The organism is Tropicimonas isoalkanivorans (genome assembly GCF_900112335.1).
Classification (GTDB): Bacteria; Pseudomonadota; Alphaproteobacteria; order Rhodobacterales; family Rhodobacteraceae; genus Tropicimonas; species Tropicimonas isoalkanivorans.
In genome coordinates this window covers 1-49,959 of sequence record NZ_FOLG01000023.1, presented here as the reverse complement: position 1 = coordinate 49,959, position 49,959 = coordinate 1, and the positions used below count along the sequence as shown (strand labels likewise).

The window sequence follows — 49,959 nt, the reverse complement described above, 5'->3', positions numbered from 1 at the left end:
CCATCTCCTTGTCCAGCCAGATCAGCAGCGACCCGCGCTTCCTGAGCGCATCGTTGTAGGTGGACCAGTTCGTTGTGCGGTAGCGGGCGGGCTTGGGCTTGCTCATGTACCTCGTCTAACCGCATGAATTCCCGATGTGAATCCTTCACCGGCTGAGTTCTGCAACAACGCCGCGCGAAGGGCGACGATGCCCTGTTCGGGCTTGGCGGCAGGGATCGCCTGTTTGGCGACGCCGGAAACGACAGGCTCAGGGGAGACGCCGGAAACGACAAATTGAACGGTGGTGCCGGCAACGACGTCATGATCGGCGGCGGTGGACAGGACGCGTTCATCTTCAATGGCGGCAAGGACCGGGTCGTCGATTTCCCCGACGATGTCGACACGCTCGTGCTGGACGACTCCCTGTGGGTCGGGAAACTCAGCGTGCGCGAGGTCGTTCGGAGTTACGCTGAGGTCAAGGGGAATGACATCCTCTTCACGTTCAGCGGCGGAAACACCCTGCGCGTGTTGGGAGAGGACGACAAGGGCGACTTGCTCAACGACATCGACATCATCTGAATATCGGGGGCGGGGGCCGTTGTGCCCCCGTGCCGCTGGCCTCGGCCTCAGCCGAGCATCCGCAACACCTGCGTCAGGCCGGTGCGGATAATCAGATCAACGGTAAAGAAGAAGAGCGACGTCAGGGTCGCCATGACAAACACCATCGCGGTGGTCAGAAGAACCTCCCGGCGGGTCGGCCAGGAGACCTTGCCCACTTCGGTACGCACTTGCTGAATGAACTGAAGTGGGTTCGCCATCATATTCCCGCGCTCGTCGCCGTCTTTGCTCTCGGCGCTGCAAATACGCGCACCGACGCGCGAATACAAGCCAAGCCGTCGCGATGCCGCAGGCGGACTCTTGCCAGTCGGTCTCGCCGCCAAGATCGTTCCCGATCCCCGCCCAGTTTGTGCCATGAAATTCCTAGACGTTTTCAATCACGGAAAAACGATCACATTGTTCCCGAACGGAGTTAGTCATGTCCCGAGCCAGTCATCAGATGCCACGCCTAGCGGGCCTGATGAGTCCGTGTGCGATCGCCTTCATCGTGATGTTGGCGCGAACCGCCGGCAGGGTGATTGGCACGGTGTCGGCACACGCTATCGGTCTCGGTTCGCGGCCTCCTGTGGGCGCAAAGGACGCGCCGGGCACGGATCGGCGAGAAACGTTCGGGTGGCTCCGGCCGGAAGTCGCTGTGTCAGGCGCCGCGACCGCGACAGGTCTGCTTTACCATGATCGCCGCCGCGTCACCCTCTCTTCGGGGATTCATCGGCGCAGTCCGTCACCAAGCGTTTACCATATTTCGCGGACTTTGGGCACGGAGCGTCACAATTTAGCCCCCGAACAGATCGCCGCATGCGGGCGCAAGTTGCCTCAAATTGGGGAGCGAGTGGACGGGCCAGTGGCTTCCCGCAGCCGGAAGCGCCGCACCGGATGTCTACACATCGCGCATCAAATCCGCCGAAATACTATATGGAGACAAGAGGTTGCCGCGCGCGATGCGCATATTGGTCCGCCAGGCGGCGTTAAAGCTGCCGTTGCGGAAATTACGTCGACAAATCGCGACGGTCTCTCGGTCACGGAGGGCGGCCGACGGTGCCAGACGTGATTTCCGCTGCCGCGGAATGCCCCCGAAAGCTTCGAACCACCGCCCATATTCCGCCACGCCGGAGTGGGAAAACTCTCCTGTGTCCACCGGGGCGAGTGAAGAGTGTAAGCAGACCGTGGGCTGTTGGTGGTTGAGCGATTGCTCTGGTGGGCACACACCAACCGACAGCGTATGATAGGCGCAGCGCAGGGATCCCCCGGGCGCCCCGCCTGCCGAGGTTACACCCTCCAACCCCCGGATCCCCAAGTCACCAGCAAAGCGCGATGCCCGGAACGCCGTTGTTTTGGCGAGAGCGTCCTTTCGCAGGCGGATCGCTTCGGCGCGCCACTTAGAACCCGCTGATCCGATCTATGACCCAAAAAGCGGCGACGCTTCCGATGCCGTAGCTGGCCACCCGGGTAAGCCGCGTCGCGTTGCGCGCAAAAAAGGGTAGGAGACGGCGCGCCAATGCGCCCAGAGCCAAGACAGTGCCGATGAAGAGCAACTGGCCCAACTCCACGCCCACGTTGAAGGCAAAGAGCGCCAACGGGATGTCGCCGCGCGGCAAGCCGATCTCCCTCAGCGCGCCAGCGAAACCGAGGCCGTGGATCAGGCCGAAGCCGAACGAGACGAGGGCCGGACAGCGGATGGCGATGGGGTCCCGACGTTCCGGGGGCAGGGCGAGTTCGAAGGCGAGAAAGACGATGGAGAGGGCAATCACCACTTCGACCGGGGCGGACGGCATCTCCAGCCATCCGAGCGAAGCGGCCGCCAAGGTGATGCTGTGGGCGAGCGTGAAGGCGGTGATGGTCCACAGCAGGCGGCGCGGTTCCCGGATCAGCAGGAGCAGGGCGAGGACAAACAGCAGGTGGTCCGCGCCTTGCAAAATATGCGAGATGCCAAGCCCGATGTAGCTCACGAGGATGGCGCCGCGCCCAGGGTCCGCCTGCACGGTAAACGCCGGATTGCCGGGCGTAAGCCGCTCCGTCCGGGCGTCGCCGGGGGCGAGTTCGTAGCGCACGAGGGTGTCTGTTCGCGTCTGTTCCAGGCCCTCGATCCGGATCGTGCCGCCCGCGATCCCCTGCGCGCAGGTCACGACATGGGCGGTCGCCCACGCCCGGCCGTCAAAGACCGGTTCCGGCGGAGGAGTGGAGTCACACCCATCCGGCAGGCTGACGGAAATCGGCATTGGCCGGCCCGAGACATCCGGCACGAGCCACGCGACGCGCCAACGATCCCCGCCCATGGGGGCCAACTCAAGGTAACCCGGGTCGAGTGCATGAGCCGCCGCCGCACCGGGCTGCAAAAGAGCGACGAGCAACAGAAGGAGTGCCGCCAGCCTTTTCATCGGGCCAGCACCTCGGCGGGAGCAGGCAACTCGACCTTGTACCGTTCCAGTAGCGCGTCGATGAAGGCTTCCCGGATCTTGCGCGCTTCCTCTGCGCGCCAGTCGGAGAGAACGGTGTCGCGCACGCTACCCAGCGGAGGCAAGGTTGGGGCACTTCGTGCCGTGACGCGCACCAGATGGCGGCCATAGGCGCTCTGAACCGGCCCGTCCCACTGCTTAAGCGGCAGGTCCGCCAGGGCGGCGGCGAAGCCCGTCCCGAACACCCGGTCCACGGCGGGCGCCGCCATTCCCTCGATATCGGCGGGGAGCAATGAGGAGCGGGCCATTTCCGCGATGGCGGTATCGTCTTCCAGCGCCGCAAACATGGCTGCAACGTCCTCTTCCGTGGTCTCCTCTGGCACCGGCACCTGAGTGAAGGACAATGAACCGGGCCGTGCGAACCGCTCCGTGTTCGCTTCGTAGTAGGCTGAGAGTTCCGTTTCATCGGGGGACATGGCAGCCGCAGGGGCTTCGGCGATGAACAGCATTTTCTGCCGCAATCTGTTGCGCACCATGGCGTCACCCCGGTCGAGCCCGAGTGACAGCGCCTCGCGCACCAGCGCCTCCTCGGCCGCCCAGTCCCTCATGAGGCCCGCCAGCTCCGTCTCGGTCGGCTTACGCATCCACGTGGCCGAAAACTGTGCCGCCAGCCGTTCGGCATCTGGCTCCGACAGGATCAGCGTATCCTCTCGTGCGTTACCTTCGCCCGGCGGTGTCATCGCTCCATAGAGGACGAAGACGAGTCCGCCGAGGACGAAGAAATGGAGGAGAGGCGAGGTGAGGATGCGGCGCGGGGTCATCGGATCAGTTCCTTCCGCTGCCAGACAGGATCGGAGAGCAGAGCCAAAGCGATTGACGCTCCTGCGCATTTTCCCCGGCGCAATCGGGAAAGCTGTCCCAACCGGCTAATCATCGAATTCAATCCATCGCGAAATCCGCATGCAAACCTTAGACTGCGCGCAAGCATGGATCAAACCTTGCCTCAACATGACGGCGCCATCGAGCGGGGGCCGGTCTGGCGTGTTCTGCACAAGGCCGGTCGCCACACCGGTTGAGGGCAACGCCACGCGGCGAAGGGCGCATGTTCGGGTTCAGTCCGGCCGCTCGAACCGGATCCACATTCCATCAGCTCGCTCTCTCCGCTCGTAGATATAAGGCGCGCCGCTCCAGCAGAGAATGCGGTCTGTCAGGTTGTCGAGGACGTGGGTTCCGCGATCTGACTCCAGAAGCAGCACGGCATGGGGGAACAGCTCGACCTCATGATGCCCTATGGCGAGCGTCAGTGCCCCCGCCGGCAGACCGGCTCCTACAAGCCGTCGCCGCTTCTCCAGGGCAATGTCCTCGCAGTCCCCGTAGCCATCCGTCGGCAGCGTCCAATGGTCCTCGAGACCGTAGCACTGCATATCCGGCAGAAACTCGATCTCCGCGTTTACCGCAAGATTTGTCGTTTCGATGGTCCGGAGATTGTTGGCATCCAATTGGAGGGACACGTCGCCGGCCGTCGGGCATTGATCCGGCCGTGTCGCACAAAAGGTCCGATACTGCGGCGGACGCGGTTCGACCCGGAGAACCGGAATGTCGAGCGGTCCGCAGGCAGGTAATTCCGCCCGTGCACCTGCGGACATCTGCAGCAGGAACAGGGGTGCAGCGATGGAATGGACCAGCAGCCGGCACATGGCTCAGTATACCAGATCGACCCCCGTCGCGTCACGGCACGGGATCTGTCGCTACGCCCGGTGTAGACGCAGCGGCGAGCAGGAGCACTCCCTTTGTCGTGTTTCACATTTGGTCCGTTGACGAAATGCTTCTGACTGGGGTGGCTCGACGGGTCACTTGAGATCCGACGATGCCTCATTTGGGAAGACCAGGCAGGGATCGAGGACCACTTGACGCTCTCCGCTCCGGTTGTATCCACCAGCAAACATGATGGTTTCCCCGTTCACCTCTGCAGGGGAGTACGTGATGCACATCACCTGAACCTCTTCGGGTTCGCACATGATCAGGTACGCGAGCGCCCCATCCCAGTGGCTTTCGACAATCTCCCCAGTGATGGTCATGGATATCCGCCCGTCATATTCTGGCACCCGGTCGATCCAATCGCCGATCGTATCGCAGGTGGCCGGGTTGCCGAAGCCCTCACCCTCTCGGAATGGCCCATCCTCGTCGAAGTCCGGAATGGTGTCTGCCGCGACGGAGGACGCTATCAGGGAGAGAAGGATGACCACGCGTTGAATGCTGCGGATTTGCATAATGCCCCACGTTGAAATTTCTTTGCCGGAGCGGGGCCATCCATGTCTCTGGCTGCCCCGCTCCCGGGAACTGATGCTCACGCACCGCGAGCTGAGCGGTGCAAATGTTCTTGTCTGACGTACATTAGATCCTCACGAATGATCCGGCAAACGATCGGATTTCGGCCGTCTCTTGAGTTTCTTTGATCGTTCGACCGTCCGAAACGGCCTGTCATCGCCCCCTGAGCCCTCACTCAGCCAAAACCATCCGTCACTGCAGGAATAAGAAGCCCATGTTCACGACTACGGATGGATGATCCTCCAGCCTTCCGCTAACGATAGGTCATGAGGCGTCTCTTTCTTCTACTCGTCTGCCTACTGTCGACCACAGGGGCGCAAGCTCCCGCGCAAGAGAACGGCGCGGGACCTGATGTCCCCAAAGTCCTTGCCGTCGAGAATACGCCCTCGGACCAGGCAATCGCCGACCGTCTACGCGCCATCGTCAGCGCGCTCGACCACGACGAGATAACGGTCTCCGTGGACGCCGGCGTGGTCACGCTCGCAGGCGACATCGCAGACCCGGCCGACAGCCGGGATGTCGCCGGCATTGCCGAGCGTCTCGAAGGCGTTGTCGCGGTGAACAATGAATTGGCGGCCTCCGACGACCTCTCGCGACAGATCAATCCGGCATTCAAGCGCTTCCGTGCACGTACCGATCAGTTCATCGCCCGATTGCCCCTCTTGTTCCTCGCCGTGGCCGCGTTCGCGGCGATCGTTGCGGTCGGGATATTGCTGTCGCGCCTGCGGTTCTGGGATCGTATCGCGCCGAACGCCTTTATCGCGGCGATCTACCGTCAGGCCTTTCGTGTTGCGTGTGGCATCGTCGGGATCGTCGTCGCGCTTGATCTGCTCGGGGCGGCAGCGCTCCTGGGGACCATTCTCGGCGCGGCCGGCATCGTGGGACTGGCGATCGGTTTCGCTGTCCGTGACACTGTAGAGAATTTCGTCGCCTCCATCATGCTGAGCCTGCGCCAGCCATTCCTGCCGAATGATCTCATCGAAATCGAGGGGGACGTGGGGCGCGTGATCCGACTGACCTCGCGCGCGACGATCCTCCTGTCGTTGGACGGAAACCACATTCGCATCCCCAACGCCTCGGTCTTCAAGGGTCGGATCGTGAATTATACCCAGAACCCGGCCCGGCGGTTCAGCTTCGACATCGGCATCGATCCCGATGCCGGCCTCGAGGCGACGCGGGTGTTGGCTCAGGAGGCATTGAAAGCGCAGCCCTTTGTCCTCGATGACCCGGAGGAACTGGTCTGGATCGAGAACATCACCGAGTCTGGCGCGATTCTGAGGGTGACCGGCTGGATCGACCAGGACCAGACCGGATTCGTCACGGCACGCGGCGACGCCATTCGCCTGGTGAAGGCCGCCATCGAAGCCGCCGGTGTCGCCATCCCCGACACGACCTATCGCATCCGCCTTGAAGGGTCCGGAAAGCTGTCCGATGTTCCTGCGCGATCGCACCCTCGCGAGAAATCGGCACCTCCATCGGCGCCAGAACAAACGACGCAACCTGATCGCAAATCCGAAGAGGAAGCGCTGATCCCCCTCGTGGCAGCTGAGCGTCGGGAAATTGGCGACCTCCTCACAAAAGACGCTCCGCGCGAGTGACGAGTTTGTAACCGACGCACTCTCGCCGCTCATACGTGGCGCAGCAGATGGCCGGCGTCAGCCCAAACTGGACGTGCGCCCTGGCATGTCGGAACGGGAGATAAGCGATGTCATGTGCATGGTGATCGCCCTGTCTCTATGTGGCTACCGTTGGTAGCATCGTGATGAATGACCGAAAAACGAAAGAGGCCGCCCCAAGGGACGACCTCTCGGGCAAGTCTTAAAGCCCGATACCCCTCAACAGCCAGCCGAGAACGTACACGTCCAAGGTCGTCTGCATACGGTACACCGCACCGTCCGACTTGCTGGCTTCGAGGATGAAAGTTGCTCGCATGAGCGTCTCCATCTTCTCATGGATGAGGGGCGCTTGTTGTACCAGCCACCCATCCACCACGCCAGTTTGCCGCAATTGTCCTCTCTAGACGGTGGGGTTGCGGCCAACCGCTGGTCTTGACGTTGAAGATAGGGGCGGGCTGTGCCCAGGACAACGCCAAGCCACAACATCTGGTGGCGCAGATTGGAAACAACCAATTCACGCACGGTCACCAATCCACTGTCGGGAGCGAGAAAATGAGGGTAGAACGAGGATAGTCGTCTCTGAGAAGCCGCTAAGTGCTTGATTTCTCTGGTAGCGGAGGAGGGACTTGAACCCCCGACACGCGGATTATGATTCCGCTGCTCTAACCAACTGAGCTACTCCGCCCCGGAGCGATGGCGGGGAGGTAATGGACCGGAGCAGAGCCGTCAAGGGGATTTCGTCCGGCCATCGTTCCCGGTCAGCCGTCGTACGTGATCGGGCGGACGGCGAGGGCGGTGCGTGGAATATCCCGGCTTTACCTTCTCCCACGCCTCCGGTTCTCTTGCGCCCAGTCCGGAGGTCCCCATGCAATCGCACATGCCACTTACCAGAGATCTCGTCCTCGTCGGCGGCGGGCATGCCCATGCGCTGGTGTTGCGCATGTGGGGGATGAGGCCACTGCCAGGGGTACGTGTTACGGTCATCAATCCGGGGCCAACGGCACCCTATACGGGTATGCTGCCGGGATATGTGGCGGGGCATTACGGGCGGGACGATCTGGAGATCGATCTGGTGAAACTCGCCCGGTTTGCCGGGGCGCGCCTGGTTGTCGGCGCGGTTGACGGGATCGACCGCGAGGCCGGATTGATCCATGTGCCCGGGCATCCTGACATCCGTTACGACGTCGCCTCCCTCGATGTAGGCATCCACAGCGACATGGCGGAGGTGCCGGGTTTCGCCGAGCACGGCATTCCGGCCAAGCCGTTGCAACGGTTCGCCCGCACCTGGGACGAATGGTGTGCCGACGTGGTGGCGGGTGCGGCTGAGCCGGACGTTTGCGTGATCGGGGCCGGTGTCGCGGGGGTGGAGCTGGCGCTGGCGATGCACCACCGGTTGAACGCGCTCGGGGTCAAGCCGCGGATCAGCATGGTCGATGGCGGTGTCGCGTTGGCCGGATTGGCGCCGGATACCCGTATGGTCCTGTTCGAGCGCCTGCGTCGGGTGGGGATCGTGCTGAGGGAAGAGACCGCCGTCCGCGAGGTTCTGGCAGATGGCGTGCGCCTGGAAGGGGGGAGGAGCGTGCGCTCCACCTTCACGCTCGGGGCTGCCGGGGCCCGTGCCCACCCCTGGGTCGAAACGCTCGGGCTGGAGACGCATGACGGATTCGTCAGCGTGGGGCCGGACCTGCGCAGCCTGACCGATGCGAAGATCTTCGCATGCGGTGACTGCGCTCATCTGACCTTCGCGCCCCGTCCGAAGGCGGGCCTTTACGCCGTTCGGGCGGCTCCGGTCCTGATGGCCAACCTGCGGTCCGACTTGGCCGGGACGCCGGAGAAGCGTTTCCGCCCGCAGAAGGACTACCTCAAGCTCATATCGCTTGGCGCCAAGGAAGCGGTGGCCGACCGGCATGGCATTACCGTCTCCGGGCGCTGGCTGTGGCGGTGGAAGGACCACATCGACCGGAAGTTCATGCGAAAGTTCCACGACCTGCCAAAGATGCCACCGGCGCCGCTGCCCGCGGTTCGGGCGAGGGAGGTCGATGACGTCCTCGGGGATGCGCCGCTATGCGGCGGGTGCGGCGCGAAGGTTCCGCAGGGGCGCCTGACGGCTGCATTGGAGAGCCTCCCTCCGCCGTCTCGGGCCGATGTGCTGACAGCGCCGGGTGACGACGCCGCGGTGCTGGCCACAGGGAATGCGCGTCAGGTGCTGACGACCGACCACATCCGCGCATTCACCGAAGATCCTGTTCTGCTCACACGCATTGCGGCGGTCCATGCGCTCGGCGACGTCTGGGCGATGGGGGCCGCACCACAGGCCGCGCTTGCGAGCCTCGTCCTGCCCCGATTGCGGGAGGAGATGCAGGCCGCGACGCTGCGAGAGATCCTTGCCACCGCGGTCGAGGTCTTTCGCGCGGAGGGGGCGGACCTGGTGGGCGGGCATACCAGCGTCGGTGCCGAAATGACGGTGGGATTTACCGTCACCGGCCTCGTGGGGGATCGGGCGATCACCCTTGCCGGGGCCGCGCCAGGAGATGCATTGCTGCTGACGAAGCCCATCGGGTCGGGAACGCTTCTTGCCGGAGAGATGCAGGGCAGGGCGCGGGGGGCCGATGTTCTGGCGGCTCTGGAGATCATGACATGCCCGCAAGGGAAGGCGGCGAAAGTCCTCGGTCAGGCCCATGCGATGACCGACGTGACCGGCTTCGGGCTGGCCGGGCATCTGCTGGGTATCTGTGACGCTTCGGGGGTCGCGGCGGAAATCGATCTGGCTTCCGTGCCGATCTACGTGGGGGCCGAGGCGCTGGCCGACGCCGGAGTCCGTTCGACGCTCTATCCCGACAATCGGGAGGTCGCGGCGCGGATGGCGCTTCCGACGGGGCCGCGCGCGGAGCTTTTGTTCGATCCCCAGACCGCGGGCGGATTGCTGGCTGCCGTGGCGGATGATCAGGCGGAGGCCTGTCTGGCAGAGTTGCGCGGCGCGGGATTCGCCGCCGCTCGGATCGGCACGGTTACCGAAGGCGCGCCCTTCATATCGGTTCGCTGACCCGCTCCTCCGACACCTGGCCCACGAGAGGAACCAAGGCATCGGCCGCGCGTTCGAGACCGTCCCGATCGAGAGTGATGTCGAGCTGCGCCGCCGGCGTGCCGGCCGTGCTGCGGGCCTTCGCGTAGCGGGTGTCGTAGTGCTGGGTCACGAGGTCCAGCGCCAATGCCTCGAATTCGCCGGCATCCACCATCGCCTGCCACTCCGAGACGCGCTTGTGGCCTTGCAGCCGGACGAGGAGCCCGAGGATTTGCTTCAGCTCTTCGGCATTCTGCGAAATGTCAGCGTACGTGCGGGCGAGGTACCGGGCGCGATCCTCCACGCTCGCTTGCATCCGAATTCTTGGCGCGTCCTTCATCGCGGCCCAGATCGCGGGCGGCACCAGCAGGTCGCCGACCTTACTGCTCTCGGCCTCCACCAGTACCGGGCGGGCCGGGTCCAGCGCGGCAATCGCCTGCGTTAGGCGGGTTTCCAGCATTTTCTGGCTTGGCTGGCCCCCTGGTCGCGGCCCGAGCACGGAGCCGCGATGGTTGGCCAGACCTTCAAGGTCGAGCACCTGCCCACCCCGCGCCGCAACCATGTGCAGAAGCTCGGTCTTGGCCGTCCCGGTGTCGCCGTCGATCAGAACCAGCCGGTGTGGCAACGATTGATCATAGAGGTGTTCCACGACGGCGCGTCGATAGCTCCGATAGCCTCCCTTCAGCACGTCGGAGCGCCACCCGATCTGCGCAAGGATCGAGGCAAAGGAATTGGACCGCTGGCCGCCACGCCAGCAGTAGACCAGCGGCTTCCAGCCGCCGTCCTTGTCCGCCAGAGGCCCTTCGATATGTCGCGCGGCGTTGCGCGCGACCAGGGCCGCGCCGACCTTGCGTGCCTTGAAGGGGCTGACCTGCTTGTAGATCGTGCCCACCTCCGCGCGCTCCTCGTTGCTGAGGACGGGAAGGGAAATGGCGCCTGGAACATGATCTTCCGCGAATTCGGCCGGCGAGCGAACGTCGATCACCGAGTCGAACGGGAGTGTCAGGGGGGTGGAGAGGTCGGGCAGATCGTAGGCCATCGCACTCCTGTCTATCCGAGGTGCCGCGCGGGCGAAAGCCGCTCGCGCTCCCGTCGTTCAGACAAGGTGCGCCCAGAATTTGCGCAGCGATGCTTCCGGCTGCACAGCCGCGCCACATTATTCTGCGAGAAATATCGTCCCCACGAGGCTTCCGTTAGACCGAATGATCAGGACGGTCCTACGATAGAGGAAAGAGGCAACTGCGCGCGTGCGAACAGCGCTGAACGACACTGCAAGTATACCACGGCCGAACGGCCAATGGCGGCAGGCAGGGCAGCTCCCACCCTGTCTGTCGCCCCTTTCCGTTTGTCCCGCGCGCCAACTGAGAGGAGGCCCCGCTTGATTCCTGTCCTCGACTGGAGACGATTTTCCCGCGGCACCGACCGCGCCGGTTTCGTTCGTGACCTTGGAGCCGCATGTCGCGGGCCAGGTGTCTTCCTGCTGACCGACCACGGAATCGACGCGGCCCTGACCGACGCGGTTTTCACCAGGGCCGGACAGCTTTTCGAACTGACCGAAGCGGAGAAACGGACGCTCCATGTCCCGTCTCGCCCGCGAGACAGGGGGTGGATCAAGCTGGGTACCGAGTCGCTCGGGCCTGACAACCAAAGGCCCGACCGAAAAGAAGCCTTCGGCATCGGCCCGGAAGCGCCCGGCGGAGCGCCGCAGGCCCGCTGGGGAACGCCCTATCGTGGCACCAACCTATGGCCCGACCTGCCGGATTTCCGCGAGACGATGCTGCGGTACTTTCATGCGGCGCAAACGTTGGCACTTGCCCTACATCACGCTGTCGCGGCAGACCTCGGCTTGCCCGATGACTGGTTCGACCGCCGTTTTCGCCGCCCGGACGCGACCTTGCGCCTCTTCCGCTATCCGGCCGGCACCGCTGCCGAAGGAGACATGGCTACCGGTCCGCACCGGGACGCCGGGACGCTGACCTTGTTGCTGGCCGATGGAGACGCGGGAGTGCAGGTGCTCTCGGATGGCGATGATGGTTGGATCGATGTACCGAACAGGCCGGGAGCGATCATTGTGAACGTCGGGGATCGCCTGAGCGACTGGTCCGGCGGGCGCTATGCCTCCCCCACGCACCGGATGCTCCCGCCGAAACGGGACTGCAAATCCGTCGCCTTCTTCCTTCTGCCGGAAGAGGTGGCTGCAAGTGATTCCGGCAAAGCGGCCCCTGCGAGCATGGCCTGGGCCGAGAACGCGGTGCAGAGGCGCGCGCGCGCCTGAGGGTTATTCGCGCGCCCTCAGGACGGATGCCGGCCGCGCCGCGAGCGGCCTCCAGGCAAAGGCAAGCCCGGCGATCAGCGTGGCCGCCACGCCGCCTGCGACGATCATCAGCGCCGAGACTGGCTCAAAGACATAGTCCGTCTCCATGACGAAGGTCGTGACGGCCCAGCCCGCAAGTCCGCCGCAGAAGATCGCCACCAGTCCGGCCGCTCCGCCGAGCAGAGCGGAGCGGATCGCGAAGTAGCCAAGGATCTGTGACCGGACAGCCCCAACGGTCTTCAGGACGGCCGATTCGAAGATGCGGACGCGCTCTCCGGCGGCCGCCGCGCCGATCAGCACCACGATACCGGTGGCCAGCGTCGCCATCGCGCCATAAGTGATCGCGGCGGCGATGCCGGAGAGCACCTCGGACACCCGGTCGATGGCGTCGCGGACGCGAATTGCGGTGATGTTCGGATAGGCCCGGGCGAGGTCCCGCAGGAGGGCGGCTTCGGCCTCAGGTGCGGCGTAGATCGTGGCGATATGGCTGTGGGGCGCCCCGGCGAGCGCCGAGGGGTTCATGGACAAGATGAAGCCGATGCCAGCGGTGGAGAAATCGACCTCCCGGAAGCTGGTGATCTCCGCAGTGATGTCCCGGCCGAGGATGTTCACGGTGATCTCGTCGCCAAGCTGGAGGCCCATCTCCTCCGCCTCCTCGGCGGCGAAACTGACCTGCGGCGTCCCGGCGTAATCTTCCGGCCACCACTCTCCGGCGGTCACTGTGGTCCGCGCTGTGGGCTGCGCGGAATAGGTCACCCCGCGGTCTCCATTCAGGACCCAGTGTTCCCCCACCGCCTCCCGGGCGGGCTGGCCATTGATACGCGTGATGATGCCGCGCAGCATCGGGGCGGTTTCGACGCGGCTTACGCCGGGATCTGTCTCCACGCGGGTCAGGAACCCTTCCAATTGGTCCGGCTGGATATCCACCACGAAATAGGAGGGCGCGACCTCCGGCAGGTCCCGGTCGATTGCGCTCCGAAGGTTTGCGTCGATCTGGCCGACGGCCGCCAGCACGGTCAGCCCTAGCCCGAGGGAGAGCACGACCGACGTCGCTTCTCCGCCCGGCCCGCCGACCGCGCCGAGCGCCAGTCGAAGGGCACTCCGCCCGCGCACCACTTGCGCGCGTGCCGCCCGTCGCGCGAGGTGCCGCACGCCCTGCGCGGCCATTGTCAGCAGGGCGAGCGACCCGACCAAGCCCGCCGCGACGTAGAGCGCGAGTGTTGCCATACCGGAGAGCCAGACGGCGCACCCGACCAGTGCAACTGCCAGCAGAGCCGTCGCGGCGAGATAGGCCGGCCGTGGCAGACGGCGCGTGCCGGAGACCGCGTCCCTGAAGAGGGAGGCCGCGCGGACCTCTTCGATGCGGGCCAGGGGCCAGAGGGTGAAGAGAAGCGCGGTCAAGCCGCCATAGATTGCGGCCTCTGCCAGCGGGCCGGGGTAGATACCGAATTCCGCCGAGAGCGGCAGGCTGCCCGCGATGAAGGGCGCGAGCAGCAGCGGAAGCACAGCACCGAGCGCCAACCCCAGAGCAATGCCGAGAATCGACAGGGCGCCGATTTGCATCAGGTACGCAGCGAAGATCGTTCGCGTTCCGGCGCCGAGCGTCTTCAGCACCGCGATTACCTCGCGTTTGCCCTCGAGGTAGGCGCGCACCGCAGCGGAGACGCCCACACCGCCAACTGCGAGGCCAGCGAGCCCAACCAGCACGAGGAACGCCCCCAGCCTGTCGACGAACGCAGCGATACCGGGCGCGCCGTTTCGGCTGTCGCGCCAACGCATTCCGGCATCCCGAAAGCGTTGTTGAGCGTCGGCCCGCATGGCCTCCAGATCTGTGGATTGTGGAACTTTTAGGCGATAGCGCGTCTCGAACAGCGTCCCGGGCTCCAGAAGGGACGAGTTTGCCAGCGCCTCCGTCCTGACCAGGGTGCGGGGGCCAAGGCCGAATCCGTCGCCAGCATCATCGGGCTCTCGTTCCAGCAGGGCTGTCAGCCGGAACGTCTGTGTACCGAGCCTGAAGGCGTCTCCTGTTTCCAGCCCGAGGCGTTCCGCCAGTACCCGCTGCATTACCCCGCCGGGCTGTCCGTCCACATCGGAAAGCGCTTCATCGAGGGGCATGTCGGGCGAAAGCTCCGCGGTGCCGTAAATCGGCCAGGCACCGTCGACCCCTTTGACCTGGGTCAGCGCGCGCTCCTCATCATCGCCCGCGCCGACCACTGCCATGGAGCGGAAATCCACCACTTCGGAAATCGCATCGGCGTTCTGGTCCATCCAGGCGCGTTCTGCCTCGTCGGCGAAGCGGTAGGTAAAGGACATCTCCGCATCGCCGCCAAGCAGGACGGCGCCATCGCGGGCGAGTCCGGCTTCGATTGCCGCGCGGACGGACCCGACTGCCGCGATTGCCGCAACACCGAGTGCGAGGCAGGCGAGGAACACGCGGAACCCGCGAAGCCCGCCGCGCAGTTCCCGGCGGGCAATTCTTGCCGCGACCCGCAGGCTCATTCCGCGGCCCGTGCGTCGGTGTCGATCCGCCCGTCGGACAATCTCAGAATTCTGTCGCAGCGCGCCGCGAGGTCCGGGGCGTGTGTCACGAGGATCAACGTCGCCCCGTGCCGGTCACGCAGCCCGAACAAAAGCTCCATGATCGCCTCGCCTGTGTGGCCATCAAGGTTGCCGGTGGGCTCATCCGCCAGCAACAGTCGGGGTCGCGGTGCCGCCGCGCGCGCCAGGGCAACCCGCTGCTGCTCGCCGCCGGACAGTTGTGCGGGGTAATGGTCCATCCGGTTCGACAGCCCGACGGCGGCAAGCTCCTGCGCCGCGCGGTCGAACGCATCGTCTGCGCCGGCCAGTTCCAGCGGCGTCGCGACGTTTTCCAGCGCGGTCATCGTTGGAATCAGATGGAAGCTCTGGAAGACGACCCCCATATGATGTCGACGAAAGCGGGCAAGCGCGTCCTCGCCCATGGCTGACAGGTCGTGGCCGGCTGCCATGATGGTGCCAGAGGATGCGCGCTCCAACCCGCCCATGAGCATGAGGAGAGAGGACTTGCCCGACCCGCTTGGTCCGATAAGCCCCAAGGTTTCACCCTCCGCGACTTCCAGCGAGATGCCGCGCAGGATCTCGACCCGACCCGCGTTGCCGTCCAGCGACAACGACACATCCGCGAGGGACAGGATTGGGTCTGGCATGCGGCGGGCCTCCGGTTTCGGTCATCGGTTTGCATATGGGGCAGTGCGAGGAGTGAACAAGGCGGCGTGCTTGACTGCGGCCCTTCTGGCGCTTGCAACTGCCTCCGCCGCGCAAGAGATCACGATCGCGGCGCTCGGCGACAGCCTTACTCAAGGCTACGGGTTGCCGCAGGAGCAGGGGTTCGTGCCACAGTTGCAAGACTGGCTGCAGGAACGTGGTCACGACGTGACGATCATCAACGCGGGCGTCTCCGGAGACACGACGGCCGGCGGGCTGTCCCGCGTCGGCTGGACGCTGACACCGGAGGTCGACGGAATGATCGTCGCACTCGGGGGCAACGATCTGCTCCGGGGGATCGACCCCGGCAACAGCCGCGAAAACCTGCGCGGCATCCTTCAGGCTGCGGCCGATGGCCAGGTGGAGGTGCTGCTGGTGGGGTTGCCGGCACCGGGCAATTACGGCCCGGAGTACAAGGCGGCGTTCGACGGGATCTATCCCGACCTGGCCCAAACCTTCGACACTCTCTACGCCCCGAGTTTCCTGGCCGGGCTTACAGATGGCGGTGAGCCGCCCTCGGACCTGGGGCGCTATCTGCAGGCAGACGGCATTCACCCGAACGCGGAGGGCGTCGTTCGAATCGTCGCAGCACTCGGCCCGCAGGTGGAAACGCTGATCGGCCGCATTGAAAGCGAGCCGGAGGAGGGGGCAAAACCGTCACCATGACACTTCTTGACAGGCTTAGCGCGGCCATTGGCGCACAGCACGTTCTGACCGGCACTGACACCGCGCGATACGCTACGGACTGGACGGCCGTCTACTCTGCCGTCCCGCTGGCGGTCGTTCGCCCGGCCAATACCGCGGAGGTTGCGGACGTCGTCCGGATCGTATCCGAGGCTGGCGTGGCGATCGTTCCGGTCGGTGGGAACACCGGGCTCTGCGGCGGCACGTACGCGTCGGATGCAATTATGGTGTCTTTGGAGCGGATGAACGCCATCCGGGAGATCCGGCCGGAGGCCCGGGTGGCCGTGGTCGAGGCTGGCGTCGTGCTGGACACGCTCCACGCCGAAGCGGCCGCCCACGGGCTGACGTTTCCGTTGACATTCGGCGCTCGCGGCTCGGCGATGATCGGCGGGTGCCTGTCGACCAATGCGGGCGGATCGAACGTGCTGCGCTACGGTTCCACGCGCGGGCTGTGCTTCGGTCTCGAGGTCGTGCTGCCGTCGGGCGAGGTGCTGGACCTGATGACTGCTTTGCACAAGGACAATTCGGGCTACGACCTGAAGGACCTGTTCATCGGCGCCGAGGGTACACTCGGTATCATCACTGCAGCGACGCTGAAACTGGTGCCAAAGCCGTCGGCCTACGCGACCGCCATGGTCGCCCTGTCGTCGCTCGATGACGCACTGGCGCTTCTGAACCGCCTGCAGGAGGCCACTGGCGGCGCCGTGGAGGCCTTCGAGTATATGCCGGGCGCCACGGTCGAGGCCTGGTGCGATCACTTCAAGGAAATGCGACCGCCCTTCGACCGGACCTATGACGTCAACATCCTCGTGGAGGTCGGCGCCACCGCCCCGCGGGACGCGACCCCCGCCCCGGACGGATCGCTGCCTGTCGTCGACGATCTCGAGACACTTCTGGGCGAGATGCTGGAGGAGGGCACTGTGCTCGATGCAGTGGTCGCCCGAAGCGAGGCACAGCGCGCCGAGATGTGGAATCGCCGCGAGCATCACGCCGATGTGGCCCTGGGCAAGCCCCCCTTTGTGAATGCAGATGTCTCGGTGCCGCTCGACCGGGTGCAGACGTTTCTCGATGGCATGGCATCGAAACTTCCGGCCCTCGACCCGGAGGCCTACCCGCTCATCGTTTGCCACCTTGGCGACGGGAACATCCATTACAGCGCCCTGATCAGCAGCGATGACCTTTACGACCCCGTACTGGCGGCGGTGGAGGATCAGGCCCTGTCCCTCGGCGGCAGCTTCTCCGCCGAACACGGGATCGGCAAATCCAAGCTTGCCTCCATGCGGCGGCGCAAGGATCCGGTCGCGCTGAAGGTGATGCGGCAAGTGAAGGCGGCGCTCGACCCCGAGGGCCTGATGAACCCCGGAAAGGTCCTGCCGGAAGCGTGATCGACGCGCCTTCCCCCCGCTGCGGCAATCTGGCATAGCACGCCCATGTTCGACGATCTGGACGATATCCATCCGCTGTTCCATGGCGCGCCCGACACGACGGCGTTCAAGAAGCTGCGCAAGCGGATCGTGCGCGAAGTTCGGGAGGCCGTCGAGCAGTACGGCATGATCGAGCGCGACGCGCGTTGGTTGGTGTGCCTGTCTGGCGGCAAGGACAGCTATACGCTGCTCGCGGTGCTGCACGAGTTGAAATGGCGCGGCCTGCTGCCGGTCGACCTGCTCGCCTGCAACCTCGATCAGGGCCAGCCCGGGTTTCCGGCGACGGTCCTGCCGGAATTTCTGGAACGCATGGGGGTGCCGCACCGGATCGAGTATCAGGACACCTATTCCATCGTCATGGACAAGGTGCCGGAAGGGCGGACCTATTGTGCGCTCTGCTCGCGCCTGCGCCGCGGCAACCTCTACCGCATCGCGCGGGAGGAGGGGTGCTCGGCGGTGGTTCTGGGCCATCACCGTGACGACATCCTCGAGACGTTCTTCATGAACCTTTTTCACGGGTCGCGGCTGGCGACGATGCCGCCCAAACTGCTGAACGAGCAGGGGGATCTTTTCGTCTACCGCCCGCTCGCCCATGTGGCCGAGGCCGATTGCGCGCGTTTCGCGGCGGCCATGAATTACCCGATCATCCCGTGCGACCTGTGCGGCAGCCAGGACGGGCTTCAACGCCAGCAGGTGAAGGCCCTGATCGACGGGTGGGAGGCCAATCACCCCGGGCGCCGGCAAAAGATGTTCCGCGCGCTGATGAATGCGCGTCCCTCGCATCTGCTCGACCCGGATCTGTTCGATTTTGTGGGCCTGACGCGGCGGCCCGGAGAATCTTCGGAAAATTGAAGACAGTTTGCGCTCGTCTGTTAAGCAGCTGCTGAAAACGGTCGGCTAGCCTTTGCCTCGAATGGCGCCCAGCCAGTACGAGGAAGAGGACACATGCCAAGGCCCGCATACCGTTTTCGCCAGATCCGACGCCGGTTGACCAATGCTTTCAACCGGCCGCAAACGTTGGCCTTTCTCCCTGCGCTGATGTTCGGCGGGTACTGGTTTGGCGGGGAGGGGGTGCTGATCATAACCTCCGTGACCTTCCCCATGGTGCTCATGCTGGGAGGGTTGTTCGAGGGGGATCGGAATATCGAACGGCTTGACGGGCTGACCGGCCTCGCAAACCGCAGCTATCTTATCGATACGCTCGATCAATTTCTGGAGAGCTACGAGGGGCAAGGCCAATCCACCGTCGCGTTCGTGATCCAGATCGACGACTTCGCGGAGGTGGCCGAGTCGCTGGGAAGTGCCGCCACGGAAGACGTCTTGCGCCGGACAGCCGACCGGATTGTCAGCGTCACCCGGCCCGGTGATGTCGCCGCGCGACTGGTTGAGCATCGCTATGCTCTCGCGCTCGGGCCCGTTCGCCAAGCCAACATGGAAGTCGCTCTGCGGGTCGCAGAGCGCATCCAGGCAGCGATTGCCGAGCCTATCAGTGTCGACGCAACCACCGTCTACGTCTCTGCCTCCATCGGCTTTTGCCTCGCCCGCCGGGCGCCCGCACGCGACGGCGAAGCGCTGATCGAGTCGGCTGAGGTCGCGATGGACGAGGCCCGCCGCGCCGGCAGCGCTCAGATCCGCGCCTACTCCGCCGAAATGAGCGCGGCTGTCGAAGTCCGGCATGCGCTATCCGAAGAAATCTCCCGGGCTTTCGACGGGGATCAGATCCGCCCATGGTACCAGCCCCAGATCTGCACAGATACGGGCCAGGTCTCCGGCTTCGAGGCCTTGGTGCGGTGGGTCCATCCCGAGCGCGGCGTCTTGCCGCCTTCGGATTTCCTGGAGGCAACCGAAGCGGCGGGGATGATCGAGCGGCTGGGCGAGGTAATGCTGTTCAACAGTCTCTCTGCCCTGCGCATGTGGGACAAGGCCGGCTACCGGGTGCCGCGGGTTGGCATCAATTTCACCGGCGCCGAATTGCGTAATCCGCGCCTGGTGGACCGAATCCGGTGGGAGCTTGACCGTTTCGACCTGACCCCGGATCGCCTTAACGTCGAGGTGCTGGAGACGGTCGTTGCCGACGCGAGCAACGATTTCATCAGCAACAATATCGTGGCCCTCGCTACCCTCGGGTGCCAGATCGACCTTGACGATTTCGGAACGGGTCACGCCTCCATCGCCAACATCCGGCGCTTCGCGGTCAAGCGCATAAAGATCGACCGGTCCTTCGTGACGCGCGTCGACACGGACCGAAATCAGCAGCAGATGGCCTCCGCAATTCTCTCCATGGCGGAGCGACTTGACCTGGAAACGCTGGCTGAAGGGGTGGAGACGATCGGAGAGCACGCCATGCTGGCGCAATTGGGCTGCGGCCATGTTCAGGGCTACAGCATTGCGCGCCCAATGCCGTTCGAGGACACGATGGACTGGATGGACCGTCACTCGGCGAAACTTGGTTTCGCACCACAGATCGGCAAGTCCATGCATTGAGGATACCCCGTCTGTTGCCCTCTAGGTGCGACGTCTTTGCCGGGCTTCAGAGGCATCGGGCGTCCGCGATGGGACGGGAATCTGCTTGACGTTTCGGCCCACGACGGATTGAACCTGCGCGCAACCGGGTACCAAGGACGGCGGTGATCTCTTAATGGACGATCAGAACAAGAACCTCATCCTCGCAACTGCGCTCAGCTTCCTCGTCATTCTGGGCTGGTTTCTGCTGTTCCCGCCCGAGCAACCGCCGGTGAACGAGCCGCAGCCGGCGGTCACGGAAGCCCAGACCGGGGAGGCGACGACCGTGACGCCGCCGCAAACGGCGGATTCCGAGACTGCGGCCGCCGCGAACGCCCCGGCGCCGATGGAGGATGCTCCAAGGATCGCCGTGGAGACGCCGCGGCTGACCGGGAGCATTTCGCTGGCTGGCGGCCGGATCGACGACCTTCTGCTGAACGACTATCGCGAAACGCTCGATGCGGATTCTCCGAACGTCCGCCTGCTGGACCCGGTTGGTGGCGACGGGTCTTACTACTCACTCTTCGGCTGGGCCGCGGGTGGCGGGCTGGAGGCCAGCGACGTTCCCGGGACCGAAACACTGTGGTCCGTGGAATCGGGAGAGACGCTCACGCCGGAATCGCCGGTCATCCTGCGGTGGGACAGCCCGTCGGGCCTGATCTTCCGCCGGGAACTGGCCGTCGACGCCAACTACATGTTCACCGTGACCCAATCGGTCGAGAACCCCACCGATGCGACGGTTCGCGCCGCGCCCTACGGGATCATCGCCCGTCATGGCCTGCCCGACACACGCAGCTTCTTCATCCTGCACGAGGGCGTCGTCGCCATGGCCGACGGTAACCTCATCGAGAAGAAGTACGGCGATTTCGAGGATCTCGAAACTGACCCCGCCCTCGGCGTTCCGGCCGAGACCGAGGAGGTCGCGGAGAACGGCTGGATCGGCTTCACGGACAAGTACTGGATGACCACGCTGATCCCGCAGTCCGGCACGCCATTCAAGCAGACCATGCTGTTCCAGCCGAGTGCAGGGATCTACCAGACCCAAACCGTATACGCGACCGCAGAAATCGCTCCGGGTCAGACGCTCACCCAATCCTCGCGCCTGTTTGCCGGCGCCAAGGAGTGGGAAACGATTCGCGACTATCAGGACGAGGACGGTGTGTATCGCTTCGTCGACTCGATCGACTGGGGCTGGTTCTTCTTCCTGACGAAGCCGATCTTCCGCGTCCTGCACTTCCTGAACAATTTGATCGGCAACATGGGCTGGTCGATTATCGCCCTGACGCTCATCATCAAGGCGCTGCTCTTCCCGCTGGCCTACAAGTCCTACTCTTCCATGGCGAAGATGAAGGAACTCCAGCCGGAGATGGAGAAGCTCAAGGAGCGCGCCGGGGACGACCGGATGAAGCTCCAGAAGGAGATGATGGAGCTCTACAAGAAGGAAAAGGTGAATCCGGCCTCCGGCTGTCTGCCGATCCTCATGCAGATCCCGATCTTCTTCTCGCTCTACAAGGTGATCTTCGTCACCATCGAGCTGCGTCATGCCCCGTGGATCGGCTGGATCCGCGACCTCTCGGCGCCGGACCCGTCGTCGATCCTGAACCTCTTCGGCCTGCTGCCCTGGTCCGTCCCAGAACTTGGCGCGCTGCAGATCATCTCGCTGGGCGTTCTGCCGATCCTGCTCGGTATCTCGATGTGGCTGCAGCAGAAGTTGAACCCGGCGCCCGCCGACCCGACCCAGCAGATGATCTTTGCCTGGATGCCCTGGGTGTTCATGTTCATGCTCGGAAACTTCGCGAGCGGTCTGGTCCTCTACTGGATCACCAACAACACGATCACCTTCACCCAGCAGTACCTCATCATGCGGAGTCACGGCTACAAGCCTGACGTTTTCGGCAATATCCTGTCGACCTTCAGGCGCAAGAAACCCGACGCCAAGTGACCGCCCGACTCGCCCATATCGTCCGCCACCCGATCAAGTCGCTCGGGTGGGAGGAGTTGCGGGCCGTGGAAGTGGACGCAGGGCGGGTCCTGCCGTTCGACCGACTCTGGGCACTAGCGCATGAGGCTGCTGCGTTTGACGGTGACCCGGGCGGCTGGCACGCCAAGCGCAACTTCGTGCGTGGTGTCGCATCGCCGCCATTGATGGCGATTCGGGCGGAAATGCTGGACAGCGGCCAGCGCCTGCGACTGACCCATCCCGACAGGCCGCCGTTGGAACTGGACCCTGACAGCCCCGAAGCCACTCCGGCCGTGATTGCCTGGGTTGCCCCGCTCTGGCCTGCGACCCGGCCGGCCCCCGCTCGACTGGTGTCGGCTGGCGATCAGGCCATGACCGACGTGGAAAAGCCGTTCGTCTCCGTTCTGAACCTCGCGTCGCTGGAAGACCTGGGCCGACGGATGGGGAGGGCCCTGTCTATCCACCGATTCCGGGGAAATCTGTGGCTGGATGGGCTGTCGCCCTGGGCCGAATCCGATTGGATCGGGAGGGAGATTCGCATCGGTGACGCGCGCCTGCGGATCGAACGGCCGATCACGAGGTGCAACGCCACGAAGGCCGACCCGGAAACGGGGCGGGAGGACGGGGATACGCTCGGCGCTCTGGAAGCCGCCTTTGGGCACCGCGAGTTCGGCACGTACGCGCGGGTTCTGGAGGGTGGCAAGCTGACCGTCGGCGATCCTGTGGAGGTGTCTTGATGGCGCCGAACCCCGACAGGCTGCATCCCATGGAGAGCTACCCGGCGACGACTTTTCTTCGGCCGCTCGCGGAAGGGCTGCCGAATATCGACGTGGGGCGGTTCGCCTACTACGACGACCGCTACGAGACTGGCGATTTCTTTAGCCGGAACGTCCTCCACCACTATGAATTTATCGGCGACAAGCTGGTAATCGGCGCCTTCACCGCGATCGCCTATGGCGTTCAGATCCACATGAACGGCGGCACCCACGCGATGGGGGGCTTCTCGACCTTCCCGTTCAACATCTTCGGTGGCGGTTGGGAGCAAGGATTCGATCCGTCCACATGGACTGCCGAAAACCGTGGCGATACAGTGATCGGCCCTGACGTCTGGATCGGCACGGAGGCACGACTGATGCCTGGCGTCACCATCGGGGCGGGTGCGATTGTCGCCGCCGGAAGCGTGGTGACGCGCGACGTGCGTCCCTATGCCGTGGTTGGCGGCAACCCGGCGCGTGAACTGCGTCGCCGCTTTGACGACAAGACGGTGGAGCGGCTGCTGGCGGTCGCCTGGTGGGACTGGCCCGTTGAGCGCATCGACCGGAACCTGAATGCGATCCGCGGCGCCGATATTGCCGCGCTGGAGGCGGCGGAATGAACACTCTCCCCTTCCCGGTTGTCGAGGCGCCTTCCGTCGAGGCGATGGAGCGGGGCCGCAAGCTCTTTGCCGGCCGAACGGAGTTCGTAAAGGGCGTCGTGGCCATGTCCGGTCTGCCGGCGGCGGACCGGATGGAGGTCTGCTTCGCGGGACGATCCAACGTCGGGAAGTCGACGCTTATCAACGCGTTGACCGGCCACAAGGCACTGGCGCGGACGTCGAATACGCCGGGGCGGACGCAGGAGATCAACTACTTCACGCTGCAGGACAGCCACTACCTCGTGGACCTGCCCGGCTACGGTTTCGCAAAGGCGCCGGTTGCGGTGGTGGCTCAGTGGCAGCGCCTGCTCAAGGCCTACCTGTCGGGCCGTCCAACGCTGCGCCGCGCTTTCGTGCTGATTGACGGCCGCCACGGGATCAAGGCGGTTGACGAAGAGATCCTGTCTCTGCTGGACACCGCCGCCGTGCCGTTTCAGGTCGTCCTGACGAAGGCGGACAAGGTGAAGGCCGCAGACCGGGAAAAGATTCTGGACCAGGTTCGGGCCAGGCTCCAACCGCATCCAGCGGCGTTCCCGGAACTCGTCGTCACGTCTTCCGAGACCGGCGCGGGAATTGAGACGCTCCGCGCGATCGTTGCCGGGCTCGACTAGGACAAGTCGTTCTCCTCGCCATTCAAACGATGACGAACACCGGCAACCCGTACGGGCCGCCGGTTCGATATGCGAAAACGAACCGCAGGGGGGTCAGGAGTACTCTTCTGCGTCCTTGTTCACCGCCCACAGCATATCCCGCAACAGATCGGGATCTGCCGCATGCACCCGATTCCACGTAGGAATGAAGGGCGTTTCGGCCGGGTTTTCGAGAAAGACCTGGCCCGCCTGCACGATGTTCCGCGCGAACATCTCTATGGATTGCTCCTCACGGTGACGGTCGAGCGAGAGGCCGTTCATCTTCGCGTCTGTGTAGTAGCAATCCAGCAGGTCCAGCGCGGAGCGGTAGTAGGTGGCTTTCAGCGAGCGGAAGATCTCCTCGGAGAACACCGTGCCGTCCGCCGCAAGCTTGCGGAAGATCGCCTTGCAGATGTCCACGGACATCCGGGACAGGCCGGATGTGGCGTCCTCCTCGCTGAGCGGCTGGTGTTTGTGGTCATAGGCGTCCGATATCTCCACCTGGCAGACCGACTTGGGCGCCAGGTTCCGCCAGGCTTCGGACAGCACGCCGATTTCCAGCCCCCAGTCGGAGGGAATCCGCAAATCGGCGAGGATGGGCGAGCGCATGGCGAATTCGCCGGAGAGCGGATAGCGGAAAGACCGCAGGTAGTCGATGTAGTCCCGATCCCCGATGACGCGTTTGAGAGCGATCAGAAGCGGCGAGACGAGCAAGCGGGACACCCGGCCGTTGAGTTTTTTGCCGTCCGTTCGGGGGTAGAAGCCCTTTGCGACCATGTAGGGGAAGTTGGGGTTGGCGACCGGATAGACCAGCCGCGCCAGCATGTCCCGCGAGTAGGTGATGATGTCGCAATCGTGGATGGCGACCACGGAACTGTCGGCGCAGGCGAGCAGGTAGCCCAGGCACGTCCAGACGTTCTTGCCCTTGCCCGCCTCGATCGGCCCCAGGCCCAGTTCCTCGAGGCGCTTGTGGATGCTCTGCATGCGTGGGCTGTCGTTCCACAGCACGTCATGCTTCTGCGGCAGGACGGAGAAGAACTGCCGGGCGTGGCGGAACTGGCTCTCGTCGGCTTGGTCGAGCCCGATCACGATGCGGTTCAGGAAGGGGACTTCGGACAGTTCCGCGAGAATCGCGGGCAACGCCTCCCCCTCCAGCTCCGAATAGAGCGAGGGCAGGATCAGGGAGACCTTTCGTTTGGTGGCATAGTTGGCGATCTCGGAGGAGATGTCCTCGGTGCTTCTGGACCGCAGGTTGTGAAGCGTGGCGATATTGCCATTCTGGTGAAAATCCGCCATGGGGCGTCTCCTGTCCTAGGTGTCCAGCGTGTCAAGCAACTCGAGCACCGCTGTGTTCCAGCCCTCCGGTCCGGGGGCCGTGGTTCGTTGAATGCGCCCAGCCTTTTCGCCGGAAAGCGGGGGCAGGGGGGCGCCGTGAGGGTTGGCGACGATCACCCCATGGTCGGCTGTCTCGATCATTTCCCGGTCGTTTGGCGCATCCCCGAGGGCCAGCCGTGGCGGGTTTCCATAGCGCGCAGCGATGTCGTCCATCCGATCTGCCTTGCTGCCGCCGAAGGAGAGCGTCAGGAAGCGCCCGCCGCGCCGCCCCACAACACCGACCCGTTCCAACGCGTGTAGAAATTCATAGAGGTCTTCTGGCCCTCCGTGCCACAGCCCCGGCTCGGAAAACTGCCGCTTCGCGGCAAGCGCCGCTTCGTCGGGCGGCAAGCGCGTCACTCGTGCCACGCCAGTCACACCGAGATCGGAAAAGCCTACGAAATAAGCCCGCAGATAGGGCGAGACCTGTTCGAGCGCGTCCAGCAGGCGGGCATATTCCCCGTCATCCGTGTCAGGATCGGCCTCGAGCAAACCGGCGCCGTTCTCGACGATTGCGGGATAGTCGCTGCATCCGACGGCGCGTCGCAATGCGTCTAGTTCCGCCGCCGTTTTGGACGAGGCGAGGATCAGCGGAATGCCCGCCGCGGCGAGGCGGTCAAGCGCCGGTCGCGCAAGGTCGAACGAATAGGACTCATGATCCAGCAAAGTGCCGTCAAGGTCGGTGAACACGATCAGCGGGGGGTGCCCCATGCGGCGCTCCTCGGTCGCGCGGGGCATGGCCTCGCGCAGTTTCCACTCCAACGGGCGCATCCTAAAAGGTATTCCCGAAAGCTGCGAGGCCGATAGGCGCGGCATTTGTTGCCCCTGCGCACATCGGGGGAGCGGTAGATCAGCCATTGCACGCGCAATGCCAGAGAACGGCGGACGGTTTCAAAGGGTCATCCGGTAAAGAGCGAAACCGTCCTCGTCGAGTCCGATCTCCTCTATCGCCACATCCGCAATATCCCTGGCGTGTTTGGCAGCCCGTGGGCCGGTTCGGAAGGTTACGGTCGTCCCGGGCATCGGTCGGAACCCCCATGTGTCTTTTGGCGCCAGAGCGATGGCGCCTTTTTCGGCGATGTATCGGACGATGGCGTCGCGGTTGGTGTCCGGCGCGTCCAACACGATTGTGCCGTCGAATGCTCCGTGAAAGGCGCCCCCGCCGGCCGCGCGAAAACTGTTGGTGGCGACGATAAAGTGCATCGCATCGGTCACCGGACGGCCAAGGTATTCGAGATCGACAATGCGGCGCGAGGCGGGGTTCAGCACCTCGCCCTGAACTCCGAAACGCGAGGGCCGGGAGAGGTCGATCCGATACCGCACCCCGTCGATCACATCGAAATTGTAGGAAGCGAAGGCGGGATCGTGCATCGGCGCATCGTGGCTGCCGGGCGTTATGCGGTTGAAGAGACCGGCCGACCGCTCCAGCCAGTCGCGAAGCTGCGCGCCGGTCACTTTCACCGCCCGTATCATGTTGGGATAGAGGTAGAGATCCGCGACATGCTTGATCGCCAGGTCCCCGGAAGGCACGTCCGTATAATGCTCGGGCCCGGCCCGGCCTCCGGCCTTGAACGGCGCCGCAGCGGAAAGCAGCGGCAGGCCCTCGTATTCCGTTCCGGCAAGCATCTGCGCCACGTACCACCTCTGTGCATCCAAGACGAGTTGAACCGACGGGTCGCCGGTCACGAGCGCGAAATACGAGTGGAGGGGCGTCGCCGTCTTTCCCACCGCCCGGCGCACGTAGACGAGCGTTTCCTCGTGCTGCTGCCGGACGGCGTCCAGCACGTCGCCATGATCGCCCACGAGCGGGATGACAGAGCGGTTTCTATCCCGCTTTGAGATCGGTCGCGCCTCCGACTGCGCGGTCACAACCCGCCAGGTTCCGCCGTCGCGCTCCAGCAACAGGTCGACAAGACCCATGTGCGAGCCCCAGAATCCGCCCATGACTGCGGGCTTGCCGTGGATCGTACCCGCCTCGGCGTCCACGGCCGGGTGGTCTGCGAACGTGGGGGAGGGGAAAACCAGGTGGGAATGCCCCGTCATCAGCGCGTCGATCCCGGTGACCTCGGCCAGCGGCACCGAGGCGTTCTCCATCATCTCGGTGCGCGTTGCCTCGGCGATTCCGGAATGCGAGAGCGCGACGATGAGGTCGCACCCCTCCTCCAGCATCTGCGGAACCCAGGCTTCCGCCGCCTCCACGATGTCGCGGGCTTCAAGTTTGCCCTCCAGATGCCGGCGGTTCCAGGTCATCACCTGTGGCGGCACGAAGCCGATAAGGCCGATGCGGATCGAATGCTCGGTGCCGTCCCCCATGGCTACGGTCCGGTTCAGGATTGCATACGGGGCGACATAGGTCTGATCGCGCGTGGGTTTCGTGGCGGACTTTCGGGTGACATTCGCGCAGACAATGGGGAACGCGGCGCCGCTGAGTGATTTTCCGAGGAAATCGAGGCCGTAGTCGAATTCGTGATTGCCGAGGGTCGCCGCGTCGAACCCTACCGCGTTCATCGCCGCGATGACCGGGTGCACGTCGCCCTCCCGCATCCCCCGTTCATAGGCAATGTAGTCCCCCATGGGGTTGCCCTGAAGGAAGTCGCCGTTGTCGACCAGGATCGAGTTCGCGGCTTCCGCCCGGAATGCCTCGATGATCGTCGCCGTCCGCGCGAGGCCCACGGTGTCGACCGGGCGGTCGGAGTAATAGTCGTAGGGGTAGACGTGCATGTGGAGATCGGTCGTCTCCATAATCCGAAGGTGGGCCTGATGAGGGCAGGCGCGCGCTGTAAAGGGGTGCAGCTTGATCAACAGGGCAACTTTGGGACTGGCCGCGGGGCACATTCGGCGGCTTGGGGGAGGGGGCGTGCGAGGGTCGTGATCGCGGGTACAGTTCGACGGTGGCCGGCTCTCTCCGCGTAGGCGCCCGCTTTTCTCCCATCGGTAAGTCCGCTTCAAGGCGAATCTGGGTGCGATCTGCGAACGTTGCGGCGGGTTTGCCTTGGTCCGACCGACATGCCATGTGTCGCCAGGATCAAAGCAGGGGCAGTACGAATGCGGTTGGCGGAAACGGTTACCTTCGGCGGGGGCGGGCTGGACAGGTCGGCGGCGCTTCGTGCCGACGCGGCAGAACTCGAACGTATGCTGCACGACCCGACCACTCGGCTTTTGCCGATATGGCGGTCCAAGCCGATGGTGCGTGGCGATGGGGTGCTGTCGCTTGCGTCCGTCCCCCGCGGGTCCAACCTGCTCGCCTCCCGTAAGGAAGCGCCGATTTTTCTCGGCCGCAGCGAGGAGTCGGCCTGGTTTGCGCTCGATGTGTCCGGATGGGAGCCGGACGGGCAGGACGTTTCAACCGTGGGCGCTTTCGCGGACCATTCGGAGCAGACCCACCCGGAGTTCCCGGAGGACCACCGCTTCGCCGATCTGAAGATGGTGATGACGCGTCTGGCGCCGAGGGATGCCGAACTTGCGGCGACCGCACGCGGGCTGTTGGCGTGGCACGGGGCTCACCGCTTCTGTGCCCGGTGTGGCGCCGAGTCCTTGCCGGCGCAGGCCGGGTGGCAGCGAAATTGCCCTGCCTGCGGCGCCTTTCACTTCCCGCGCACCGATCCGGTGGTCATCATGCTGGTCACCTGCGGTAATTCGGTTTTGCTGGGTCGGAGCCCGGGTTGGCCGGACGGCATGTATTCCTTGCTGGCCGGCTTCATCGAACCCGGCGAAACCGTCGAGGCGGCGGTGCGCCGCGAGGTGTTCGAGGAAACGGGCGTCGCGGTGGGGGACGTGACCTACCTCGCGTCGCAACCCTGGCCCTTTCCGGCGTCGCTCATGATCGGATGCAAGGCCTCCGCGCTGTCCGCAGAAATCAGGCTGGACCCTGAAGAGATCGAAGACGCGCGGTGGATCAGCCGGGAAGAGGTGCTTGCGATCTTCGCGGGACGGCACCCGGAGATCCGCGGCGCTCGCGAGGGGGCGATCGCCCATTTCCTGCTGTCGCATTGGCTGGCAGACCGGTTGGATTGACGGCCACGGTCGGAACGGCAATGAACATACCGACACAGCAATCTCAGGAGACACCATGAAGCTCGCGGCCGGAACCAAGATCAATGCCCCCGTCGACGCGGTCTGGGCGGAAGTCGCAGAGGAACAGTTCTGGGCGGAATTGCTGACGGCCCTCGGGCTGGAGTTGAAACGGGTTGAGGGCTCCGCACCCGGCATGAGCGAGGGCGCGTCCTGGGAAGCGCAGTCAAAGCACAAGCTGATGTCGGGCAAGGTCGGCCTTGCGGTCGAAAAGGTCGAGCGACCGCATCGCATCGTTTTGAAAACTGTGGCGACTGGCATCGACGGGACGGTTCGGGTGATCGTCAAGGAGGTTGAGAGCGGGACGTCCCGGCTGCGGGTCGTGACGGAGCTTTCGTCGAGAGGGGCCATGGGCAAAATGACCATGAGCGCGCTGAAGCTGGCGAGCGGCCGGATCGAGAAGCGGTACCACGCTGCGGTTCTTAACGCGGCGCGCAAGGTGACACGCGCACTCGGCTGACGAGTGCGGTCGACCGGGGCGCCTGAGTTCCCCGGTCAGTTCCGCCGCGGATCGGCGGGGTAGACACCCAGGATATCGAGCCTGTCGGTGAAGTAATCCAGTTCCTCCATCGCGAGCTGGACGCCTCGGTCGTCCGGGTGGCCCTCGATGTCGGCGTAGAACTGCGTCGCGGAGAAGGAGCCGTCGACCATGTAGCTTTCGAGCTTCGTCATGTTGACGCCGTTGGTGGCAAACCCGCCGAGCGCCTTGTAGAGCGCTGCCGGGATGTTCCTCACGCGGAAGACGAAGGTCGTCATCATACCGTCCTCGCCGCGCCGCTCGAGGTTCGGTTCCCGCGACATGATGAGGAAGCGGGTCGTGTTGTGTTCCTGGTCCTCGATATGGCGGGCAAGAATGTTGAGACCGTAGGCCTCCGCCGCGAGGTCCGAAGCGAGTGCCCCGACGTTTCTCAGGCCTTTTCTCGCAATGTCGGCGGCGGCGCCCGCACTGTCCGCGGCGGCCTCGCCCCGGATGCCGAAGGTCTCGAGGAAGCCACGACATTGCGGCAACAGCACCAAATGCGCGCGGACCAGTTCGATTTCGTCGATGTGGACGCCGGGCAGAGCCATCAGGCTGATGTGCACCCGCACGAATGCCTCGTCCACGATGTGCAGCCCGCTCTCCGGCAGCAGCCGGTGAATGTCCGCCACCCGACCGTAGGTGGTGTTCTCCACCGGCAGCATGGCCAGCTCCGCCCGGCCGGACTGCACCGCCTCAATGGTCTCCTCAAAGGTGTGGCAGGGCAGGGGCTCATAGTCCGGCCGGGCGTCGTAGCAGGCCTGGTGGGAGTATGCGCCGAGTTCACCCTGGAAGGCGATGCGTGGTCGATCTGTCATGGGGTATTCGCGGTCATATTCAAAACAATGCGACGAAATGGCGGGGTGGCGAGCAAACTACACCTTGCGCGACGGGGTGGGAAACATGATAGATGCGCGAAAGGTTCTTAAGGCGGGATGCGACATGTTCGACACGATGACTCTCACAAAGATCGTCGGCGCCCTGTGCGGCTCTCTTCTGGTTTTTCTGCTCGGCGTCTGGGCCGCTGAATCGCTGTTTCACGTCGGTGGCGGCGGACACGGCGACGAGACGGCGCAGGCCTATATCATCTCGACGGGCGGCGAGGAAGCGAGCGCGGAGCCGGCGGAAGAGGTCGATTTCGGCGAGCTGCTGGCAAACGCGGACGCAGGGAGCGGCGAGAAGCTCTTCAAGAAGTGCCAAGCGTGCCACGTGCTCGACCCCGGCGTGAACAAGACCGGACCAACCCTGCACAACGTCGTTGGCCGGGAGGTGGATTCGGTTCCGGACTTTGCCTACTCAGGCGCTCTGGAAGCGGTTGCGGACGTCTGGACACCTGAAAACCTCAACGGGTTCCTGGAAAATCCGAAGGGCTACGCCCCGGGTACCAAGATGTCCTTCGCGGGCTTCAAGAAGGCCGAAGATCGCGCGGATATCATCGCCTATCTCCAAAGCACCGGAAGCTGAACTTCGCGCCCTTGTGTGCGTGTTCAAAGTGCGGGCCGCCGCCCTGGGGAGGGGTGGCGGCCCGAATCTTTTGGGTTCACGGGCTGTCACGCAATCGCAACTTGAACATCGGCGCGCCGCATAGATAGGTAGTTCGACAAGGAAGTCGGACGGAAACAGCCTTCAGAGGGACTTGCCTATGCGAATTCGGAATGCCGGAACGATGGCGCGCGCTATTCTCGCCGGAGCGGCGCTGGCCACGGCCTGTGCGGCCACGGCGCAGGATAGCGAAGAAATCATCACGTCCCACGGCTATTCCTATTTCGGCGAGCTCGACTATCCGCCGGACTACCAGAATTTCGATTTCGTAAATCCGGACGCACCCAAGGGCGGGGAATTGGTGCTGGGCGCATCGGGAACCTTCGACAGTCTTAATCCCTATTCCCGCAAGGGTCGCGCCGGTGCGCTGACCACGTTGCAGTACGATCAGCTCATCGAGTCCACCGAGGACAGCGTGGGGCAGTATTACGGCATCCTCGCCGAAAGCCTCGAATACGCCGCGGACAAGTCCTGGGTTATCTTCCACCTGCGGCCGGAGGCGACCTTCTGGGACGGCACACCGGTCAAGGCGGAGGATGTGGTCTACTCCCACACGCTCTTCATCACGCAGGGCCTGCCCTCATATGCGCAGGCCGTCGATCGCATGGTCGACAGCGCCGAGGCGCTGGACGAGCACACTGTGAAATTCACTTTCAATCCCGAGGAATCCAAGCGCTCGCGCATTGAGACCGTGGGCTCCACGCCGGTCTTTTCGAAGGCCTGGTTCGAAGCCGATTCCTCGCGTCGCCTTGATGAGCCGCGGCTAGAGGTGGCCGTCGGCTCCGGTCCGTACAAGCTGGAAAGCTACGACGTGAACCGCCGGATCGTTTACAAACGGCGGGAGGACTACTGGGGCGCGGACATCCCCTTCAACCGCGGCCGGAACAACTACGACACAATCCGCGTGGAGTATTTCTCGGACCAGACGGCGTTGTTCGAGGCCTTCAAGGCCGGTGAATACACTTTCCGCGTGGAGACGGACCCGAAGCTGTGGGCCACCTCCTACGACTTCCCGAAGGTGAAGAAGGGCGTGGTCAAGCTGGAGGAAATCGCCGACGGCAGCCCGCCGAACCCGACCGGCTTTGTCTTCAACCTTGCCAAGCCGCAGTTTCAGGACAAGCGCGTGCGGCAAGCCATAGCGCTCGCCTTCAACTTCGAGTGGAGCAACCAGGCGCTTCGGTACGGGCTCTATGCGCCGCGATCGTCGTTCGTTCAGGGGACCCATGTCGAGGCACAAGGTGTACCGGAAGGCGAAGAGTTGGCGTTTCTGGAGTCACTCGGCGATGTGGTGCCCGACGACCTGTTGGCGGACCCCGTGCCCGTCGCGCACGAATCCGATGCCGATCGGGTTGGGGACCGCCGCAATCTGCGGTCGGCTTCCCGGTTGCTGGAGGAGGCCGGCTGGACCACCGGTTCCGACGGTGTGCGCCGTAACGCCGACGGGCAAGAGTTGCGGGTCAACATGCTGATTCCGACGAATATCGAGAGTTCGGTGGAGGCAATGCACGAAATCTTCGTGAAGAACCTCAAACAGATCGGCGTTCAGGCAAGCTACGAAAAGGTCGATCCGTCCCAATACACCCTGCGCCAGCGGGATCGCGACTACGACATGCTGTATTCCACACGCTACGGCGCCTTCCTGTCCACCGGCGGGGGACTTAGCCAGATGTACGGCTCTCGCGAGGCAGAGTTCAGCCTGTTCAACCCGGCGGGTCTCGCCAGCCCCCTCGTGGACGCCATCATCGAGGCGTCCTTCGAGGCGCAGTCGCAGGAGGAAACGGACGTGGCGCTCATGGCGCTCGACAGGGCGCTGCGCTACGAGTTCTTCATCGTGCCGGATGGCTACATTCCGGACTATTGGGTGGCCTACTACGACATGTACGAGCACCCCGAGACCTTGCCTCCGTACGATCTGGGATACCTGAGCTACTGGTGGGTGAACCCGGAAAAGGCGGCGGCGTTGAAAGAGGCGGGCGCGCTGAACTGATATGGGCGCCTATCTTCTCCGCAGGCTTCTGCTGATCGTTCCGACGCTGTTCGGGATCATGCTAATCAACTTCGTCCTGACGCAGTTCGTCCCCGGCGGACCAATCGAGCAGGTCATTGCCCAGATCGAGGGGCAGGGCGACGTGTTCGAGGGCTTCTCGGGCAACGGCGGCAGCGGGGCGGAACTGGAAACCGTCAACGAGGACTACATTGGTGCCCGCGGGTTGCCGCCGGAATTCATCGAACAGCTCGAAAAGGAGTTCGGCTTCGACAAACCGCCGGTGGAACGCTTCCTGACCATGCTGGGAAACTATCTGCGCTTCGACTTCGGGGAGAGCTACTTTCGCTCCATTTCGGTGGTCGATCTGGTGCTGGAGAAGATGCCGGTCTCGATCTCGCTGGGGCTGTGGTCCACGCTGATCGCCTATATCGTCTCGATCCCGCTCGGCATCCGCAAGGCCGTGAAGGACGGATCGTCCTTCGATACCTGGACGTCCGGCTTCATCATCGTGGCCTACGCGATCCCTGGCTTCCTGTTCGCCATTCTGCTGTTGGTGTTGTTCGCTGGCGGCTCCTACTGGCAGATCTTTCCGCTTCGGGGGCTCACCTCAGACAACTGGCATGAGTTGAGTCTGCTGGGGAAGATTGGCGACTATTTCTGGCACATCACTTTGCCGGTCGTCGCCTCCACCATCTCCAGCTTCGCCACGCTGACGCTGCTGACCAAGAATTCGTTCCTAGACGAGATCAAGAAGCAGTATGTCATCACCGCCAAGGCCAAGGGCCTGAGCGAATCCCGCGTGCTCTATGGCCACGTGTTCCGCAACGCCATGCTCATCGTGATCGCGGGCTTTCCGGCCGCCTTCCTCAGCGTGTTTTTCGGCGCGTCGATCATCATCGAGACGATCTTCTCGCTCGACGGACTGGGCCGGCTGGGCTTCGAGGCGGCGGTCGCGCGGGACTATCCAGTGGTCTTCGGCACGCTTTACGTCTTCGGGCTGATCGGGCTTCTGATCGGGATCATTTCGGATCTCACCTACGTCCTCGTCGACCCACGGATCGACTTCGAAAGCCGGAAGGTGTGACATGACCGATCAGGCTGTCGAGACACCCGCCCGACCCAGGAAAGGCATACTGCGGCTGTCACCGTTGAACCAGCGCCGATGGCGCAACTTCAAACGGAACCGCCGCGCCTACTGGTCGCTCATCATCTTCTCGGTGCTTTTCGTGCTGTCGCTCTTTGCAGAGTTTCTTGCGAACGACCGGCCGATCGTCATCAATTACCGCGGGGATTACTTTTTTCCGGTGCACAACTTTTATCCCGAGACGGACTTCGGCGGGGACTTCCCGACGGAGGCGGTCTACAGGGACGTGGAGGTGCAATGCCTGATCGTCTCCGGCGGCCTGCTGGACTGTTTCGACGACCCCGAGGGCGTCATCGAGCAGGTGGATGGCGGGGCAACCGAGATCAATGGCGAAGAGGTGGTAGCTGGGTGGATGGTCTGGCCGATCATCCCATACAGCTACAACACGCCGAACAACTTGAACGGCCCCGCACCGTCGCCTCCGGATTCAGACCACTGGCTCGGCACGGACGACGCGACGCGGGATGTGCTGGCACGGGTGATCTACGGCTTTCGGCTTTCGATCTTGTTCACGCTGATCGTGACGGTCTCGGCCTCGATCATCGGCATCGTTGCAGGCGCCGTGCAAGGCTTCTTTGGCGGCTGGATCGATCTTGTCTTCCAGCGGTTCATCGAGATCTGGGTGTCGACGCCGTCGCTCTACATCATCATCATCATGTTCGCGATTCTGGGCCGAAGTTTCTGGCTGTTGGCGTTCCTCACCATCCTCTTCGGCTGGCCCGCACTCGTGGGCGTCGTCCGGGCGGAGTTCCTCAGGGCGCGAAACCTGGAATACGTCCGCGCTGCGAAGGCGCTTGGCGTCTCCAACTGGACGATCATGTTCCGCCACATGCTGCCCAACGCCATGGTGGCGACGCTGACCATGCTGCCCTTTATCGTCACCGCCACCATCGGGACACTCGCCTCGCTGGACTTTCTCGGATTTGGCTTGCCGTCCTCGGCGCCCTCCCTGGGTGAGCTCACGCTGCAGGCCAAACAGAACCTGCAGGCTCCGTGGCTTGCATTCACGGCGTTCTTCGTCTTCGCGGCGATGTTGTCGCTGCTGGTTTTCATCTTCGAAGGGGTCCGGGATGCGTTTGACCCGCGGAAGACGTTCCAATGATTGGCCCTTGCGACACCCATAGGCCGGGGGGCCGTCTGCCCCACGCGCACCCCGGACACGGTCCGGGCCGCTCCCCCCGAGGATATTTCAAGACACAAGAAGTCCGGGGCGTCGCTCACGCGCCTGGGGGGAGGGATCATGGCTGAGCCGAGTCTTCTGGAGGTGCGCGATCTGCGCGTGACCTTCCGGCAGGACGGCCGGGATATCCCGGCGGTCAAGGGCGTGTCTTTCCGCGTGGGCAAGGGCGAGACTGTGGCGCTCGTGGGCGAGTCCGGCTCTGGCAAGTCGGTGACTGCGCTTTCGACGGTCAGTCTGTTGGGAGACAATGCCACCATTGCGGGGTCGATCACCTATAACGGCCGGCAGATGGTTGGGGCGCCAGAAAAGGCGTTGAGGGATGTGCGCGGCAACGACATCAGCTTCATCTTCCAGGAGCCGATGACTTCCCTCAACCCCCTGCACACGCTGGAGAAACAGCTGACCGAGTCCATCGCGCTGCATCAGAGCGTCGTGGGTGAGGAGGCGCGCAGGCGGGTTCTAGAACTCTTGCACAAGGTCGGGATTCGGGACCCGGAAACCCGGCTGGGCGCCTATCCCCACCAGCTCTCAGGCGGTCAACGGCAACGCGTCATGATTGCAATGGCGCTGGCAAACGGGCCTGAGTTGCTGATCGCCGACGAGCCGACCACAGCGCTTGACGTGACGATCCAGGCGCAGATCCTGGCGCTGCTGGCGGAGCTGAAGGCCGCCGAGGGCATGAGCCTTCTGTTCATCACCCACGACCTGGGGATCGTGCGCCGGATCGCCGACAAGGTATGCGTAATGAAGGACGGCGAGATCGTCGAGACCGGGCAGACGGCGGAAATCTTTGCCAACCCGAAGCACGACTACACGCGCAAGTTGCTGGCTGCCGAACCGAAGGGGATCATGGCTCCGATCGAAGGCGATCCGGAGGAGATCGTGGCCACGGAAGATCTGCGCATCTGGTTTCCGATCCAGCGTGGCTTCCTGCGGCGCACGGTCGGGTACGTGAAAGCGGTCAACGAGGCGACTTTGTCTGTCCGGGCGGGGGAGACGCTGGGGATCGTCGGGGAGAGTGGATCTGGCAAGACGACCCTCGCGCTCGCTATCATGCGGCTCATTGCGAGCGAGGGACCCGTCGTCTTCATGGGCGAGAACGTGCAGGGGCGGCCGCAACGGCAACTCCGTGACCTGCGCCAGCATATGCAGATCGTCTTTCAAGACCCGTATGGCAGCCTGAGCCCGCGAATGACCGTGGAGCAGATCATTGCGGAGGGCCTGGGCGTGCACCGGGTGGACCGGGCCCGGTCGAAGCGGGAATTGGTGCACGACATCATGGTGGAGGTCGGCCTCGACCCGGCCACCATGCACCGCTACCCGCACGAGTTTTCAGGGGGTCAGCGTCAAAGAATCGCGATCGCGCGGGCGATGATCCTGCGTCCGCGTCTGGTGGTGCTCGACGAGCCGACCTCGGCGCTCGACATGACTGTGCAGGTGCAGATCGTGGACCTGTTGAGGCGGTTGCAGGCGGACCATGGCCTTGCCTACCTGTTTATCAGTCACGACCTGCGGGTGGTGCGCGCGTTGAGCCATAAGGTCATCGTGATGCGTAATGGCGATATCCTCGAGAGCGGCCTCGCGCAGGAGATTTTTCAGGAGCCAAAGACGGAGTACACGCGCGACCTGATCGCGGCGGCATTCAACCTCGACGACCAGATCGAGCGCTCGGCCTAACCGGCGTGGCCGGTCAGATCGCGTGGCTGTGGCCGGCCTTGTCCATTTCGTAGGCGTCGAAGGCGCGCGCAATAATCCTCGCCAAGGGACGGCCTTCTTCCGGGATTGCCAGTCCGGTTTTGGTGAGGGACACGAAGTCGCCGAACGTCTCCTTCGCCTTGCCGAACATATCGTCCAGCAGGGCCGTGTTGCCGCCCCAGTCCTTAAGGATCTCTTCGCGGTCGATGCGGAAGTTGCACATCAACGTCTCGATCATCCGGGCCCGCATCAGATCCTGCCCGGCGAAGGCATGTCCCCGGCCGGTCGCGAACCGTCCCTCGCGGATGGCCTTCGTATAGTCGCCCGTTCCGGACATGTTCTGCGCGTAGCCTTGCGGGAAACGCGAGATCGCCGAAGCGCCGAGCCCGATGAGGGCCGGGGCCGGATCAACCGTGTAACCCTGGAAGTTACGTCGCAGCGTGCCGTCGCGGGCCGCCTGTGCCATTGAATCGCCGCTCCGCGCGAAGTGGTCGATGCCGATCTCGTCGTAGCCGTCCCAGACGAAAAGCCGCCGGGCCGTCTCGAACAGGTCGAGCCGTTCTTCTGGCGTCGGCAGGGCGTCCGAGGGGATCATCGTCTGCCGGCGTGCCATCCAGGGAACATGCGCGTAGCCATAGAGGGCGACGCGGTCCGGCGAGAGAGACAAGAGCTTCTGGACGCTCTCGGTGATCTTCGCACGGTTCTGGTGGGGCAAGCCGTAGAGGATATCGGCGTTCAGGCTCGTGACGCCACGCGCGCGGATGGCGTTCACGGCGGCTTCGGTCACTTCGAAGCTCTGCTCGCGTCCGATGATCTTCTGGATTTCGGGGTCGAAGTCCTGCACGCCGATGGAGGCGCGGGTCATTCCGGCGGCGGCCAGCGCTTCAAGTCGCGCATCATCTATCTCGTTGGGGTCGATTTCGACCGAGAACTCGCCACCCTCGGCCATCGGGACCGCCCGGAACACCGATTCGGCAAGATCGGTCATCATCTCTGCCGAGAGAAGAGTCGGGGTTCCGCCGCCCCAATGCAGCGCGGACAGTTTGACGCCCTCTGGAAGGGCCTCCGCCAGCATAGAGATTTCTGCTTTGAGCGTCTCTAGGTATCCCGCAACCGGCGAAAGGCTCGACGTGCCTTGGGTCCGGCAGGCGCAGAACCAGCAGAGCCTTCTACAAAAAGGAATATGTATATATAGAGACACCCTTGAGTCGCGGGGCAGGGATCTGACCCAGGCGGCGAAATGGCCGGGACGCACATCATTCTTGAAGTGCGGGGCGGTCGGATAGCTGGTATAGCGAGGGACCCGGGCGTCAAAGAGCCCAAGTTTCGCAAGTTGCGGTATGGTGTTCATGCGCCTACGTTTACGAAGGAGGCGCCGGGAGGACCTTGATTGAGATCAAGATTGGTGCGCGCGGATGGAGATGCAGGAAATCGAACTGACCCACGTGGATTGTGCGGATTGCCCCATCCGGCACCGGGCCGTTTGTGCACGCTGCGAGGCCCCCGAGTTGGACCAACTCGAGGAAATGAAATATTACAGGTCGTTCGAGGCCGGGCAAACCATCGCATGGACGGGCGACAAGCTGGATTTCGTTGCCACAATGGTTAGCGGCATTGCCACCCTGAGCCAGACGCTGGAGGACGGTCGGACCCAGATGGTCGGGCTGCTTCTCCCCTCGGATTTCATGGGGCGGCCCGGGCGCGAGGTGGCGAGCTATGATGTGACCGCCACCACCGAGGTGGTGATGTGCTGCTTCCGCCGCCGTCCGTTCGAAGAATTGATGCGATCAACACCCCACATCGCGCAGCGCCTGCTGGAAATGACGCTGGACGAACTGGACGCGGCGCGCGAGTGGATGCTCCTGCTTGGCCGCAAGACCGCGCGGGAGAAGATCGCGAGCCTGTTGGCCATCATTGCCCGCCGTGACGCCTCGCTGACACGCGGTGTTCCCTCTGGCCGGATGGAGTTCGACCTGCCGCTGACGCGGGAGGCGATGGCCGATTACCTTGGGCTGACGCTGGAAACGGTCAGCCGTCAGGTTTCCGCGCTCAAGCGGGAGGGCGTCATCCAACTGGCTGGAAAACGTCACGTTTCGGTGCCGGACTTCGATCGCCTTATGCTGGAAACCGGGGACGATACGGACGGCGGCATGCCTGTCTGACGCATGCGACACGTCGAAACCGCCGCGTGGGCTTGGGCTACACGAAGGGTCTCTGCCGATAAATCATGGGGAAACGGGGCGATTCCGTGGGGAAACCGCCCGTAGGCCGAAATTGGTTTCGACCTCAATGGCTCATGAAAACCGGGATCTTGGCCGCCTCCAACGTGTCCCGCGTGGCCCCGCCCATAATTGCCTCGCGGAAGCGCGAGTGGCCGTAGGCCCCCATCACCAGAAGATCGGCCTGCTGGTCCTCGCAATGTCGCGCGAGCACGTCCGCCGTTCGCGGCATGGTTGCGGCGACAACCGAGATTTCCGCGCGAACACCGTGACGCGCCAGCATTTGCGACAGCATCCCGCCCGGGTCCGAGCGGTCCGGGCTGTGGCGCGGCGGGTCGATGATGACGATGTTGCTCAAGTGAGCCTGTTGCAAAAGGGGCAGGGCGGCACGTACCGCATCCAGCGCCTCCGCGCTCTGGTTCCAGGCGATGACGATTTTCGCGAATTGTGGCGGCAGTTTCCCTTGCGGCAGAACGAGCACCGGCACGTTTCCGGCGAAAAGCGCGGCTTCCAGCACGGCTTCGTCGGCAATTCCCCTGCTCTCGCCATAGGGTTTGGGCAGAACTACCAGATCGGCAAACCGCGCCCGGTTGCCGACGAGGTTCTGGATCGTTCCGATCTGCGCGAGCGCGGCATCGCTCGCCCACCGGCAGGCGGCGCCTTCCATGGCGGCGCCGACGGCAATGTCGATCTGCTCCGCCTCCTCACGCGCCCGATCCAGCGTGGCCTGTTCGATCAGCGCATTCGTGCCTGCATAGTAGTAGCCGGGCGTCGAGTGGTCGATCCCCAGCGAGAGGATGTCGAGATGTGCGTCCTGGTTGTTCGCCATCTCCGCAGCGCCCTCCAACGCCGAGGCGGCGATGTCGCTGCTCGTGACGACGGTAAGAATAGATTTGTAAGCCATTTGGCCCGCCTCCGGGGTATTCTAATCTGCGGCGACTCTAGGCTCCGCAAATGCGGGCCACCATGACCTGCCTCAAATGTCTCCTGCGACGACATTGACCTAGATCAAAGCGGCCTGTCCCTCATATCCTCCAAAGCGAATGAGAAACCGCAGAAGGGGAGGAAATTGGTCCCCCCCTTATACAAACCAAGGGACACACTATGTGGGATTACGCCAAGATCGTGGCGTTGGGGCTGGTGGCGCTTTGTGCGGCCATAGCGGCCAACTACGCACGCGATGCAGCCTATCTCGTCCACGCGATCATCATAATGCTCGCGGCGGGCGTGGCATTTATTTGGAGCGTGCGTCGGATTGACGAGGAGAAGCCAGCGCCGGAAGTGGCCGTGGGCTATTTCGACGGCGTCGTGCGCTACGGCGTAATCGCCACCGCGTTCTGGGGCGTGGTCGGTTTTCTGGCCGGCACGTTCATCGCTTTCCAACTCGCTTTCCCGGACCTGAACTTCGAGTGGGCGCAGGGATACATGAACTTCGGGCGGCTCCGGCCGTTGCACACGTCGGCGGTGATCTTCGCCTTCGGCGGCAACGCCCTGCTCGCAACCTCGTTCTACGTGGTCCAACGGACTTCCGCCGCGCGGCTCTGGGGCGGCAACCTGGCCTGGGTGGTGTTCTGGGGCTACCAGTTGTTCATCGTTCTGGCGGCGACCGGCTACCTTCTGGGTGCAACGCAGTCCAAGGAATACGCGGAACCTGAATGGTATGTGGACCTCTGGCTGACGATCATCTGGGTGTGCTACCTGATGGTGTTCCTGGGAACGATCTTCAAACGCCAGGAAAAGCACATCTACGTCGCGAACTGGTTCTACCTCAGCTTCATCGTCACCGTTGCGATGCTGCACATCGTGAACAACCTTTCGCTGCCGGTTTCGATCTTCGGCGCCAAGTCCGTGCAGGTGTTCTCCGGCGTTCAGGATGCCATGACGCAGTGGTGGTATGGCCACAACGCTGTGGGCTTCTTCCTGACGGCCGGCTTCCTCGGCATGATGTATTACTTCGTCCCGAAGCAGGCCGAGCGTCCGGTGTTTTCCTACAAGCTTTCGATCATCCACTTCTGGGCATTGATCTTCCTGTACATCTGGGCCGGCCCGCACCACCTGCACTACACCGCGCTGCCCGATTGGGCCTCGACGCTGGGCATGGTGTTCTCGATCATGCTGTGGATGCCCTCCTGGGGTGGCATGATCAACGGCCTGATGACGCTTTCCGGCGCCTGGGACAAGCTCCGTACCGACCCGATCATCCGCATGATGGTGGTCTCGGTCGGCTTCTACGGCATGTCCACCTTCGAGGGGCCGATGATGTCGATCAAGGCGGTCAACTCGCTCAGCCACTACACGGACTGGACGATCGGCCACGTGCACTCCGGCGCCCTTGGCTGGAACGGCATGATCACGTTCGGTGCGCTCTACTTCCTGACCCCGCGCCTTTGGAAGCGGGAACGGCTTTACTCCTACAGCGCCGTCTCCTGGCACTTCTGGCTCGCCACCATCGGCATCGTACTCTACGCAGCCTCGATGTGGGTGACCGGGATCATGGAAGGCCTGATGTGGCGTGAAGTGGACGCCAACGGCTTCCTCGTGAACTCCTTCGCCGACACCGTCGCCGCGAAGTTCCCGATGTACGTCGTCAGGGGGCTGGGCGGTGTGCTCTACCTGACCGGCGCCATCATCATGTGTGTCAATCTCTGGCTCACCGTGACCCGGGGAGCGCCTAAAGAAGCGTCCGCCCCCGTCGCGGCGCCGGCCGAATGAGGAGGGTCGGAGAATGACCACCGAAAACGACAAGATCACCGATCCCGACAAGGATCCGAACGTCAGCCAGCTCAAGGACTTCCCGGAGGAAATCCCCAACGAACTGCCGCATCACACCAAGCTGATCGACAAGCACAGGATCATCGAGACCAACGCGACACTGCTCTTCGTCCTCAGCTTCCTGGTCGTGACGATCGGGGGTATCGTGGAGATCGCGCCGCTGTTCTACCTTGAGAACACCATCGAGGATGTGGAGGGTGTGCGCCCCTACTCCCCGTTGGAGCTCGAGGGGCGCAATATCTACATCCGCGAAGGCTGCTACGTCTGCCACAGCCAGATGATCCGGCCGATGCGGGACGAGGTTGAGCGCTACGGTCACTACTCGCTGGCTGCGGAGTCGAAGTACGACCACCCGTTCCAATGGGGCTCGAAGCGGACGGGGCCAGACCTCGCCCGCGTCGGCGGGCGCTATTCGGATGACTGGCACGTCGATCACCTGACGAACCCGCAGTCCGTCGTACCGGAGTCAGTGATGCCGAAATACGGCTTCCTGCTCGACCGTCCCCTGGACGGACGGTACATCGAGGACGTGATGCGTACCAACCGCACCGTTGGCGTGCCCTACAGCGACGAGATGCTGGAAAACGCGCTGGTGGACTTCGGAGCCCAGGCCGATCCGGACAGCGACTACGACGCGCTGCTTGAACGGTACCCGGGGGCGCAGGTGCGCAACTTCGACGGCCAGCCGGGGGTTTCGGAGATGGACGCGCTGATCGCCTATCTGCAGATGCTGGGTACGCTCGTCGACTTCTCGACCTTCGAACCTGTCGCAAGCCGGTAAGGGGCAGGGGAGCGTGGACACATACTCCGTCCTTCGCGCCTTCGCGGACAGCTGGGTCCTGCTGTTCCTCGTGCTCGTGTTCCTTGGGGTGATCGTCTGGGTCTTTCGGCCCGGCGGCTCCAGGGAGCATCGCGACAGTGCAAACATCATCTTCCGCCACGAGGATGCGCCGTCAGACGAAAGTCCGCGGGCGCCTCGGGCGGAGCCTGACCCCAAGGAGGATCGGGAATGAGCAAAAAACCTGTGAAGAAAGAAAAGAATGAGGTCGAAACGACCGGCCACAGCTGGGACGGGATCGAGGAATACAACAATCCTCTTCCCCGTTGGTGGCTGTGGACCTTTTACGCAACGGTCGTTTGGGCGCTGATCTACACGATCCTTTACCCGGCTTGGCCGCTTGTGAACCACGCCACCGCCGGGTTGCTCGGTCATTCGACGCGCGCGAACGTGGCGGCGGAAATGGCGCGGTTCGAGGATGCGAACGCCGATATCAAGCAACAGCTGGTCGATACCGAATTGGCGGATATTCCGAACAATCCGGAGCTGATGAGCTATGCCCAGAATGCCGGCGCTGCCGTCTTCCGCACTTGGTGCGCTCAGTGTCACGGCGCGGGCGCTCAGGGGCAACAGTCCGGCGGGTACCCGAGCCTGCTCGACGACAGCTGGCTCTGGGGCGGCACGATCGACGAGATCCACACGACGATCTCCTACGGCATCCGCTACAACGACGAATCGCGCTTCGGCGACATGCTGGCTTTCGGCCGCGACGAGTTGCTCTCGCCTGAGGAAATCGACCAGGTCATCGCTTACGTGCAGCAGATCTCGGCGCAGGATCATGATCAGGAGCTTGCCAGTGCCGGCGAGACCATTTTCCTCGACAACTGCGCCTCCTGCCACGGGGACGACGGGACCGGCGACATCGCTGTCGGAGCTCCGAACCTGACCGATGCGATCTGGCTCTATGGTGGGGATCCGGAGACACTTCACGAGACCCTCCAGAACGGGCGTGGCGGCGTGATGCCGCCGCGTGGCGGGGCGCCCGCCGATGTGCTGGACGAAGCCATGGTGCGTGCCGTAGCAACCTATGTGCACAGCCTCGGTGGGGGTGTCGCCGAGGAGCAGTAACGCGCTCATCTGGATGCAAGGCGGCTCGCCCCGTCCCCGGAAACCGGGGGCGGGGCGATGCTTTTCTTGCGTGTGGAGCATGGCGGGTATGCGAGCTAAAAGCCACATCTGAGAAATCTATTTGATCTGGATCAAGGCCGGCCCATGCCCACCGCCCTACAAAAAGGACAACGGTTCGGGAGGCACTTTCGCCGAGACTGGCGACGCACCGTCCTGAACCCCAATGACATAGCGTTTCCAGAGGGTGTCCTCCCCTGGAAGATACGCCCCGGCTCTCCGTCCTGTTCGCGCGTTTCCTAGGAGAGCCGGGGCGCCTTTATTTGGTATATCCTCAAATCACATTCAATTGAATGCACGCGACACGCGGGCGCAGTTCCTGTCAGTGGCTCATTTGGTATGTGTCTCCGCAAGGACTGGGCCCCGGGCCCTAATTGATGCATATCAAAGACGCCTTTTCTTGCGCGCCCCTAGAACGGGCGACATCGCGAACCTTCAGCCACCGGAGATCTCCGTGAGCGACACTGGCAGCCAGACCGAGCAACTTTATTCCGCGCGCGAACCCGTGTTTCCCCGAAAGGTCTACGGCCGATTCCGGAATCTGAAGTGGGGAATCATGATCGTGACCCTGGGCATCTACTATCTGACGCCCTGGATCCGGTGGGACCGCGGTCCCAACTTGCCCGATCAAGCGGTGCTGGTCGATCTGGCAAACCGCCGTTTCTTCTTCTTCTGGATCGAGATCTGGCCGCACGAGTTCTACTTCGTCGCGGGGCTGCTCATCATGGCTGGCCTGGGGCTCTTCCTGTTCACGTCGGCCCTCGGGCGGGTCTGGTGTGGGTACACGTGCCCGCAGACGGTCTGGACGGATCTGTTCATCCTTGTCGAACGCTGGATCGAAGGCGACCGCAACGCCCGCTTGCGGCTGCACCGGCAAAAGAAAATGGATGGCCGGAAGCTGCGCCTTCGGGCCACGAAGTACCTTGTCTGGACGCTGATCGCCATCGCCACGGGCGGCGCCTGGGTGTTCTATTTCACCGACGCGCCAACACTGCTGCGCGATCTTTTCACGTTCGACGCGCATCCGGCGGCCTACACCTCCATCGGCGTTCTGACCTTCACCACGTTGGTCTTTGGGGGGTTCATGCGTGAGCAGGTGTGCATCTACATGTGCCCCTGGCCGCGCATTCAGGCCGCAATGATGGACCCGGACACGATCACCGTCGCGTATCGTGAATGGCGGGGCGAACCGCGTGGCAAGGGGAACGTGCGCCGCAGGTCGATGGCGCAGGCTGCGCAGGCGGAGGCGACGTCGCGTCCGGCCGGCCCGGGCGAGGTGAAATACGAGGCTACCCCCTATCCCACCAAGGAGCTGCAGGTCGGCGGCGACATACCTGCGGGCGCGCCGGCGGGGCCGGGGGACTGCATCGACTGCATGGCCTGCGTGAACGTCTGCCCCATGGGCATCGACATTCGCGACGGCCAGCAGCTCGAATGTATCACGTGCGCGCTTTGCATCGATGCCTGCGACGACATCATGGACAAGATCGGCAAGCCACGCGGGCTGATCGGCTACCTCGCCCTGAGTGACGAGGTGCGCGAACGCGAGGGCGAGGCGCCGAAATCTGTCTGGCGCCACGTTTTCCGCGTGCGCACGCTGCTCTACACCTTCCTGTGGTCCGCCGTTGGTATCGGCTTGGTGGTGGCGCTTTTCATCCGGCCGGACATTTCCGCCACCGTCCACCCGGTTCGCCAGCCGACCTTTGTGACACTGTCCGACGGCACCATCCGCAACACCTACGACTTCGGGCTGCGAAACAAGCACGGCGAGGATCGGCGTTTCCGCGTCTCCATCAAGAGCGCGCATCCGGACCTGCGGATTGCCGTCGAGGGGACACCCTACGAAAGCTTCATGGTTCCCGCAGACACGACCGGCAAGGAGCGGATTTATGTGCTGGCCCCAGCCGGTTCGGAGGCGGCGACAGCCAACCGTTCCGACATCCGGTTCTGGATCGAGGATTTGTCCAGCGGCGAACGCGTGTATAAGGACTCCACATTCGTCGGAACGGGAGCGAACTGAGCATGGCATTGACGGGCCGGAAGGTCTTCCTCATCACGGCCGGCGCCTTCACCGTGGTCATCGGCGTGAACATCACGCTGGCGGTGATGGCGGTTGGCACGTTTCCCGGGCTGGAAGTGAAGAACAGCTACGTCGCAAGCCAGCATTTCGATGCCGACCGTGCCGCGCAGGAGGCGCTTGGCTGGAATGTTGCGGCCGATGTCGAGGACGGGTTGCTGACCATCGCCTTCACGAGCAAACGCGGCTACCCGGTGGAGGTGGAAAGCCTCGATGCCACCGTGGGGCGGGCAACCCACGTGAAGGACGACTTTACGCCTGACTTCGCCTACAGCGATGGCACGTTCACCGCGCCGGTGGATCTTGCCCCGGGCAACTGGGACATTCGCATGGTTGCCACGGCACCGGACGGCACGCCATTCAAGAAGCGGCTCGAACTGCACCTGAACTGACCGGGCATGACAGACAGCACCTACACCGCGCCTCCCACACCGTCGGCCTGCCCGGCGTGTGACGCAGCCCCGATGGCGCGGAGGCTGGCCGCAAGCGGCGCGAGGGAGGACGCGGGGCAGGGGCGCCTAATGCTGTCTCTGCCCGGGGTGCACTGCGGGCTTTGTATCACCACGGTGGAACGGGCGCTCGAAGGGCACCCGGGGGTGCGGTCCGCGCGTGTCAACCTCACGCTCCGGAGGGCCACGGTCGAGGCGGACCCGGGCGTGACGGCCGACGCCTTGATGGAGACGGTTCGGGGGGTCGGCTACGAGGCGCACGAGCTCGAAAGCTCCGCGCTCAGCACCACCGCGACGGACCGGCAGGGCAGGGAGCTTCTGATGCGGCTGGCGGTGGCAGGTTTCGCCGCGATGAACGTGATGCTGCTGTCCGTCGCCGTGTGGTCCGGGGCCGCCGATGCCACGCGCGACCTCTTTCACTGGATCTCGGCGGCCATCGCCATTCCGGCCATCGGTTTTTCCGGGCAGCCATTCTTTCGCAGCGCCCGGTCCGCCCTCCGCCACGGCCGGCTCAACATGGACGTGCCGATCACGTTGGCGATCCTGCTGGCGCTCGGGACCTCGCTTTACGAGACCGCGCATTCCGGCGAGCATGCCTATTTCGACGCTGCCATATCGCTCACGTTCTTCCTTCTGGCGGGCCGCTACCTCGATCATCGCACACGCGCCATCGCCCGGTCAGCGGCGGAGGAACTGGCCGCGCTGGAGGTGCCGCGTGCAGAGCGGCTCGTCGACGGCGTGTCGGAGACGGTCAATGTGGCGGAGCTTGCCGCAGGTGATCTGATCCGGGTGCGGCCAGGCGGGCGGATGCCTGTGGACGGCGTCATCACCGAGGGCACCAGCGAGATAGACCGCTCCCTCCTCACGGGGGAGACCGTCCCCGTTTTCGCCGAACCCGGGCGCGAGGTGAGCGCGGGCGAGGTGAACCTGACCGGCCCGCTGACCGTGCGCGTCACGGCTGCCGGGCGCGACAGTTCCCTGCACCGCATGGCCGATCTGGTGGCCATGGCCGAAAGCACCAAGAACCGCTACACCTCGCTGGCCGACCGCGCCGCGGGGCTCTATGCACCCGGCGTGCACATTCTGTCTCTCGTGGCTGGTGTGGGCTGGTATCTCTATACCGGCGACGCGCGGCTCGCGATCAACATCGCGGCGGCGGTCCTCATCATCACCTGCCCCTGCGCGCTCGGGCTGGCGGTTCCGGCCGTGACGACCGCTGCGTCTGGACGCCTCTTCCGCAACGGAATGCTGATCAAGGACGGCACGGCGCTCGAACGTCTGGCGGAGGTCGACACCGTGGTCTTCGACAAGACCGGGACGCTGACGCTTGGAACGCCGGTTCTGGAGGACGCGGACGCGGTTCCGGAAGACACGTTGCGCCTTGCGGCCGGGTTGGCGGGCGGCACGTCCCACCCGTTGGCGCGGGCGATCTGCGAGGCGGCACAGGAGCGTGGCTTTGTGGCGCGGGAGGTCGAGGATGTTATCGAAGTGCCGGGGTATGGCGCCGAAGGCCGCTGGCGGGGGCGTCGCGTTCGGATCGGCCGCGCGGCATGGGTGGGAGCGCAGCCCACGGCACGAACGGCGACGTGGCTCGCGGTCGAGGGGGAGGCACCGGTTTGCTTCACGTTCAGCGACCGGTTGCGGCCCGGCGCCGAGGCCGCGGTACAAGGGCTGAAGGACGCGGGCCTTTCCGTCGCGCTCATTTCCGGAGACGCCGGGCCTGCGGTGCGCGACTTCGCCGAACGTTTGGGCATCGAGGACGTGACGGCTGAGGCCCTCCCGGCGGACAAGGCTGCGCGCGTCATCGCCCTGCGCGAAGCCGGGCGGCGCGTCCTGATGGTTGGCGACGGGCTTAACGACACGGCGGCGCTGGCTGCGGCCCATGCGTCCATCTCGCCTGCCTCCGCGCTCGATGCGGCCCGTGTCGCCTCCGACATTGTTCTGCTGGGAGAGGATATTTCCTCGCTCGCGTCCGCCGTGATCACTGCGCGCTCGGCGGTCGTTCGGATCAGGGAAAACTTCACGATCGCGACAGTCTATAACGTGATCGCGGTGCCCATCGCGATTGCCGGTCTCGCCACGCCGCTCGCTGCGGCCCTTGCCATGTCGGCGTCGTCGATCACCGTGTCGCTCAATTCCCTCCGGCTTCGGTAGGCCGATGGAAGTCCTCGCCTTTCTGATCCCCATCTCGCTCTTTCTCGGCGGGGTCGGTCTCGCTGCGTTTTTCTGGGCCGTTCGAACGGACCAGTATGACGACCCCGAAGGCGACAGTCGGCGAATCTTGTCGGATGAATACGACGACACGCCGAAGGAGTCTCGAAAGACGCGGGATAGGTGACAGGCCGCGCGTTAAGTATCCTATTCGATGTTTGGTCAGAGCGCGCAACGGGCGCGTTCAATATTTGCGCGCTTCATGCCGAGCATCGAGGCCGAGGTTCCCTCATCAGAGAATGAAAGCGGCGGCCCAGAAGGCGTTGTTGTAGAAAGGCGGCCCGAGGCGTGAGTGCCCCTTTCCCGTTCAGGCTCAGGCCACGCGGACGACCTCGGCAGTGCCGATCGCGTTGAAGCGATTGATAAGGGCGACCCGGATGTGAATTTCGGCGGTTTGGCGATCGGGATCCCGCGCGGCGATGCGCTCACCGAAGGCCTTCAGGCATCGCATCTTGGCCTCCACGCGGCTGCGGGCGTGGTATCCGGTCCATCGCTTCCAGAATGCCCGACCGTAGTGAGGCGTGGCGCGCAGGGTTTCGTTGCGCGCCTTGGCAGCCGGGCAGTCCTCTTTCCAAGCCCGACCGTTCCTTCGG

Annotated in this window: 42 protein-coding genes, 1 tRNA gene and 2 pseudogenes; 28 read left to right on the top strand and 17 right to left on the bottom strand. The window is 64.0% G+C overall.

What is annotated here, in order from left to right; genetic code table 11:
- Positions 1-106 (bottom strand): annotated as a pseudogene (locus tag BM075_RS24275) (IS5/IS1182 family transposase); the annotation flags it as partial.
- A gap of 53 nt (positions 107-159) precedes the next feature.
- On the opposite strand from BM075_RS24275, the gene BM075_RS22545 reads away from it, so the two are divergent.
- Complete coding sequence (locus BM075_RS22545; RefSeq protein WP_093362903.1) at positions 160-558, top strand: hypothetical protein; 399 nt, start codon at positions 160-162, stop codon at positions 556-558.
- Between the two features lie 47 nt (positions 559-605).
- Here the strand turns inward: BM075_RS22545 and secE are convergent, their stop codons facing one another.
- The 5 genes from secE to BM075_RS22520 form a co-directional block, all read right to left on the bottom strand.
- Positions 606-797, bottom strand: coding sequence for a preprotein translocase subunit SecE (secE, locus tag BM075_RS22540; protein WP_093362907.1), 192 nt, complete (start codon positions 795-797; stop codon positions 606-608).
- 1,176 nt (positions 798-1,973) lie between these two features.
- Positions 1,974-2,972, bottom strand: coding sequence for a HupE/UreJ family protein (locus BM075_RS22535; protein WP_093362902.1), 999 nt, complete (start codon positions 2,970-2,972; stop codon positions 1,974-1,976).
- Entirely contained in the window at positions 2,969-3,811 is an 843-nt protein-coding gene (locus BM075_RS22530; RefSeq protein ID WP_177208456.1) for a peptidyl-prolyl cis-trans isomerase, read from the bottom strand. The genes BM075_RS22535 and BM075_RS22530 overlap by 4 nt, the downstream gene beginning before the upstream one ends.
- 291 nt (positions 3,812-4,102) lie before the next feature.
- Entirely contained in the window at positions 4,103-4,687 is a 585-nt protein-coding gene (locus BM075_RS22525; protein ID WP_093362900.1) for a transglutaminase-like cysteine peptidase, read from the bottom strand.
- Positions 4,688-4,840: 153 nt separating this feature from the next.
- Entirely contained in the window at positions 4,841-5,260 is a 420-nt protein-coding gene (locus BM075_RS22520; protein WP_093362899.1) for a hypothetical protein, read from the bottom strand.
- A gap of 324 nt (positions 5,261-5,584) precedes the next feature.
- Between BM075_RS22520 and BM075_RS22515 the strand changes: the two genes are divergently transcribed.
- Positions 5,585-6,916: a mechanosensitive ion channel domain-containing protein gene (locus tag BM075_RS22515; RefSeq protein WP_093362898.1), complete on the top strand. Its 1,332-nt coding sequence runs from the start codon at positions 5,585-5,587 to the stop codon at positions 6,914-6,916.
- 626 nt (positions 6,917-7,542) lie between these two features.
- Here the strand turns inward: BM075_RS22515 and BM075_RS22510 are convergent.
- Positions 7,543-7,619, bottom strand: a tRNA-Met gene (locus BM075_RS22510).
- A 192-nt stretch (positions 7,620-7,811) separates the two neighbouring features.
- On the opposite strand from BM075_RS22510, the gene selD reads away from it, so the two are divergent.
- Entirely contained in the window at positions 7,812-9,977 is a 2,166-nt protein-coding gene (gene selD / locus BM075_RS22505) for a selenide, water dikinase SelD (protein WP_245758953.1), read from the top strand.
- On the opposite strand, the gene mnmH is transcribed toward selD, so the two are convergent.
- Positions 9,961-11,034 carry a tRNA 2-selenouridine(34) synthase MnmH gene (gene mnmH, locus BM075_RS22500; RefSeq protein WP_093362896.1) on the bottom strand — a complete coding sequence of 358 codons (1,074 nt, stop codon included), beginning with the start codon at positions 11,032-11,034 and terminating at the stop codon, positions 9,961-9,963. The two genes, selD and mnmH, sit on opposite strands and share 17 nt — an antisense overlap.
- A gap of 339 nt (positions 11,035-11,373) precedes the next feature.
- Here mnmH and BM075_RS24270 point away from each other — a divergent pair, with 339 nt between their 5' ends.
- Positions 11,374-12,270 carry an isopenicillin N synthase family dioxygenase gene (locus tag BM075_RS24270; protein WP_177208455.1) on the top strand — a complete coding sequence of 299 codons (897 nt, stop codon included), beginning with the start codon at positions 11,374-11,376 and terminating at the stop codon, positions 12,268-12,270.
- A gap of 3 nt (positions 12,271-12,273) precedes the next feature.
- On the opposite strand, the gene BM075_RS22485 is transcribed toward BM075_RS24270, so the two are convergent.
- Both BM075_RS22485 and BM075_RS22480 read right to left on the bottom strand, forming a co-directional pair.
- Entirely contained in the window at positions 12,274-14,808 is a 2,535-nt protein-coding gene (locus tag BM075_RS22485; RefSeq protein ID WP_093362895.1) for an ABC transporter permease, read from the bottom strand.
- Positions 14,805-15,494 carry an ABC transporter ATP-binding protein gene (locus BM075_RS22480; RefSeq protein ID WP_093362894.1) on the bottom strand — a complete coding sequence of 230 codons (690 nt, stop codon included), beginning with the start codon at positions 15,492-15,494 and terminating at the stop codon, positions 14,805-14,807. Before BM075_RS22480 ends, BM075_RS22485 begins: the two co-directional genes overlap by 4 nt.
- Between BM075_RS22480 and BM075_RS22475 the strand changes: the two genes are divergently transcribed.
- The 8 genes from BM075_RS22475 to yihA all read left to right on the top strand — a co-directional run bounded on the left by BM075_RS22475 (position 15,493) and on the right by yihA (position 24,147).
- Positions 15,493-16,218 carry an arylesterase gene (locus tag BM075_RS22475; RefSeq protein WP_093362893.1) on the top strand — a complete coding sequence of 242 codons (726 nt, stop codon included), beginning with the start codon at positions 15,493-15,495 and terminating at the stop codon, positions 16,216-16,218. The genes BM075_RS22480 and BM075_RS22475 overlap by 2 nt on opposite strands.
- Positions 16,215-17,621 carry an FAD-binding oxidoreductase gene (locus BM075_RS22470; protein ID WP_093362892.1) on the top strand — a complete coding sequence of 469 codons (1,407 nt, stop codon included), beginning with the start codon at positions 16,215-16,217 and terminating at the stop codon, positions 17,619-17,621. Before BM075_RS22475 ends, BM075_RS22470 begins: the two co-directional genes overlap by 4 nt.
- A gap of 45 nt (positions 17,622-17,666) precedes the next feature.
- Complete coding sequence (gene ttcA, locus BM075_RS22465; RefSeq protein WP_093362891.1) at positions 17,667-18,512, top strand: tRNA 2-thiocytidine(32) synthetase TtcA; 846 nt, start codon at positions 17,667-17,669, stop codon at positions 18,510-18,512.
- A gap of 93 nt (positions 18,513-18,605) precedes the next feature.
- Positions 18,606-20,144, top strand: a complete 1,539-nt coding sequence (locus BM075_RS22460; RefSeq protein ID WP_093362890.1) for a putative bifunctional diguanylate cyclase/phosphodiesterase — start codon at positions 18,606-18,608, stop codon at positions 20,142-20,144.
- Between the two features lie 154 nt (positions 20,145-20,298).
- Complete coding sequence (gene yidC, locus BM075_RS22455) at positions 20,299-22,104, top strand: membrane protein insertase YidC (RefSeq protein WP_093362889.1); 1,806 nt, start codon at positions 20,299-20,301, stop codon at positions 22,102-22,104.
- The gene (locus BM075_RS22450; RefSeq protein WP_093362888.1) at positions 22,101-22,859 is read left to right on the top strand and encodes an MOSC domain-containing protein; all 759 of its coding nucleotides are present in this window, start codon (positions 22,101-22,103) and stop codon (positions 22,857-22,859) included. Before yidC ends, BM075_RS22450 begins: the two co-directional genes overlap by 4 nt.
- On the top strand, positions 22,859-23,497 hold the full coding sequence (locus BM075_RS25055) for a CatB-related O-acetyltransferase (protein ID WP_093362887.1): 639 nt from the start codon (positions 22,859-22,861) through the stop codon (positions 23,495-23,497). The genes BM075_RS22450 and BM075_RS25055 overlap by 1 nt, the downstream gene beginning before the upstream one ends.
- Complete coding sequence (gene yihA / locus BM075_RS22440) at positions 23,494-24,147, top strand: ribosome biogenesis GTP-binding protein YihA/YsxC (protein ID WP_093362886.1); 654 nt, start codon at positions 23,494-23,496, stop codon at positions 24,145-24,147. Before BM075_RS25055 ends, yihA begins: the two co-directional genes overlap by 4 nt.
- 93 nt (positions 24,148-24,240) lie before the next feature.
- Here the strand turns inward: yihA and BM075_RS22435 are convergent, their stop codons facing one another.
- From BM075_RS22435 to BM075_RS22425, 3 genes are all read right to left on the bottom strand, one after another.
- Positions 24,241-25,461 carry a glycosyltransferase family protein gene (locus tag BM075_RS22435; protein WP_093362885.1) on the bottom strand — a complete coding sequence of 407 codons (1,221 nt, stop codon included), beginning with the start codon at positions 25,459-25,461 and terminating at the stop codon, positions 24,241-24,243.
- A gap of 15 nt (positions 25,462-25,476) precedes the next feature.
- Complete coding sequence (locus tag BM075_RS22430; RefSeq protein ID WP_342741269.1) at positions 25,477-26,301, bottom strand: HAD-IIB family hydrolase; 825 nt, start codon at positions 26,299-26,301, stop codon at positions 25,477-25,479.
- A 129-nt stretch (positions 26,302-26,430) separates the two neighbouring features.
- Complete coding sequence (locus BM075_RS22425; protein WP_093362884.1) at positions 26,431-28,374, bottom strand: bifunctional 2',3'-cyclic-nucleotide 2'-phosphodiesterase/3'-nucleotidase; 1,944 nt, start codon at positions 28,372-28,374, stop codon at positions 26,431-26,433.
- A 210-nt stretch (positions 28,375-28,584) separates the two neighbouring features.
- On the opposite strand from BM075_RS22425, the gene nudC reads away from it, so the two are divergent.
- Together nudC and BM075_RS22415 are read left to right on the top strand one after the other, a co-directional pair.
- Complete coding sequence (gene nudC, locus BM075_RS22420) at positions 28,585-29,553, top strand: NAD(+) diphosphatase (RefSeq protein WP_093362883.1); 969 nt, start codon at positions 28,585-28,587, stop codon at positions 29,551-29,553.
- A gap of 55 nt (positions 29,554-29,608) precedes the next feature.
- Positions 29,609-30,070, top strand: coding sequence for an SRPBCC family protein (locus tag BM075_RS22415; protein WP_093362882.1), 462 nt, complete (start codon positions 29,609-29,611; stop codon positions 30,068-30,070).
- A gap of 35 nt (positions 30,071-30,105) precedes the next feature.
- Here the strand turns inward: BM075_RS22415 and BM075_RS22410 are convergent, their stop codons facing one another.
- Positions 30,106-30,945 carry a prephenate dehydratase gene (locus tag BM075_RS22410; RefSeq protein ID WP_093362881.1) on the bottom strand — a complete coding sequence of 280 codons (840 nt, stop codon included), beginning with the start codon at positions 30,943-30,945 and terminating at the stop codon, positions 30,106-30,108.
- An 85-nt stretch (positions 30,946-31,030) separates the two neighbouring features.
- Between BM075_RS22410 and BM075_RS22405 the strand changes: the two genes are divergently transcribed.
- The 5 genes from BM075_RS22405 to BM075_RS22385 all read left to right on the top strand — a co-directional run bounded on the left by BM075_RS22405 (position 31,031) and on the right by BM075_RS22385 (position 37,657).
- Complete coding sequence (locus BM075_RS22405; protein WP_342741268.1) at positions 31,031-31,591, top strand: c-type cytochrome; 561 nt, start codon at positions 31,031-31,033, stop codon at positions 31,589-31,591.
- A 202-nt stretch (positions 31,592-31,793) separates the two neighbouring features.
- Complete coding sequence (locus BM075_RS22400) at positions 31,794-33,656, top strand: extracellular solute-binding protein (RefSeq protein ID WP_245758951.1); 1,863 nt, start codon at positions 31,794-31,796, stop codon at positions 33,654-33,656.
- 1 nt (position 33,657) lies between these two features.
- The gene (locus tag BM075_RS22395) at positions 33,658-34,740 is read left to right on the top strand and encodes a microcin C ABC transporter permease YejB (RefSeq protein WP_093362879.1); all 1,083 of its coding nucleotides are present in this window, start codon (positions 33,658-33,660) and stop codon (positions 34,738-34,740) included.
- A gap of 1 nt (position 34,741) precedes the next feature.
- Positions 34,742-35,902, top strand: coding sequence for an ABC transporter permease (locus BM075_RS22390; protein ID WP_093362878.1), 1,161 nt, complete (start codon positions 34,742-34,744; stop codon positions 35,900-35,902).
- A gap of 138 nt (positions 35,903-36,040) precedes the next feature.
- The gene (locus BM075_RS22385) at positions 36,041-37,657 is read left to right on the top strand and encodes an ABC transporter ATP-binding protein (RefSeq protein WP_093362877.1); all 1,617 of its coding nucleotides are present in this window, start codon (positions 36,041-36,043) and stop codon (positions 37,655-37,657) included.
- A 13-nt stretch (positions 37,658-37,670) separates the two neighbouring features.
- On the opposite strand, the gene hemN is transcribed toward BM075_RS22385, so the two are convergent.
- On the bottom strand, positions 37,671-39,026 hold the full coding sequence (hemN, locus tag BM075_RS22380) for an oxygen-independent coproporphyrinogen III oxidase (RefSeq protein ID WP_093362876.1): 1,356 nt from the start codon (positions 39,024-39,026) through the stop codon (positions 37,671-37,673).
- A 64-nt stretch (positions 39,027-39,090) separates the two neighbouring features.
- On the opposite strand from hemN, the gene fnrL reads away from it, so the two are divergent.
- Positions 39,091-39,837, top strand: a complete 747-nt coding sequence (gene fnrL, locus BM075_RS22375) for a transcriptional regulator FnrL (RefSeq protein ID WP_093362875.1) — start codon at positions 39,091-39,093, stop codon at positions 39,835-39,837.
- Positions 39,838-39,961: 124 nt separating this feature from the next.
- Here fnrL and BM075_RS22370 read toward each other — a convergent pair whose 3' ends face one another.
- The gene (locus BM075_RS22370; protein WP_093362874.1) at positions 39,962-40,798 is read right to left on the bottom strand and encodes a universal stress protein; all 837 of its coding nucleotides are present in this window, start codon (positions 40,796-40,798) and stop codon (positions 39,962-39,964) included.
- A 200-nt stretch (positions 40,799-40,998) separates the two neighbouring features.
- On the opposite strand from BM075_RS22370, the gene ccoN reads away from it, so the two are divergent.
- The 8 genes from ccoN to ccoS all read left to right on the top strand — a co-directional run bounded on the left by ccoN (position 40,999) and on the right by ccoS (position 49,493).
- On the top strand, positions 40,999-42,606 hold the full coding sequence (ccoN, locus tag BM075_RS22365; protein ID WP_093362873.1) for a cytochrome-c oxidase, cbb3-type subunit I: 1,608 nt from the start codon (positions 40,999-41,001) through the stop codon (positions 42,604-42,606).
- 13 nt (positions 42,607-42,619) lie between these two features.
- Positions 42,620-43,447: a cytochrome-c oxidase, cbb3-type subunit II gene (ccoO, locus tag BM075_RS22360; protein WP_093362872.1), complete on the top strand. Its 828-nt coding sequence runs from the start codon at positions 42,620-42,622 to the stop codon at positions 43,445-43,447.
- A 13-nt stretch (positions 43,448-43,460) separates the two neighbouring features.
- Positions 43,461-43,679: a cbb3-type cytochrome c oxidase subunit 3 gene (locus tag BM075_RS22355; protein WP_093362871.1), complete on the top strand. Its 219-nt coding sequence runs from the start codon at positions 43,461-43,463 to the stop codon at positions 43,677-43,679.
- Positions 43,676-44,572, top strand: coding sequence for a cytochrome-c oxidase, cbb3-type subunit III (ccoP, locus tag BM075_RS22350; protein ID WP_093362870.1), 897 nt, complete (start codon positions 43,676-43,678; stop codon positions 44,570-44,572). The genes BM075_RS22355 and ccoP overlap by 4 nt, the downstream gene beginning before the upstream one ends.
- 511 nt (positions 44,573-45,083) lie before the next feature.
- Entirely contained in the window at positions 45,084-46,649 is a 1,566-nt protein-coding gene (locus BM075_RS22345) for an RdxA/RdxB/FixG family protein (protein ID WP_093362869.1), read from the top strand.
- A 2-nt stretch (positions 46,650-46,651) separates the two neighbouring features.
- Positions 46,652-47,098: a FixH family protein gene (locus BM075_RS22340; protein WP_093362868.1), complete on the top strand. Its 447-nt coding sequence runs from the start codon at positions 46,652-46,654 to the stop codon at positions 47,096-47,098.
- Positions 47,099-47,104: 6 nt separating this feature from the next.
- Positions 47,105-49,309: a heavy metal translocating P-type ATPase gene (locus tag BM075_RS22335; RefSeq protein ID WP_177208454.1), complete on the top strand. Its 2,205-nt coding sequence runs from the start codon at positions 47,105-47,107 to the stop codon at positions 49,307-49,309.
- 4 nt (positions 49,310-49,313) lie between these two features.
- The gene (gene ccoS, locus BM075_RS22330; protein ID WP_093362866.1) at positions 49,314-49,493 is read left to right on the top strand and encodes a cbb3-type cytochrome oxidase assembly protein CcoS; all 180 of its coding nucleotides are present in this window, start codon (positions 49,314-49,316) and stop codon (positions 49,491-49,493) included.
- 186 nt (positions 49,494-49,679) lie between these two features.
- Here the strand turns inward: ccoS and BM075_RS22325 are convergent.
- Positions 49,680-49,959, bottom strand: a pseudogene (locus BM075_RS22325) (IS5/IS1182 family transposase); the annotation flags it as partial.

Coding starts and splice junctions, on each gene's coding strand:
- secE (WP_093362907.1), bottom strand. CDS start 797: ATGGCGAACCCACTTCAGTTCATTCAGCAAGTGCGTACCGAAGTGGGC.
- BM075_RS22535 (WP_093362902.1), bottom strand. CDS start 2,972: ATGAAAAGGCTGGCGGCACTCCTTCTGTTGCTCGTCGCTCTTTTGCAG.
- BM075_RS22530 (WP_177208456.1), bottom strand. CDS start 3,811: ATGACCCCGCGCCGCATCCTCACCTCGCCTCTCCTCCATTTCTTCGTC.
- BM075_RS22525 (WP_093362900.1), bottom strand. CDS start 4,687: ATGTGCCGGCTGCTGGTCCATTCCATCGCTGCACCCCTGTTCCTGCTG.
- BM075_RS22520 (WP_093362899.1), bottom strand. CDS start 5,260: ATGCAAATCCGCAGCATTCAACGCGTGGTCATCCTTCTCTCCCTGATA.
- BM075_RS22515 (WP_093362898.1), top strand. CDS start 5,585: ATGAGGCGTCTCTTTCTTCTACTCGTCTGCCTACTGTCGACCACAGGG.
- selD (WP_245758953.1), top strand. CDS start 7,812: ATGCCACTTACCAGAGATCTCGTCCTCGTCGGCGGCGGGCATGCCCAT.
- mnmH (WP_093362896.1), bottom strand. CDS start 11,034: ATGGCCTACGATCTGCCCGACCTCTCCACCCCCCTGACACTCCCGTTC.
- BM075_RS22485 (WP_093362895.1), bottom strand. CDS start 14,808: ATGAGCCTGCGGGTCGCGGCAAGAATTGCCCGCCGGGAACTGCGCGGC.
- BM075_RS22475 (WP_093362893.1), top strand. CDS start 15,493: ATGCGGCGGGCCTCCGGTTTCGGTCATCGGTTTGCATATGGGGCAGTG.
- BM075_RS22480 (WP_093362894.1), bottom strand. CDS start 15,494: ATGCCAGACCCAATCCTGTCCCTCGCGGATGTGTCGTTGTCGCTGGAC.
- BM075_RS22470 (WP_093362892.1), top strand. CDS start 16,215: ATGACACTTCTTGACAGGCTTAGCGCGGCCATTGGCGCACAGCACGTT.
- ttcA (WP_093362891.1), top strand. CDS start 17,667: ATGTTCGACGATCTGGACGATATCCATCCGCTGTTCCATGGCGCGCCC.
- BM075_RS22460 (WP_093362890.1), top strand. CDS start 18,606: ATGCCAAGGCCCGCATACCGTTTTCGCCAGATCCGACGCCGGTTGACC.
- yidC (WP_093362889.1), top strand. CDS start 20,299: ATGGACGATCAGAACAAGAACCTCATCCTCGCAACTGCGCTCAGCTTC.
- BM075_RS25055 (WP_093362887.1), top strand. CDS start 22,859: ATGGCGCCGAACCCCGACAGGCTGCATCCCATGGAGAGCTACCCGGCG.
- yihA (WP_093362886.1), top strand. CDS start 23,494: ATGAACACTCTCCCCTTCCCGGTTGTCGAGGCGCCTTCCGTCGAGGCG.
- BM075_RS22435 (WP_093362885.1), bottom strand. CDS start 25,461: ATGGCGGATTTTCACCAGAATGGCAATATCGCCACGCTTCACAACCTG.
- BM075_RS22425 (WP_093362884.1), bottom strand. CDS start 28,374: ATGTGCCCCGCGGCCAGTCCCAAAGTTGCCCTGTTGATCAAGCTGCAC.
- nudC (WP_093362883.1), top strand. CDS start 28,585: ATGCGGTTGGCGGAAACGGTTACCTTCGGCGGGGGCGGGCTGGACAGG.
- BM075_RS22415 (WP_093362882.1), top strand. CDS start 29,609: ATGAAGCTCGCGGCCGGAACCAAGATCAATGCCCCCGTCGACGCGGTC.
- BM075_RS22410 (WP_093362881.1), bottom strand. CDS start 30,945: ATGACAGATCGACCACGCATCGCCTTCCAGGGTGAACTCGGCGCATAC.
- BM075_RS22405 (WP_342741268.1), top strand. CDS start 31,031: ATGATAGATGCGCGAAAGGTTCTTAAGGCGGGATGCGACATGTTCGAC.
- BM075_RS22400 (WP_245758951.1), top strand. CDS start 31,794: ATGGCGCGCGCTATTCTCGCCGGAGCGGCGCTGGCCACGGCCTGTGCG.
- BM075_RS22395 (WP_093362879.1), top strand. CDS start 33,658: ATGGGCGCCTATCTTCTCCGCAGGCTTCTGCTGATCGTTCCGACGCTG.
- BM075_RS22390 (WP_093362878.1), top strand. CDS start 34,742: ATGACCGATCAGGCTGTCGAGACACCCGCCCGACCCAGGAAAGGCATA.
- BM075_RS22385 (WP_093362877.1), top strand. CDS start 36,041: ATGGCTGAGCCGAGTCTTCTGGAGGTGCGCGATCTGCGCGTGACCTTC.
- hemN (WP_093362876.1), bottom strand. CDS start 39,026: ATGAACACCATACCGCAACTTGCGAAACTTGGGCTCTTTGACGCCCGG.
- fnrL (WP_093362875.1), top strand. CDS start 39,091: ATGGAGATGCAGGAAATCGAACTGACCCACGTGGATTGTGCGGATTGC.
- BM075_RS22370 (WP_093362874.1), bottom strand. CDS start 40,798: ATGGCTTACAAATCTATTCTTACCGTCGTCACGAGCAGCGACATCGCC.
- ccoN (WP_093362873.1), top strand. CDS start 40,999: ATGTGGGATTACGCCAAGATCGTGGCGTTGGGGCTGGTGGCGCTTTGT.
- ccoO (WP_093362872.1), top strand. CDS start 42,620: ATGACCACCGAAAACGACAAGATCACCGATCCCGACAAGGATCCGAAC.
- ccoP (WP_093362870.1), top strand. CDS start 43,676: ATGAGCAAAAAACCTGTGAAGAAAGAAAAGAATGAGGTCGAAACGACC.
- BM075_RS22340 (WP_093362868.1), top strand. CDS start 46,652: ATGGCATTGACGGGCCGGAAGGTCTTCCTCATCACGGCCGGCGCCTTC.
- BM075_RS22335 (WP_177208454.1), top strand. CDS start 47,105: ATGACAGACAGCACCTACACCGCGCCTCCCACACCGTCGGCCTGCCCG.
- ccoS (WP_093362866.1), top strand. CDS start 49,314: ATGGAAGTCCTCGCCTTTCTGATCCCCATCTCGCTCTTTCTCGGCGGG.